This window comes from Vulcanithermus mediatlanticus (assembly GCF_055385885.1).
The window spans coordinates 56,023-112,058 of sequence record NZ_AP042384.1 but is presented as its reverse complement, the minus strand read 5'-3'; the positions used below and the strand labels follow the sequence as shown (position 1 = coordinate 112,058).

The window sequence follows — 56,036 nt, the reverse complement described above, 5'->3', positions numbered from 1 at the left end:
GGGATTCGAGCTGGAAGACCCCGATCGACTCGCCCCGCCACAGCGGACGGTAGACAGCTTCTTCCTGGGGCAGGGCCTCGAGGTCGAGCCACAGGCCCTCGGTGCGGAAGACCTCCTCCCGGGCCCGCTCCAGCGCCGCGAGCATCCGCAGGCCCAGAAGGTCGAGCTTCACGAGCCCCAGCGCCTCGAGGTCGTCCTTGTTCAGGGCCAGCACCCGGATGCCGCCCGAACTCCGGAAGATCGGCGCGTAGTCGGTGAGCGGTCCCGGGGCCAGCACCACCCCGCCGACGTGGGGGACAAGGTGGCGCACGTGGTCTTTCTCCATGCGATCAAGGAGCGAGAGAAGCACCGCCTTCACCGGGGCTTCGCCGAGGACCTCGTCGAAGATCGGCCGGGCCCGATCCGCCCTGCCCGGCGGGAGGTGGCGGAAGTCGCGGCCCAGGGCCCGGGTCAGCTCGCGCCGCAGGGGAGCCGGCAGCCCGAGCGCCCGCCCCAGATCCTGGACCGCGAGCGGCAGCCGGTAGGTAACGTAGTTCGCGGTCATCGCCTCGCGCTCGCCCCGCTCGCCGCCAAAGAAGCGCTCGACGAAGGCCAGGACCTCTTCCCGCCGCCGGCTCGAGAGGTCGATGTCGATGTCGGGGAGCGCCTTCATCCCGGTGTGCAGGAAGCGTTCGAAGAGGAGGCCGTGCTTCAGGGGGTCGACCTGCGTGAGTCCGAGCAGGAAGGCGGCGAGGCTCCCCGCGGCGCTGCCCCGGCCGGCCGCCAGGATCCCCCGGGAGCGGGCGAAGTCGGCAACCGCCCTGGCCGCCAGGAAGAATCCGGCGAGGCCGAGGGTCTCGATGGTGGCGAGCTCCTCTTCGAGGCGGGCCCGGGCGCGGGCGTCGCCCGGGAAACGCTGCTCGAGGGACGCCTCGAGGAGGGCGCGGAGGTGTTCCTCCGGGCTGCGCCCCGCGGGAAGCCGCACCGGCGGGGGCAGGATCCGTTCGGGAAGGAGCTCGAAGGCGGCCTCCCCGGCGAGCGCCCGGGCGTTGGCCCAGGCGTCGGGGAAGGGGAGGCGGGCGAGGGCCTCTTCCCGGCCGGGCAGGTACTGGGCGTCGTTTTTGGGGCGTTCGGGATGCGGGGTGTCCACCGTGATCCCGAGCCTGGCGGCCACGAGCGCGTCGTAGAGCGGGAAGTCTTCGGATTTCAGGTATCGCACCTCGAGCGCCGCGACCGCGGGGACCCCCGCGTCCCGGGCGAGGCGCCTCAGGATCCGTGCCCGGCGGGTATCGCCGGGGAGGCGGTCGTGATAGAGGGCGACGAAGAACCGGTCGCCGAAGGTGGCCTTGAAGAGGCGGGTGAGTCTCTCCAGCGCCCCGAGCCTGCGCCCGGCCAGAAGGCGGCTCGGAAAGCCCCTCCGCCCGCCGGTGAGGAGGAAGAGGTCCTCGTGGTCATCGAGGAGCGCCTCGAGGCGGAGCTCTCCTTTGGGAATCGCCCGGGTCAGGAGGCGGTTCAGCGTCGCGTAGCCCTTTCGCGAGGCGGCGAGCAGCTGGACCTCGAAGACGCCTTCCTGGGTCTTGAGGGGGAGCACGCTGCCGATCAGGGCGGTGAGACCGCGGTCCCGGGCGGCCCGGAAGAACGTCACCGCCCCGGAGACCGAGAGATCGTCGGTCAGGGCCACCGCGGCGTACCCGGCGTCGGCGGCGGTTCGCACCAGGTTCGCCGGCGAGGCCACGCCGCGCCCCAGGGAGAAGTAGGAGTGGAGCCTTAAGAGCGTCAGTCGATCCAGCGGGACGCGACCCACGTTTCGCCCTCCCGGTAGACCTCGAGCAGGAGACCGCCCTCCAGCTCGATGAGGAAGTAGTCCCGCGGGCGTTCACCCCGCCACCAGCGGCCGCCGTAGCGCCAGGCGTCGACGATCCGCTCCACGCGGTGGCGGCGGCCTTTAAGCGTCACGGCCCGGATGCCGGGGCCCTCGACGGTGAGGGGGGTGAGCAGGAGTCGCATCGCCAGCCTCCCAGGAGACGTAAACGAAGCCGTGTTCGGGGGCCAGGGCCCGGGGGTCGATGATGACCGCCCGCCAGAAGGCGGCGGGAAAACGGCGCACGACCTGATTCAGGGCAGCGAGGCGGTGGAAGAGTCCCTCCTGAACCCCGGGAAGGTCCAGGCCCGTAAGGGTGGCCTCGATCCGCTCGACCGGCCAGGCCAGGGCCCCGGACGCCCTGAGCGCGGCCTCCAGGTGGTGCCGGAGCCGCCGCCTGTCGCGGAGGGGTTCCTTGGGGCGGCGTTCGGCGAAAAAGCGCATTCCCCCGGCTTCGACCTCGAGGAGGAGCCGCCGGGCGGCGCGCTTCCCGAGCTCAGAGACGAGCTCCCCGACGAGAAGGTCGAGCGCCCGGGTCGCGTAAGGGGCCTCGACCGGCTCCGGGAACTCGAGGGCACGCCGCACCCGGGGGGCGGGTTCGAAGACGGCGACCCGGTCGGTCTTCGGCCCCTTGAGATAGGGAAGGATCCTTTCCGCCCCGGGAAGGAAGGCCAAAAGCTGCGTCCGGCTCCAGGCGGCCAGCTGACCGGCGGTCTCGATGCCCAGCCAGCGAAGGCGCGCAAGGCCCTCTTCCGGGAGACCAACGGCGGCGAGGTGTTCCACGGGAAACCCTTCGAGGAAGGCCTCCGGGTCGTCAACGACGCGTACCTCGCCGGGCAGGGCCGTGGCGGCGGCGAGGCGGGCGTCCTCCCTGGTCGGCCCCAGGCCCACCGGAACCCGGTATTCCCCGGCGAGAAGCCGGGCGTCGGCGGGGGAGAGGTCCAGGAAGACGAGCCCGGGGTGAGGGGCCTCGAGGCGGGGCGTGTAGCGGTTGAGCTCGTGGAGCAGGGTTTCCCAGGCGGCCTCGAGGCCGGGGGGAAGGGGTCTCAGTTCCAGGCCCCCGGCCTTCGAGCGGGCCAGGTCAGCGCTCATCCCCACCCTGACGCCCGCGGCCCGGGCGGCGGGGGAGGCGGCGACCACCCGCGTGCCGGCGACCACCGCGAGCGGGAGGCCTTCGAGGCGGGGTTCCCGACGCACCAGGGACCACACCGGCCAGGGGGCGAAGTCCGCGGCGGCGATCATCGCGCCCCTCCGAACGTCTGGATGAGGCCGAAGGCTCTCAGGGCCTCCTCGCCGCGGAGGAGGAAACGGTAAACCCCCTGGATCTCCACCTCGTCGGAGGGGAGCTCGAGGGTGGGGAAGAGGGGGTTATGGGGTCTGAGAATGACCCGGTCCCCTTCCGGGCAGACGTACTTGAGCGTGGTTTCTCCCTGGTGCATCACCGCCGCGATCTCGCCGGGCCGCGGCGCGGGGCCGCGCTCGACGACCACGATGTCGCCGTCGAGGAAGAACTCGGCCATGCTGTCGCCATGGACCTTCAGGGCAAACAGGCCCGGGCGTCCGGGAAGCGGGAGGATGGCCTCCACCTCCTCCCAGGCCTCGGCGGGCCTGCCGGCGGCGATCCGGCCGAGGAGGGGGATGGCCAGGCCGGTGGCGAGGCGGCCTACGGGAGTGAGCTCGATGTGGGTGGGGCGGCCGCGGCCCTGGGGATAGAGCACGACGTAGCCCTTCGCGGCCAGGGCCTCGAGGTGCTGGCGCAGGCTCTGATGGCGGATCGCGAGGAGGGGTAGGAGATCGTGGGCGGTGGGAGAATGTTCCTCTCGGGCGATGCGGGCGACGGCTTTCAAGACGCGTGCCTGGCCTTCCGGTAACCAAAACATCGCGGACGCCTCCTTCCGATACCTGCTCCATAGCAGGTGTGCACCACCTTTATACGCCAAGAGGTTTACACCTGACAACCCATCCGCACCGGATCCGGGCGCCGCGCGGCCGGGGCACGGGCCGGAAAGGCGATCGAGGCTGGGACAGGAGGGCCCCCGGTGTGTTACCGCCGCCAGAGCGGGCCCGGTCCGGGCTAGCCAAGCCCCGCCCGAGGCCTCCGGGTCCCGGGGCCACCTGTAGGGCACAAGTAAGGCGCCGCGAAAGCTTTCCCGCGAACGTCTGAGGCGCCTGCCCAACCGGGAAAGTGGTGGGCCTCCGGGCTTTAACCCTTGGAGCTTTCGATGAGTCTCAGGAGGTGCCGGAAAGGAAGCGCCTCGCCAGCATGCGCCCCAGGGCGTGCGCCTCGGTCACGGAGATGATGACGGCCGCGGGATGGTTCGCAAGCCAGGCGTCCGCCGCTTCGGGCGAACGGAAAAAGTGAACGTACTGGCAGAATGCGCCCCTCACGTCGTCCACGGTCTCGGGCGTCACGATGGACACTACCGCGCTGGCTGGCTCTATCTTTTCCACGGCATCCGGGCTCACCTTCACCCTGACCACGTCTCCGCTGACCGGACATGGCGACTCGATGCGAACCGAGGCCCCGATCAGGAAGGGGAAAAGCAAGGCGTCCAGGGCGCACCAGGTGTAGAGCGTGCGACCTCCCACCTCGAACCGATGGGGCGTCGGGCGGAGCGTCAGCCCCATTCCAACGAGGTTGCCCTGCCCATCGAGTTCGGCGTTGGGCAGCTCCTGCAAAAGGCGCGCCGCCTGGTCCCGCGACGTTCCGAGCGCTGCCGCGATCTGCTCGGGTGTCACGGGTTCTCCCTTCGCCAGCAACAACAGAAGCTGCCTGAAGACCCCGGGAAACCCCTCCGGACCCAGTCCCGCGACGAGCAGGTTGTCCAGTTTGACAGAAAGTTCGTGAAGGCTGGTCACGGCCATAATCGCGCCCTCCCTGATGCGACCTCGGCACAGTATATCGGCCGGCGCGCCCGGGGGCCGGGAGCCGACCGCTCGGAGTTGCCCGGCGTCTCCCCTAAGACCTTGGCAAAAGAGGGATCCAAACCGACCCTGTTTCATCCAGGGGAAAACCCCGGTCGAGGAGGTGGATGATGCAGGGATCTATGATCCGGTGGGCGCCGTTGCGCGCGGCGGGCACGATGTCTTTGTCCAGAAGCTGCAAGGAAGTCATCTTGCACCGCGCTCCCAAACCGAGAGTACGTAGTGAAGAACAAGTACGTAGTGAAGAACAGCCAACGGAGTTCGCCAAGCGGATCAACTTAGCGGATTGGTGGAGGTTCGAAACACAGTGAAGTCTGCGGGACTTGACTGGGCTTTCTAGGTGTAACCTCCCAACACGTTGTTCACTGAAGCCCCCATACTCTGTGGTGCTTGTGGTTGCTGGCATGAGGGAATGGGTTGCTCCTCGAATAATCTGGGCACATGTTTGGTCGTAGAGCAGTAGCGACGGGGGGTGTTCATGAGCAAGGGGCCGGTAAAACGTTGGTCGGCGGTGTAGAAGCAGGAAATGGTCTTGCCCCCTGTGGGTATCACAGATCTGGCGCAATGCCGCGAGACGAAAAGCAGGTGACGCCTGACCTGGGAGTGGGCTCGCCAGCGCTTCCCGAACGCGCGGCATTCCTTCCCGCCGACCTACGCCACCCAGTGATCCTCTGGTCAGCGATTCTTCATCGCCCTCGGTCGGTGGCCGGGGACCAGTGAGGGCGCCGGCCCGGAGTGGGGGAGTTCACGTTCTCTATCGACACCACAGGCACGCGAGGGATACGGGAGATTTCTTTCCCCAGCTCTCGCAGAACGAGCATCCCCACTTCCCCAGGAACCAGAGCGCTGGATCAATGGCGGCGCTGGTACCCGCCACCGCGCGAGGCCCGACCGCGCAGCGATCCCAGCGGCGCCATGCGTTTTGGATCCGGAGGCGAAGTTGCTTGCCTCCTCCGTCGGTGTGGTCGATAACCCCCAGTTTCTCGCTCGCCCTTCGCACATGAACGTCGACCGCGACGGGCACCTCACGGAGTCCGTCAATTTGCGCACCTCCCGGGGCAACCAGCAACCGTACCCACATCGCCGAAAGCTTGGGGCCACGGAGGAGCGGAAACCAGGGTCGGCCGGCGTCGTCCGTAGACCGGACGTCGCGCAGTAAAGCACTCGCGTGGCCGCGCCCCTCTCGAACGGCTTCCTGGATGGAATGGGGCGCCTCGGGGGCAATGAGGGCCTGGGCGATCCGGTACCAGGCCCTGGTGTCCACATCGTGGCGCTGGCTTACCCCGGATTCAACGAGAATATGCCAGAGCTCTTCCACTCCCCGCCGGAGCACCTCTCTCGGCTCAAACACCCAGGGCTCTTTCTCATACAGATCGCCGGCAAGGGACCAGAGCCGGTCAGCGTCACGGGCCCGGTCCATTGCCGCCACCAGGGTAAGAAATACTCGGAGGCGATCGTCACCGCTCCATAGAGCCTGAAGTCGCTTCGCAACGACAAACTCCGGCATGGCTTCCCAGCCTGCCCTGGGCGCTCCCTTGCGGGCACTCAGGTCAAACCGCCCGTCGGTAAAATCCCGCGTCAAGTTCAGGACAAGAGGCCCAGCCCCGCATCTGTCGGTCGTTCCGCTCTGACTTTCGGCAAGGCAGTCGTAAAACGCTAGCTGTTTGCCCAGAGGCAGCCCCCGGGTCGGTACGCGAACCACTGCGCCCCGCTTGCCGAGTGCCTCTTTGAGGCCGTTGCCGAAGTATTCCTGGCCTGCGTGGATCTCGATGACCTTTCCATTAAGCGAACCCGCTTTCTGCTCCAGATCGCGGAAAACCTTCTCACTCCACGCTCGCCGTTCGTGGGCGGGAAGGTCTTTCAACGATAGGTCATATGAGTCAATCACCTGATCTGGTTCGACGAGGCCGTACTTGGCTGAGAGGATATACCAGGGCGCTGCCAGGGACTCGGCATATGCCCGACGTCGTTTGAAGAGCTGTGAAGCGTAGAGTTCGCGAGCCAGGTGGCGGCCAGCGCGTTTTTCTTTGACGCAGCCGATCAGAATTAAGTCAGGGCGGTATGCCGAACTCGCCGTTGGGGGATGTACGGATCCGACGCTGTCCCTAGAGCTCATAGCCGTTTTTAAGCGCCTTCTCGGAACCCTAGCTTTGGCTGGAGGACGATCCCGCGGAACCAGTGCGCCGGGAACTCGCCTGAATGACACTATGCCGCGCTTACTTTGCAGGCTGGCCTCCCATCCGGCCTGTTTGAGCATCCATCCGACGTAGTTCCCGGTCGACCAGAAGGCAGGATATTTACGGCCACTCTTCGGGAGCTCAGCCCCTAAGATGCTCTCAATTTCGTCAAACGAGAGCTCGAGCCGATCATCAGCATGTGCCTGAAGCCACCCAGCTAGGGCATCGTACTTGCTTGCCACTATGTGCCCAGCATAGGGGCTCCAAGGCCTATGCACGACTCGCGAATGGCGTCCGATTTGAGGTGATGCTTTCAGACCTGGTTATGCAGATTCCCCATTTGTGGGTAGCCGGAAAGGGCGAAGCGGATAAGATCTGCGGTGCGTTTCTCTCACTTCTTCCTGATATCTGCCTTTAGGCCCAGCAGCTGCGACTGCCCACGTATCGCAGGCGCGTGCGCCAATTGTGGACAGCCGCTTCGGATTCGATCCTCGGTCATCCGCTGCCCGTTGGCGGCAAATCTCCGCAGCTCCTGGCGTCAAGACTATCCCGGCTAGGTGATGCACCGGCAGATCCCCATGATGCCGCTCCGTGCTGTTCGGCCCGGGTCAGCCTTAGACTCGGTGATGATGCTCACAGACGCAGAGGTGCGCTTGCTGGCAAGGCTCGGGAGCTCAACGGTCTACGAGGCTGCGGGTCGTACGGGATTGATCCCTGTGCGCTACCAGCAGCTGGTCGCGGGCGCGCGAGTCGCGGGCCCAGCCTACCCCGTGCTCTGCGCCCAGGGCGATAACCTGGGCGCGCACGCGGCAATGGAGCTCCTCCGGCCCGGGGAGATCCTGCTCCTCGCCATGCCCCGGCCCGAGCCTGTGGCGCTAATCGGCGAACTGCTTGCCCTCCAGGCGCGGGCAAGGGGCGCGGCGGGGGTGCTGGTGGACGGAGCGATTCGCGACGTCAGTGAGCTTGCGGCGCTCAAGCTTCCGATCTGGGCGCGCTATGTCAGCCCGAAGGGCGCGAAGAAGGAGGCTGTGCTCGGCTTGGGGGTGCCGGTCGAGGTCGAGGGCGTAGCTGTGCACCCCGGCGACTACCTGGTCATGGATGGGGACGGCGTGGTGGTCGTGCCGGCGGGCCGGGCGCACGAGGTGCTCCAAAAGGCCCTGTCCCGCGCCGAGGCCGAGGAGGCGTTGCGAGCGCGGATCGCCCGCGGGGAGCTTACCCTCGACGCCTTCGGCCTCAGGGAGAGGGCGGCCGATGCGCTTGCGGCGGCACGGAGGCTTTAACTCCACCCCCTGTGGATGCTTTCTTTGGAGAAGTCGCCGGAGGCGGACTCCTGCTCGACCAGGGAAAGGCTTATTCCAACAACCTCCTCTAAATAGTCACGGTTTTCGCTAAGCCAGGAGGAGAAACCACGCGCCTCGTGCCTCCAGAGGTCGCGGAAGGGGACGGGGCTGAGGCGAGATATGGCTATTCCACCGACACTCACGGGCGTGCGTTTCTCTGAGATCTTGCACCTTTCCACCTCATGCATATTCCAGGCCCAATTCCATCGCCTCGGGCCCCACTCCTAACTCCCGGAGCATGCGCCTCAACCGCTCCCGCTCGATCAAGAGCTCCACGTTAAGGAGGGGCAGAAGCAGGAGTACGGCCGCCATCTCGGCCCGCCTACCCCAGTCGGGGGCTTCACCGGTAGGGGGAAGGGGTTCCATCAGCTGGCTCAGGAGGAAGGCCAGGAAGCTAAGGAGCAGGAAGCGGTACACGCCCACAGGGCTCTTCTGCCCGAACCGCCCCAGCCCAAACCGCTGCTTCATGACCTTAAAGAAGGCTTCGATCTTCCAGCGACGCCGGCCCCAACGAACCAAGGCAGGTGGTTTCATGGGCTCGGTACTGATCACGAAGCGCTTCTCTACCTTCCCCTCCGGGCGCCGCAGGTAAAAGCTCGCCGCCCACACCGGGAAGGGAAGGCCCTGAAGCCAGAGGGCACGCCCCTGGCGCCGGGGCTCCAGGTGCTCAAGCTTCCCCCAGGGAAGCCAAGCCCGGTCCTTCCTCATGCCCACGACAGCATCAAGCCCCATGGTTTTGATCCCCTTGAGGAACGCTGCCGAGGCAAAGGCGGAATCGGCCAGCACCAAAGGACGATAGACGTAGAACCAGGCGGGAACTTGCTCAAGAAGGCGGAGTCCGAGCTTGGCCGGCGAGGGCGAGCCCTTTCCCCGCCAGCGGGTAAAGCCAAAGGGCAAGCGGAGGGAGCCGTAGACCAAGAGCAGCACCACCAGGTGCACCCCGTGGGTTCCGTGAAAGACCTGGAGCCAACGGCCAAGCTCGGGGAAGCTTCCCGCCTTCTCCAGGCTGGTGAGGTCCAGGATCAAAAGGAGCCTCGGCTTCCTTCCCCTTCGAGCGGCGGCGAAGCGGGCTAGGGCCTCGAAGCCGCCCTCCCTCAAAAGCCTCGCAAGCTTCCAGGTGGGCCAGTCGCCGTGGTTTAGGAAGCGAGACAGGGCCGAGGAGGAGCAGGTTTGGCTTCGCTGGGGCAGGGGTCTGCCTTCGCCCTTCAGGAAGAGCCGTAGCAGGGCTTCGAAGTTCCTTCGTTGATGGACGGTGGTAAAGATCGCGCGCAGGCGCCAGAATAAAGCCTGGGCGTGGGTCTTCATCCTAGCCCTTTATGAAGGGCGTTCCCACGCCCTTTTCAAGGGGCTGTATAAGTGCAAGATCTCAGGCACCCACCACAGCCCTTCTTCTGAGCAGTGCGAGAGGCGCTGCTAGGTTTACTGTGCCTGAGTCTGTAGCCACAGTGGGGGCAGCTTCTGCCGTATCACTGATCCCCTTGCCGCACTCCGGGCACTGAATTAAAGCCATGTTTGGATTTTAGCGGGCCCCTTTACGGGCGTTAACCTTGCGGTTGCTCGGATTAATCCGCGCGACAAAATCTGCTCGGTTTATGCAGAAAGCAACAGGCGCTATGCATCGAGCGAGTGAAGAGGGTGGAGGGAAGGTTGTTCTCGAGGCTGTGCCCGGAATAATGGGAGTAAAGAAACAGGGATGCCTGGTAACATGAAAGTATGGAACTCGTAAAGCTGAGCCGTAAGGGACAGATTTCCATCCCCCGGCGCATTCTTCGATCTTTGGGTATTGAGGGAGAGGGCTACTTCGTTGTGGAGCTCTCTGCCGACGGGGCGATCGTACTCCGTCCCGCGGGGATCTACCCCCTGGAGATGTATTCCGAGTCGCGCGTTCGGGAGATCTTGAGCGAGGATACGCTCACCGAAGAGGAGCGGGCCCGGCTGCGGGCACTGCAGGAGTAAACGGCGGTGCGGCTTTTCCTGGACGCGAATGTCCTCTTCGCCGCAGCTTGGCAGGAAGGCCGAGCCCGTTCGCTTTTTACGCTGGCCGCCAAGGCCGGTTGCTCCCTTATAACCTCCCCTCACGCGCTGGAAGAGGCCCGGCGCAACCTTGAGGCCAAGCGACCGGAAGTACTGGCCTACCTGGAGGAGCTCCTGGAGGGTGTCACGGTGGTACCCGAAGCCTCTCCTGGCCTCGTACAGCGGGCTCTGGGCCAGGGTCTGCCCCTAAAGGATGCGCCGATCCTGGCGGCGGCATGGGAGCGTGGGGCCGAGCTTTTGGCGACAGGTGACCGCCGCCATTTCGGCCGCCTGATGGGCCGGGAGGTGGAAGGGGTTCGCGTCGTATCCTTAAAGGAAGCCTTGGCCGTTTTGCTGGACCGGGCCGAAGGGGGTTAGCCTCGGCGGGTGGCGGAAATTCTAGCGCCTGAACCGCGGCGTAAGGAGATTGCGCGCTTAGTGCTTTAAAAAACGCGTGGTCATCCCTCTGCTGAGAGGGAGCGCGACCTTGCGCCTTCGATGACTGAACAAACGTGACCTTCGTCCAGCGAGCACCGGGGCCGCAGCTACCCTGAGCAAGGATGATTGCAAGCGAGAAGCCGGCAGTTTACCGGGCGCCGGGGATGATCTCAATGCCGTCTTCGCATGTTCAGAATTCCGGGACGGCATGACGTCCATCGGGAAGGGGCAGGTTAAGGCGGCGCCGGGTGATCGTCGAGCGGCTAAGCCATCTGGCGTGCCTGGTGGTGGCCGGGGTTGACGGCCGCCCGGGAATGCATGTATACTCGCTGCAATCGATTGCAGCAAACGTTTGCAGGGCGAGGAACCCATCGAGCGTCCAGCGTATACGTGCAGAAAGGGCAATGGTGGCGAAGAAGGATAGGCCCATTACCATCAACCAGAAGGACGTTGCCAGACTGGCCGGAGTGTCGACCTCCACCGTGTCCCGTGCCCTTGCGCGGCCTGAGATGGTGAGCCCGGAGACCCGGAAGCGCGTTCTGGAAGCCGCCAGGGCCCTTGGTTATTCACCCAACCAGCTGGCCCGCAGCCTGCGGAAGCGGGGGTCGAGGACGCTGGGTCTCATCGTGTCCGATATCCTGGTTCCCTTCCACGCCCAGGTGGCCAAGGGCGTTGAGGATGTGGCGAGCCAGTTCGGCTTCGCCACCATTCTCTGTAACACCGGTGAGGATCCGGAGGAAGAGGCCCGTTACCTCGAGGTCCTGCGCGGGTTCCAGGTGCAGGGCGTCATCATCGAGCCCACGCGGGACGCCGCGGCGAGGATCGAGGCGTTTATTAAAAGCAGCGGCATTCAGGTGGTTGAACTCGACCGTATCAGCGGGGCCAGGGGGGTGACTTCGGTTCTTTCAGACAACATGGCCGGAGCGGCGTCCGCCGCTGAACACCTTCTCGATCTGGGCCACAGGTCGTTCGCCGTTATTGCCGGGGATACCAGCATCACCAGCGGACACGAGCGGTTGGCCGGTTTCCAAAAGGCATTGCAGAGGCGGGGGGTAGAGCTCGACCCCCGCTGGATCCTCACCTGCCCCAACACCCCGGATGGCGGTTACGCCGCGGCCCGGAAGCTGTTCTCCCGTGCGCCCTTCCCTTCCGCTCTTTTCGTGCAGAACGCGCAGATGATGAGCGGCGTTCTGCGGGCCGCTCGCGAGGTCGGGGTCAGGATCCCCGACGAGCTTTCCGTCGTCTGCTTCGACGACACGGAGTGGACGGCGCTCGTCCACCCGCCACTGACGGTGGTTGCCCAGCAGGCCTACGAGCTCGGGCGGACCGCGGCGAGGATCATCGTCGAATCCATGGAGAGGGGGGCTTCGCGACGCAAGGCCCGAACCGTACGCCTCGAGACCCGGCTCATCGTGCGCGAATCGTCCCGCCCCCTTGCCGGAGGAGGGAGGGTTCCGGATGGTTCGGCTGTACCTGGACACGGCCCTCCGGCGTGAGGCCGAGGAGCTCTTTGCGACCGGCGCCTTCTACGGGCTCACCACCAATCCCCTGCTCCTCAAGCAAGCTGGACTGAAGACCCACGACCTTCCCGAGCTGTACGACTGGGCCACCCGGCTGGGTGCCAGGGAGGTCTTCTTCCAGGCCTCAGGTGGGTCTGTGAGCCAGCTCATCGGCAGGGCCCGCAGGCTCAGCAAGATTGGCGAGCACGTTGTGGTCAAGATCCCCTTCAGCGCTGAAGGGTGCGCCGTAGCCGCCCGGCTCGTCAGCGAGGGCCGCCGGGTGCTCCTGACCGCCATCGCCGCCCCCCACCAGGCGGTCGTCGCGGCGGCGCTAGGCGTCGACTACGTTGCCCCTTACCTCGGACGGCTCAACGACGCCGGGCGGCCGGGACACGACGAGATCGTCGCGATGGCGCGGGCATTGAGAGGGACGGGGAGCAAGACGCGGCTGCTGGTGGCGAGCGTGCGGTCGCCCGGCGATATCGTTGCCCTTGCCCGGCACGGGATCACCGCTTTCACCCTGGCGCCCGGGGTGGCCCGCCAGCTCTTCGAAGACCCGCTCACCGAGTCCTGGGTGCGGTCGTTCGAGGAGATCTCTGCGGAGGTTGAAGGATGATCGTCGTTGCCGGGGAGGCGCTGGTGGATTTCACCCCGGCAGACTGCCGGGGGCATCCCGGGTATCTCCCGCATCCCGGGGGATCGCCGTACAACGTTGCCATTGGCTTGGGGCGGCTCGAGGTGCCCGTTGCGTTTTTGGGGCGAATCTCGCGAGACCCCTTCGGTGAACTCCTGCTGGGCCACCTGGAGGCCAGCGGCGTCGATTGCACATACCTGACCAGAGGGGATGAGCCCACGACCCTTGCGTTTGCGCACCCGCGCGAGGAAGAGGTCGAGTACGCCTTCTACAACGAGGGCACCGCCGATCGCCTGTTCGGCGTCGGAGACCTTCCCGAATCCCTCCCGGAGGGCGCGGCGCTCCATGTGGGGTCGATCGCCCTGGTTGCCGAGCCCGTGGCCTCGACGCTCGAGGCGCTCGTCCGCCGGGAATCGGGTCGGCGCCTGCTGTCCCTGGACCCCAATGTGCGGCCGGCGCTCATTCCCGACCGCGACCGTTATCAGGACCGGCTTCGCTCGCTCGTTGCGATGGCCGACCTGGTCAAGGTGAGCCGGGCGGATCTCTTGTGGCTCTACCCGGAGAGCGATCCGGTGGATGCTGCCGTTGAATGGCTCTCGCTCGGTCCTGCCACCGTGATCGTCACCATGGGTGCCCGGGGAGCCCTGGCGATAACGCGTAAGGGCGTCCGATCCGCGGCCGCGCCCAGCGTTTCCGTTGTTGACACCGTGGGAGCGGGCGACGCCTTTACTTCGGGCGTTCTGGCCTGGCTCTGGCGTCGCGGGTCCCTCAGCCGGGGGGGCCTTGAGTCCCTCGACGGGGAGCTCGAGGCCATGCTCGCGTTCGCCAACCACGTGGCCGCCATCTCGTGTACACGAGCCGGTGCGAACCCACCTTGGCGGAGGGAGGTGAAAGAACTCGAAACGTGAGTTTGGCGTACAGGGCAAAAAGGTGGCTTGAGTCGGATAGGAAAGCAGGAGCAGATCGAGACACAGGGAGGGACGAGCCATGAGGTTGAAACCCATGCGCAAGTTCGCCTCAGTACTGGCAATCGGCGCCGTGGTGGCGCTCGGCGGGCTGGTGTCCGCCCAAACCCAGAGCCAGCGTTTTGACGGGGTCCAGATCAACGTCCTCACGTTTACCGGGCCGCAGATCGCAGAGCCCTTGCGTCGGCGGGGCAAGGAATTCGAACAGATGACCGGGGCTAAGGTCAACGTCGTCGTCGTGCCGTTTAGCGATCTCTACCAACAAATCCTCACCGACGCGGTGACGGGGACCAATAGCTACGACGCCTGGGTGTTCGCCCCGCAGTGGATGGCTGACTTCGTGCCGGCCGGGATCATGGAAGACCTCACCCCGCGGGTGAAGGCTGACAAGCAGATCCAGTGGGACGATATCGCACCCTTCTTCCGTAACTTCAGCGCCACCTACGGCGGGAAAATCTACACCATCCCGCTCGATGGCGACTTCCAGATGGTCTATTACCGCACCGACGTTCTCAAGAGCCTGGGAATGGCTCCGCCCAAGACCTGGGACGATTACCTGGCGATCGCCAAGGCTGCGTATGGAAGGGACTGGTACGGTGACGGGAAGCCGGATTACGGCAGCTGCATCGCCAAGAAACGCAACGCGCAGTCGTTCTGGATGTTCTGGTCCATCTTCGGCGGATTCGTGCAGTCCAAGGGCACGCAGCAGGGTTCGTTCTTCGACCTCGATACCATGAAGCCGCTGGTCAAGAACGAGGCCTTCGCCGAGGCCCTGCGCATTTACAAGGAGACCACGCGCTACGGACCGCCAGATGAGCTCAACCTTGACGTTGGCGACACGCGAGGCCTCTTCGTAAGCGGTCGCTGCGCGCTTTCGGTCGACTGGGGGGACATCGGCACGCTGGCCGTCGACCCGGAGACCTCCAAGGTCAAGGGCAAGGTCGGCGCCGTGATCCTGCCCGGGAGCCCCCGGGTGCTTGATCGCAGCACCGGCAAGCTCGTGCCCTGCACGGCCGATCGCTGCCCCTACGCCGAGGACGGCATCAACCACGCGCCGTACGCTGCCTTCGGTGGTTGGTCTGGTGGGATCAACGTGAACGCCAAGCCGCGGGTCAAGGAGGCCGCCTACGCGCTGTTCTCGTACATGTCGAGCCCGCCCATTTCCGGAAAGGACGTCACCATCGGGATTACGGGCTTTAACCCATACCGCATCTCCCACTTCAAGAACCTCGACATCTGGCTTAAAGCCGGCTTCAGCGAAGCGGCGGCCAGGAACTATCTGGGGGCCATCGAGGAGAGCCTGAACAGCCCCAACATGATCCTCGACCTGCGGATTCCAAAAGCGCAGCAGTACCAGCAGGTGGTGCTCGACAAGGCGCTCTCGGAGTTCCTGGCCGGGCAGATTACCGCGCAGCAAGCCATGGATCAGATCTACAGAGGCTGGGAGGAAATCACCAACACCGAGGGCCGGGAAGCGCAGAAGCAGGCTTACCACGCGAGCTTGAGCATCCGCTAGTGACCGGGCGGGGGCAGAGCCCCCGCCCCAAACGGGAAATCGCATGAACGCCAAGGACGTCAAGCGAAGCACGCCGGAGACAAAACCCGGTTTCCCCCAGCGCCTGTCGCTGTGGCTTGAGAAACAGGCCGCGTCGGTCTTCCTGCTTCCCGCGGTCCTGGTCATCCTCAGCTTTTCGATCTTCCCCCTGATTGGCTCCCTCTACATCTCCCTGAGCCGCTTGCAGTTCCGCGCTGGGAAGACGACCCTGCCGTTTGTCGGCCTCGCCAATTACAAGAAGCTGCTCTTCGGCAGCGAGCAGACCCACTTTCTGGGGATAGGCGGCAGCGCCCCCTGGGTATGGGCCGGCACGATCGCGCTGGCCCTGCTGATCGGGTGGGCCCTGTGGAGAACGCGAGCAGGGAAACGGATCCCGTCGCTCGTGATCATTGGCGCGCTACTCCTTGCCCTCGGCTGGCTGGCCTTTTCGCGCCTCGTGCCCGGCGGGCGGCTGGGCACGCTCCAGACCACGTTCTTCTACGTCTTCGTGGGAACGGCCTTGCAATACGTGCTGGGCCTTTGGCTTGCCCTTCTCTGCGCAGAACGGCTTCCCGGCATTCGCTTTTTCCGGGTGGTCTTCCTGCTCCCGCTCGCGATCACGCCGGTCGGCATCGGGTACATGTTCCGGATGCTCACCGACACCAGCAAGGGACCGCTGGAACCCATCTGGGCAGCTCTGGGCCTCACCAACTTCTCGTGGGTCAACTACGAGTGGGGGGCGCGGGTGGCGGTGCTGATCGGAGACACCTGGCAGTGGACCCCGTTCGCCTTCATCATCCTCCTCGCCGCCCTCCAGGGCATTCCGCAGGAACAGATCGAGGCTGCCGCCGTCGACGGCGCCACCCGCTGGCAGATCTTTCGCTACGTCGTCTTTCCCTACCTGCTCCCGGCGAGCGCGACCCTCGTCCTTATCCGGTTGATCGAAGGCTTCAAAATCGTTGACCTCCCCAACATCCTTACCAACGGCGGTCCCGGTACGGCAACCGAGTCGATCACCCTGCAGGCGTATTTTTCCTGGCGGACGCTCGACATCGGCACCGCGGCGGCCGTGGGGTTCTTGCTGCTGGTGCTGGTCTCGGTCATCAGTCTCCTTTACGCGATCTTCGTTCTTTCCCGAACCGGGGAGGGGGCATAACTTATGGGCGGGCGCTTTTCACTCAAGCTGTCGCCGTTGCAGATCCTCGTGATTTACGTTTCGCTGATTATCGCCGCGGTTTTTGTTCTCTTTCCCCTGTACTGGCTGGTCGTGACCTCGCTCAAGACGCCCATCGAGGTCTTCAACGGGCCCTTTTACCTTCCCTTCATCGATTACAAACCGAGCCTCCACGCCTGGAACTACGTCTTCACCGTTCTGTGGCCCGACCTCAAGCGGGCTTACGCGAACACGGCGACGGTGGCGCTGGCGAGCGCAGCGATCACGTTGTTGCTTGGCGCGTTTGCCGCGTACGGGCTGACCCGGTTCGAGTACCGTCCGCGCCTAGGGGCCATCGGCCTCTTCCTGGCGTGTCTCGTCCTGGGCGTTTTCGTTGCGATCTTCGGAGCCCCGCTGATCGTTTCGGTTGCGGTGCCGCTCGTTCTGTTTTTCCTGGGCCTGCAAACCATAGGCCGCCGCTTCCGTGCGGCCCTTAAAAACGAAGACGTCGCCTTTTGGATGATTTCGACCCGGATCCTGCCGCCGATCGTGGTGGTCATTCCCATCTACCTTTTCTTTCAGCAGCTCGGCTTGCTCGATACGCGCACGGCGCTGATCATCAGCTACACCGCGGTGAATCTTCCCATTGCGGTCTGGTTAATGCGGGACTACTTTATGGGCATCCCGCTCGAGCTTGAAGAGTCTGCCCAGGTTGACGGAGCGTCGCGTTACAGGATCTTCTTTTCGATCGTGCTCCCCCTGGCGATTCCGGGCTTCGTGGCCACGTTTTTGTTGATGCTGGTCTTTGCCTGGAACGAATACCTGCTGGCCCTTTTCCTTTCCAAGGCCAACGCACAAACCATGCCGCTCCTGGTCGCCGCCATGAACGGCACCCGGGGCACCGAGTGGTGGTACATGTCGGTGATCATCCTGGTCATGATCCTGCCGGTCATGCTGGCGGCGGTCATCCTGGAGCGCTACATCGAACACGGCCTTCTCGTCGGGGCCGTGAAGGGGTGAAGGAGGCCATGAGAAGAATCGGTATGGTCATCCGCGTCAAGCCTGAAAAATTTGAGGAATACAAACGCCTCCATGCCAACCCGTGGCCCGGTGTGCTGGAAACGCTGCGCCGGGCGAATATCCGGAACTACTCGATCTTTCACCACGCGGGCCTGCTCTTCGCCTACCTGGAGTACCACGGTGACGACTGGGAGGAGGATCAAAAGCGGATCGCTGCCGATCCCATTACGCAGGCCTGGTGGGAGCTGACCGACCCCTGCCAGGAACCGCTTCCCACCCGAAAGCCCGGCGAATGGTGGGCTGAAATGGAACAGATCTTCTTCATGGAGTAGAGCATGCGCATCGTCGAATCGGAAGTCCTCGACGTCCGCTTCCCCACCTCGCTCGAGCTCGACGGATCGGACGCCATGAACCCCGACCCCGACTACTCCGCCGCCTACGTCATCCTCAAAACCGACGGGGACCTCGAGGGCCACGGCCTCACCTTCACCATCGGGCGCGGCAACGAGCTGGTGGCCGACGCCGCCAGGCTGCTCGCGTCCCGGGTGGTGGGCCACGACCTTTCGACCTTCACCGCCGACATGGCCGCCTTCTGGCGCGGCCTCACCGGCGACAGCCAGCTCCGCTGGCTCGGCCCGGAAAAGGGGGTCATCCACCTGGCCACCGCCGCCGTCGTGAACGCGGTGTGGGACCTGTGGGCCAAGCGCGAGCAAAAGCCGCTGTGGAAGCTCCTCGCCGACATGAGCCCCGAGGAAGTGATCGGCTGCATCGACTTCCGCTACCTCACCGACGCCCTCACCCCGGCCGAGGCCGTCGAGATGCTCCGGCGCCTGGAGCCGACCAAAAAAGAGCGGGAGGCCCGCCTCCGGCGCGAGGGGTACCCCGCCTACACCACCAGCGCCGGCTGGCTCGGCTACCCCGACGAGAAGATCCGGACCCGCCTGCGAAAAGCCCTCGAGGCCGGCTTCCGCGCCTTCAAGCTCAAGGTGGGCCGCGACCTGGCGGACGACCTCCGGCGGCTGGCGCTGGCGCGAGAGATCATCGGGCCCGAGGGGGTGCTGATGGTGGACGCCAACCAGGTCTGGGAGGTCCCCGAGGCCATCCGCTGGAGCCGGGCCCTGCTCCCCTACCGCCCCTTGTGGATCGAGGAGCCCACCAGCCCCGACGACATCCTGGGGCACCGGGCCATCGCCCTTGCCCTCAGGGGGAGCGGCACCGGGGTGGCCACCGGCGAGCACGTCGCCAACCGCGTCATGTTCAAGCAGTACCTCCAGGCCGGGGCCATGGGGTTTTGCCAGCTCGACGCCTGCCGGCTGGGCGGGGTCAACGAGGTGCTGGCCGTCCTGCTGCTGGCGACGAAGTTCGGCGTCCCGGTGTGCCCGCACGCCGGCGGCGTGGGCCTTTCCGAATACGTCCAGCACCTCTCGATCTTCGACTACATCGCCGTTTCCGGATCGATGGAAGGGCGCTTCATCGAGTACGTCGACCACCTGCACGAGCACTTCCTCAACCCGGCACGGATCAAGGGTGGCAGGTACACCGTGCCCACCGCCCCCGGCTACAGCATCACCATGAAGGCATCGTCGCTCCGGACCTACGCCTACCCGGATGGAGAGTACTGGCGGGAGGTGCGGCATGCCTGAACCCACCGCCCGCGTACGCCTGGCCCGAACCGGGCTCGAGCTCACGCGGATGGGCTTCGGTGCCGCGGCCATCGCGGGCCTTTACGCCCCGGTATCGGAGGAGGTGGCGGCGGGCACCCTCAAGGCCGCCTGGTCCCTGGGTTTACGCTATTTCGATACCGCACCGCTCTACGGGCTCGGGCTTTCCGAGCAAAGGCTCGGGCGATTTCTCAAGACCAGGCAACCCGGAGAGTACGTCGTCTCCACCAAGGTTGGCAGGTTGCTGCGAAAGGGCGTCCCCCACCACCCCACCGAGTTCGACCCGGAGGGCAGGCCGTTCTTTCCGGTGGGGTCCGAGTTTGGCGTGGTTTTCGACTACAGCTATGACGGGTTCATGCGCTCTTTCGAGGAAAGTCTGGCGCGCCTGGGGATTCCGGGGGTGGACATCCTGTTCATTCACGATCCGGATGCTGGGGGGCGCAGCGTGCGGGAGGTTATGCGGGAAGGATACCGGGCCCTGGTCGACCTCAAAGAGCAGGGGCTCATCAAGGCCATCGGCGTCGGTATGAACGACGCGAGCTGGCTCGCAGAGTTCGCGCTCGAGGGCGATTTCGATGTGTTCCTGGTGGCCGGGCGCTATACCCTGCTCGACCAGTCGGCGCTTGAGGTGCTGCTTCCGCGCTGTGCTGAGCGGGGAATCGGCGTTGTCATCGGGGGTGTCTATAACTCCGGCATCCTGGCGGATCCGCGGCCGGGTGCTACCTACGACTACCTGCCGGCCCCGCGCGACATCCTGGATCGGGCGCAAAAGATCAGGGCCGTCGCTGACCGCTACGGGGTGCCGCTCAAAGCGGCGGCCATCCAGTTCCCCCTCGGGCATCCCGCGGTCGTCTCTGTTCTGAGCGGCGCCAGGACGCCGGATGAGCTTCGCGAGAACGCGGCGATGTTCCGCCGGCCCATACCGCAAGAGTTCTGGGCGGCGCTCGTTGCGCGCGGTCTTCTTCCGGAGAACGTTCCTGTTCCGAAGGCAGAGGGGTGAGAGCGATGGCCGGACGGCTTGAGGGAAAGGCGGTGCTTGTGACCGCGGCGGGTCAGGGGATCGGGCGCGCGATCGCCGAGCTCTTTTCCCGGGAGGGGGCCGATGTCCTGGCAACGGACCTGCGGCCCGAGCTTCTCGAGGGCTTGGGGTGCAAGACCGCAAAGCTTGACGTCACGGACAGGACTGCAGTCTTTGAGACGATCAATACGCTTGACCGGCTCGACGTCCTGGTCAACTGCGCAGGTTTTGTCCACCACGGCACCATCCTGGAATGCACCGACGATGACTGGGATTTCTCTTTTGACCTCAACGCTCGCTCGATGTTCTGGACCATGCAAGCGGCCATCCCCAAGATGCTGGCGCAGGGCGGTGGGTCGATCGTCAACATCTCCAGCGTGGCCTCCTCAATCAAGGGCGTGCCCAACCGCTTTGTATACGGAGCAACCAAAGCCGCGGTCATCGGCATGACCAAGGCGGTGGCGGCTGACTTCGTCGATCGCGGTATCCGCTGCAACGCCATCTGCCCGGGAACGATTGCAAGCCCCTCCTGGGAAGAGCGAGTGGAACGGCAGGCACGGGCCACGGGCAGGGATGTCGAAGAGGTGCGCCGTGAATTCATCGCCCGCCAGCCGATGGGCCGGGTCGGCACGCCGGAGGAGGTCGCGTACCTGGCCCTCTACCTCGCATCCGACGAGTCGGCCTTTTCCACCGGAGCCATCCACCTGATCGATGGGGGCTGGACCACCTAAATGCCCTGCCGACGTTCGCTTCGCGCCCTCGCGCCCTGGCAAGCTCGAAAGGTACAAGCCCGAACGAGGTGATCAGAATGAAGCTTGTTCGTTACGGAGAACCTGGCAAGGAAAGACCCGCGATCCTTGATGGGGAAGGAAGCTTACGCGATCTTTCCACCGTCATCGAGGACATCGGTCCCGATGCCCTGCTCCCGGAGACCCTCGCGCGGCTACGGAGTCTCGATCCTCGAACGCTGCCCCTGGTCGAGGGGCGTCCCCGCCTGGGTGCTTGTGTGACCGGGGTCGGGAAATTCATCGGCATCGGCCTCAACTACCGGGACCACGCACGGGAAACCGGGGCTCCAATGCCGGAAGAACCCGTCGTCTTCCTCAAGGCGACCAGCTCCATTTGCGGTCCCGACGACGACCTGATCATCCCCCGCGGCTCGCAAAAGACCGACTGGGAGGTCGAACTCGGAGTGGTCATAGGCCGGCCCGCGAAATATGTTCCGGCCGAGACCGCCCTCGATTACGTCGCCGGATATTGCGTCGTGAATGACGTGTCGGAGCGGGAACTCCAGCTTGAGCGCGGCGGGCTCTGGGACAAGGGCAAGGGTTTCGACACCTTCGGTCCCCTGGGCCCCTACCTGGTCACCGCCGACGAGGTGCCGGACCCGCAGGACCTCCATCTCTGGCTCGAGGTCGACGGGCGACGCTACCAGGACGGCACGACCGCGGACATGATCTTCGGGGTGGCCCAGCTGGTTAGTTACCTGTCGCACTGCTTCACCCTCTACCCGGGCGACATCATCACCACCGGCACACCGGCCGGTGTCGGCCTCGGTCAGAAACCATCCCCGGTCTTCCTGCGCCCGGGTCAGGTCGTCCGCCTCGGAATCGACGGTCTCGGGGTACAGACCCACCACACCGTCGCCGACGCGTAACGGGATCGGCCATGGTCATCGATGCCCACCAGCACTTCCTGTTCCCCAGCCGGATCCGGTATCCGTGGCTGGACGACCCATCGCTCGCCCCGATCCGCCGTGACTTCACCCCCGCCGACTTGCGGCCGCTCCTCCAGGAAGCTGGCGTCGACAAAGCCGTCCTTGTACAAACCCGATCGAGCCTCGAGGAAACCTACGAGTTCCTCGCGATCGCTGATCAGACGGACTTCGTCGCCGGGGTGGTCGGCTGGGTGGACCTGGCCGACCCGCACGTCGGCACCACCCTCGACGAGTTGCTGAGTTCGCCCAACGGCCGTTACCTGGTGGGAATCCGGCATCAGGTCCATGATGAACCGGACCCCGGCTGGCTGCTCCGGGACCCGGTACAGGCGGGCATTTCCGAGTTGGGCAAGCGGGGTTTGGTTTATGACTTCCTGACCCGGGTCCGCGAACTGCCAGCCTGCCTTGAAACCGCCCGCAATCACCCCGAGACCCGCTTCGTCGTTGACCACATCGCAAAACCCAACATCGCTGAAGGCCAGTGGGAGGCGTGGGAGGAACGGCTCGCCCCGCTCAGCGAGCTGCCCAATGTCTGGTGCAAGCTTTCCGGAATCGTGACCGAGGCTGACTGGCACGGTTGGACCGTTGCGCAGATCGCGCCTTACGTACGAAGGGTCCTCGAGCTCTTCGGTCCCGAACGCTGTCTTTTCGGGAGCGACTGGCCGGTCTGCAACCTGGCTGCTTCCTACGGCAGGGTTAAAGATGCGCTTGAGTCGATTCTTCTCAGCATCGATCCCGAGCTTTTCACGCCCGGCAGTAAGCAATGGGCCGGGATCTTTGGCCGTAACGCGGCGACGGTTTACCGTCTGGGGGAGACCTGATCGTCGGGTCTTGCGAATCCAGGCGAGCTGGCGGGGAATGCATCGGGTGACCGTCGAGGGCGGCCCGGGCTCAGGCGGACCTCAACCCGTGTTTGACGGCATGAGAAGGCGCGAAAAGGGCGTCTGGGAGGAGGTTCAAAGTGTTTGGTGAGCTACTGACGGCTTTGGCCGTCAGTAGCTCACTGGTCCTTGGCGTGTAGGGTCGGGTCGTCTTGTGCTTTAGGCCCAGCCACCGCAGCACCCTTTGGAAACGCTCGGACTGAAAGATCCGGGCGTTGTCTGTCATCACCCCGCTCACCTGAATGCCCAGCCGCCGGTAGTGACGCAGGGCGGAGAGCAAAAAGGCGACGGCGCTCTCCTTTCGCTCATTCCCCTTCACCTCCGCGTAGGCCACCCGGCTGTAATCGCGTGCCGCAGCAAAGACGTACGATCAGCCGGGCGAGCGGTTGCGATCCTTTCGGTTCTGGGTCACCCGGTGGCCGGGCCTCTTAAAGCGCGCGAGCTTCTTGGTGCCCAGGTGCAGGAGGACCCCGCGAGCCTCAACCTCAAAGCGCCTGGGCGGGGGTTTGGGGTCCAAAACGGAGAGCCGGTTGAGTCCCTCGGCTTTCAGGATGCGCCCCACCGTGCTCTTGGAAAGGCCAAGCCTCCTGCCGATGGCGTGGTCGGGCCAGCGACGCCTACGGAGTTCAATCACACGTCTCTGGACTTCCCCGGAGGTCCGTCGCGGTGTAATGCGCCCCTATCTTTGCGCTACTTTCCGCCCGATTGCGGTCAGTCTCTTGATCGACAATGATCACAAGTGCTGGTCTAGCCGCCTAATAGCTTCAGCAAGTGTCGAGGGTTTCTTCGCAAACGCAAACCGAACCATGGGCGCATCTGGTGTTTCGCTATAGAAGCTCGAACCCGGTACAACGGCAACACCGGCGTCCTTTAACAATGTTTCTGAAAATGCCACATCATTATGTGACCATGGCGAAACATCAGCGAGAATATAGTACGCCCCTTCTGGAGCATATGCACGAAACCCTGCCTGGCGCACTCCGGAGAGAAGAAGGTCTCGCTTCCGCGCATAATCGAAACTCAGATTTTTAATATACGCCTGCTCTTTAAGAAACCCTTTGGCGACCGCCTCTTGAAAGGGAGTAGGGGCACACACGGTGAGGAAGTCGTGGATCTTTCGGATGGCTTCCGTGGCCGGTTTGGAAGCCAAAATCCACCCGATCCGCCATCCCGTAGCAGCAAAGGTTTTTGAAGCCCCTGAGACGGTGACCGTATGATCGTAAAGACCTGGGAGTGTCGCCACACGCACGTGAGGTCTTGTGTACACGATATGTTCGTAGATTTCATCGGTAATAAGCCAGATCCCGGATTCTGTGGCGAGTTCGGCAATCGACTTTAGCTCTTCAAGCGAGAAGACTTTCCCAGTTGGATTGTGTGGAGTGTTGAGAATCATGGCCTTCGTACGTGACGTCACCGCGGCGCGAAGGTCAGCTTCGTCGAAATGCCAAACGCCGTCGGGATCCTCTGGCGGGCGCAAACGGACAAACCGGGGGAAAGCACCTGCAAAGGCAATGGCCGGAACGTAGTTCTCGTAAAAGGGCTCAAATAGTATAACTTCATCCCCCGGATTGACCAAAGCAAGTAGAGTGGCAACCAAAGCCTCCGTCGCGCCGCAAGTAATCGTTACTTCCGCTTCTGGGTCTACGGACAGTCCCAGGTGGCTATAATGGCCCGCGATCGCCGTTCGAAGCTCTATTGACCCATACGTCGTCGAATACTGGTTGTAGCTCCCCCGAACCGCCTCGATGGCAGCCTGCAGCAAGAGTTCTGGCGGATCGTAATCGGGGAATCCTTGAGCAAGGTTGATGGCGCCATACTGTTCGGCCAGTCGCGTCATCTTCCGAATGACGGAGTCGCCAAACCGCTCTGCATGGAACGAGACCCTCACCTGGTATCCCTCCGTCTTAGCGCCAACAAGGAGACAAGTTCGTAAAGGAGGTTAGCCGCCAGGTAAGCGGTGATTTCTCCCGGATCGAACATGGGAAGCACCTCAACAACATCCGCGCCAATAATTCTGAGGCCCTGCAAACCTCGGATGAGCCGAAGCATCTCCCTTGAAGTGAACCCTCCCACCTCAGGGGTTCCTGTCCCTGGGGCGTAGGCGGGGTCAAGGGCGTCCACGTCAATGCTCACGAAACAGGGATGATCCTGGACTCGGGCATGGACTCGCTGGATGACTTCTTCGAGACCAATTACATCAACTTCGTACATGGTGATGAGCTCGTATCCCAGATCGCGGGTCCCTTCATAGTCCTCAGGTCCGTAGTTTGAACCACGAATTCCTATTTGAATCGAACGATCGGGATTAACCAGCCCCTCTTCCACGGCGCGTCGGAACGGAGTTCCGTGGTTGTACTTTCTCCCAAAGTACTCGTCCAGCGTGTCCAGGTGGGCATCGATGTGCACAAGGGCAAGGGGTCCGTGCACCTTGGCTAGTCCACGAAGCTCCCCTAGGGTTACCGAGTGGTCCCCGCCCATAGCAAACGGAATCACCCCTGCACGTGCAATTTTTTCGAAATCCGCCTCAATTCGAGCGTAGGTGTCCTCAATATAGCCGGGGACAACAGCAACATCTCCATAATCCACACCAGATAGGTACTCGAAAATTCGTACGTCTAGAGCAGGGTTCCATGGGCGAAGCATGATTGACATACGCCGAATCGCATCCGGCCCGAATCTAGCGCCGGTACGGTAGGTGACGGCATCGTCCCAAGGAATGCCCACCACGACGAAGTCAACCTCGTCCAACGTCCGCAGGTGGGGCAACCGCATGAAGGTGCGTACCCCCGTAAACCTAGGTGACTCCAAAGAGCTAACGGGACCGTATCGTGGCATACTTATTCCTCCTTTCGAGTGGGTTTGCAAATGGGGGTGTAAAGTTCAGGGCGCCTGTCCAGGAGGTAGTCGAACGGCCGAGCGGCCGAATCTAAATCGCGCACCGTGGCCACGAGTACCGCCTCTTCGCTGTGGGGAGCCAAAACGTTGGGCACCCCGTCCGGTTTCCATACACCGCTTAGGCCCGAAAATACCAGCCCCTCCTCGCTCCCAACCCGGTTTGCCACAACCACGGTACGGTGGTTCTCAAGCGCCCTGCATTTCGCCATGCACCGAAGGTGCTCCTCCCAAGGGGACATGTGAGCGCTAGGAAACACCAAGAGCCCCGCCCCTGAAAGCGCAAGCAAACGAGACCACTCGGGGAATTCAACGTCGTAGCAAATGCCAAGCCCCAAACGGGCGAATCCAAGGTCCACGACAACGAGATCGCTCCCAGGTTCGAAAAGGTCGCGTTCGTGAGCATACAGGTGAACCTTCCGGTAGATACCACGCAGCATTCCATTGGCGTCGACAGCTACGACGCTGTTGAATAGCTCTCCTTGGGGTCCACGCTCTGGCAAACCGATGATCAAGGCTATCTCGTAACGTCGAGCCAAGCGGAGAAGCGCTTCAGTCCATGCCCCTTCCACCTCTTGGGCCAATCGGCGAGCATAGGTCGCACCATAACCTGAGACGAAGAGCTCAGGGAATACGGCGATTCTTGCCTCACTGGTTAGATAGGGCACCGAGTCACGTAATACCGTTTCGACGCGCTCCAAGTTGGCTGCAGGATTTCCTGGCTCAGGTGCCAGTTGGGCAAGTACGATCTGGATGCCTCCCCTTCCCTTCACCGCCAGAGCCCCCCTCGAGTAAAACGGTCTACCGCATACATAAGGGCGAACGTACCTACGATAAACACTGTCGAAGCAGCGGCAATAATGGGAGAGTAGGAGTATCGCAAGGACGACATAATTTGGATTGGCAGCGTCGTAACAGTAAATCCTGACACCAAGAAGGCCACTATGAACTCGTTCAGTGACAGTACAAAGCTGAAGAGAAGTCCTGCGAAGATTTCGTTGGCAATAAGCGGAAACGTCACCGTTCTTAGAACGGTTAGAGGAGTCGCTCCAAGGCTCATTCCCGCTTCTTCGACCTCCGGTGTAGTCCGCTCCAGGCCGTTGTAAACGAGAACCAAGGGGAACGGTCCGTTGATTACGGCGTGGGCAATAGCAATCTTGGTGATTCCTGGAGGAATACCCAGCTGGTAAAAGAAGGTTGTGAAGGCAACTCCGGCTACTACTGGGGGAATCAGCAATGGAAGCATACTGAATCCCAGGAGAGCGCCGCCCCAAGCTGGTCGGAAGCGGTGAATGCCTAAGGCCAGCGCTGTACCAAACGCAGTAGCGGCTATGGCGGAAGTCGAAGCGATAATCATACTGTTGCGGATGGCTTCCACCCAGTCCCGGCTAGCGATCAGCTCTCCATACCACTTAAACGAAAAGCCGCCAGGAGGGAACACCATGAACTGACCTGGCGCAAGAGAGGCTCCAACAATCACGACCAACGGCGCAACAAGGAAAATAAGCCCGACCCAGAAGGCCACGGTGATGAGGAGGAAGACACCCTCTCCGCGCACCTTACCCACGACGCAGTACACCCCCTCCCCTTAACAGGCGCCCAAACCCTATGAGAAGAACCCCTACTATCAGGACGAGGACAATAGAAAGGGCGGCGCCAAACGGGATGTTGCTCTCGTAGAGCACCTGGTCGGTAATTAACACCGGGAGGGTCCATTGCTGTGGTTTTCCGAGGATCACAGGAACTACGTAGGTCCCAATCGCCAACAAAAAAACAAGAAGGGAACCTGCCATCATACCCGGCAGGGCTAGTGGAACTACAATCTTACGTAGAGTTTGCCACCAATTCGCACCAAGGCTAATGGAAGCCTCCTCCAGCTCTCGGGAAAGGCCGCGTAAAGAACCATAGAGCGAAAGGATCATAAAAGGAAGGTAGACATACACGAAACCAATGAACGTGGCGGCGAATCCCGGCGTGTAGCTGGGGGGGATTTCTACGAGGCCAAGCCAAGCAAGCAGTTTTCCAACACCCCCGCTGCGAGAAAGCAGCACTGACCAACCAAAGGCGCGCACAACGTAAGTGAGCCAGAGCGTGCTTACCACGGTCCCGATTGCAAGACTTTGCAAGCGTGGAGACGCAAGACGCACAATAAAATACGTGAAAGGGAAGCCGATAGCAAGGCTCGCAAAAGCAGTTAACGCAGAAATCCAAATTGTAAAACCCAGACGGCCTAAGTAAAGGGGCTTCAACAACCTCACATAGTTCTCAATGGTAAAATCGCGTACGTAGCCCCCACCGGGAACGTTCTGAAAAAAACTAAACACGATAAGAAGAGCCAGGGGGGCTACAAAGAAAATAATGAGGAACAGGGCTGGAATCCCAAGGATTGTCCCTTGGAGCCAAAGAGGAGTCCACCGCTTCACGGTCTTCCCTCCAGCACCCATACGTGCTCAGGAGAGAGGTGTAATTGCACCTCGTCACCCACCCGGAGCTCCCGCGCAATGTCTAGCGGTGGGGTCGCCACAACTTCGTGCCCCCCCCGAGTGAGAAGCCTGACCTCCAGGAGTTCCCCAATAAACCGGATGAGATCCACTCGAGCAGGCACGCCACGATTTCCCTCATCCGAACGTGAGATCTTGACAAGCTCGGGGCGTACCATGACGGCGGCTTCCGAAGGTGGGGTTCCCTCTGCCCGGAGAGCAATCTGCACGCCTTCCTCGATGAGTTCGTAACACGCCAGATCGCCGCTCCGCTCTACGAGTCGGGCTGGGAAGAGGTTCGCCTCACCAACAAAATCCGCAACAAACAGGGTGCGGGGACGGTAGTACAACTCCTGAGGGGTACCCGCCTGTTCGATGACGCCTTGATTTACCACGGCAATGCGGTCCGAAAGCGTAAAGGCCTCCCGCTGGTTATGGGTAACGAAAATGGTGGTGACTTCCAGCTGGCGGTGTAAGCGTTTTAGTTCGATCTGAAGCTGTTCGCGAAGTTTTCGGTCCAGTGCTGCAAAGGGTTCATCCAACAGAAGAATCCTCGGATTAATCGCCAGAGCCCGTGCGAAAGCAACCCGTTGCCGCTGTCCGCCTGAAAGCGCCCCCGGTTTGCGTTCCCCCATCCCTTCTAAGCGAACCAGTCGCAGCATCGACTCCACGCGGCGCTTTATCTCGGGTTCCGGCACTTTTCGCATCCGAAGCCCATAGGCGATGTTTTCCGCCACGGTCATGTGGGGGAAAAGTGCGAGAGACTGAAAGACCATCCCGATGTTGCGTCGATATGGGGGAAGGTTCGTAACGTCCGCATCATCGAAGTAAATACGGCCTGCGCTGGGCGTTTCGAAGCCTGCGATCATCCGCAAAGTCGTCGTCTTACCGCAGCCAGAGGGTCCGAGAAGCGTGAGGAACTCTCCCTCCCCCACGGACAGGGAGAGTTTTCTGACTGCGGTTACCTTTCCGAACCGTTTTTCAAGGTCTACAACTCGAATCGTACTCATGTGATCGGTCGCTCACGTTATCCAATAATGGTTTCCTTCCACCTCTCGTTCAGCCAGTCCTCCAGGTCAAGATAGATCCGGTACTCAGGGACGATAGCCTTTTCCGGCCCAGGACCGAGAACGCGCTCAGCAAGGTCGGGCTTTAAGGTAATCAAGTTTTGTCGCACGGTAGGAATCGTGTAAAGGTTTTCTGTTATACGCTGCTGGACACTCGGACGGGAAGCATAGTTGATGAACGCGAACGCTTCCTCTTTGCGGGATGACGTTCTGAGTACAATCCACTCTCCGCGATCTACAATAGGCCCCTCCTTAGGAAAAACTGAAACCACGGGCGCACCTTTATCGACTAGAACCTGCGTAACGTCATTATAGAGCTGGCCCATGGGAACTTCACCTGTAATCAGTGCTTGCTCGAACGTAGCCTCGTCGCGGTACCAAAGCTTTACGTTTGGCTTTAGTTCAGCGATCTTCTTAAGTACGCGCTCGATTCCTTCCTTAGTCTGCAGAACCTGCTTCCCCCCAAAAAACGTATGCGCCGCAATGTCCAGCAAATAGCTGTTCCCTGGCAGACTGAGCAACCCAAGCTGGCCACGGTAGCGCGGATCCCAGAAATCGGCCCAACTATTGGGGTTCGTCTTGATGAACTGCTTGTTATAGACAAGGTTAATGTACCAAGCCAGGGCAGCAACCGTGTAAAGTTTCCCACCCTCACGCCTAAAGAAGGGCTTTTCGACGTACTTAAGATTGGGCATACTGGCTTCGTCGTAAGGTGACCACAGGTTGCTGCGTATTCCCTTGATGACCTCGGTTGACTTGATGATCGCCACGTCTACTGGAGCACGGTTCGCAGCAACGGCCTGGCTGAGCTGCACGTACATGGCCTCACCGGTAGGCTCGGGCCGGGATTCAACGGCGATTCCCGTGTCTTTCCGGAATGGTTCAAAGAGAGCCTTATCCAGAACCTCCTTGAATATGCCCCCATATACTGCGACGGTCAGCGGCCGAGATTGGGCTTTAACCCAAAACCATGGACCTTTAGTGGCCATCAGTGCACCAGTCGCAAGCGCACCCTTCAGTAACTTCCGTCTGCTGACTTTACGCTTCATTTGCATCGCCCCCCTCCTCCTTTTAGAACTTTGCTAAGGTTCCCAAGCAAAAGCCTTTTTCAAGTCTCTACTGCCGGTGAAGAAAGAACTTTCTCTAAGACATCAAAGGCGTAGTTCAGCTCTTCATCTGTGACAGTGAGCGGCACCAGCACTCGGATCACGTTGCCATAGAGCCCGGCTTTGACCAGCAAAAGCCCCTTCTCCCTAGCGGCAGCGATGACCTGATCAGTGAGCTCCGGTGCCGGAGTCCTGGTCTCCCGGTCCTCCACCAACTCCATCGCCACCATGGCCCCGAGGCCCCGCACGTCTCCGACCTGGGGAAATCGCCCCTGCAGCGCCCGGAAGCCTTCCATTAGCTCCTCACCTAAAGACCTAGCTCGCTCAAGCAGCCCCCCTTCCTCAAATATTTCGAGCACCGCCAGCGATGCTGCACAAGCAAGAGGATTGCCGGCATAGGTTCCTCCCAGACCACCAGGCTCAGGCGCATCCATGACCTCGGCCCGGCCAATGACACCGGAAAGCGGAAGCCCCCCGGCAAGGCTCTTGGCTACCGTGATGAGGTCGGGAATTATGCCACTGTGCTCGATCGCAAACATCCTGCCGGTGCGGCCAAAACCCGTCTGTACCTCGTCCGCAATCAGCAGGATGCCGTGCTCCTCCGTAATCCGCCGCAGCTCGCGCAGAAACTCAAAGGGGGCAGGCACAAACCCTCCCTCCCCCAAAACGGGCTCGATGATGACCGCAGCGACCCGCTCGGGGCTGACCTGGGTCTCGAAAAGCTCCCGGAGCGCTCTCAAAGCCCGCTCCGTGTCCCATCCCCGGTATTCGTAGGGGTACGGCGCGTGGTAGATCTCCGGGACAAAGGGACCGAAGTTCTGCCGGTAGGGCTTGGTCTTCCCCGTAAGCGTCATCCCCAAAAGCGTGCGCCCGTGGAATCCTCCTGTGAACGCTATCACGGCAGGTCGCTTTGTGTAAGCCCGGGCTATTTTGATGGCGTTTTCTACTGCTTCGGCGCCAGTGGTCAGGAAAATCGCTTTCTTAGGAAACTCTCCCGGCGCCAACGCCCCAAGTCGCTCTGCTAATCGGACGTATGGCTCGTACATAGCCACTTGGAAACAAGTGTGAATCAACCTTTCGGTTTGGGCCTGGACCGCCTGGACTACACGGGGGTGGTTATGCCCCACGTTCACCACACCGATTCCCCCCGCGAAATCGATGTACTCGTTCCCATCCACATCCCAGACCTTTACCCCCTCGGCACGGGCCGCAAAGATAGGGTGAGCGCTAGCAACGCCGCGGGGTACATGTCGCTGGCGAAGTTCGTATAGGGTTTGGTTTCGCGTGCCTGCCAAAAACTACGACCCCCCTTTTGAGTTCTTGAAAGAAAGATACATACGCAGGGGGGGAATATCTATGTTGCTTAATACCAATCTCTAAGTGTATTTTTTATGTGTAGTTAACAATATTTCAGTAGCCAGGCGGATTTCAAAACGAGTCTGGGGATCGCTAAGATCGCGCCCAAGGAGGGACTCCACACGCTCGAGTCTGTAGCGGAGGGTATTGAGATGAACGTTGAGCTCGCAGGCGGCCTCTTTCTGACGAAACCCACAGCGAGCCCAAGTCACAAGAGTCTGCACCAAGGCCTCGCCGCCCCTTCGGGGCCAGAGAGCGCCGAATAAAGATTGGACCAACGCTTCTCTAGCATCGGGATCACCAAGTAGCACCCGTGGAATCAGCCAACTCTCATAAAGATACAGTTGTCCAGGTGTCGCTAAAGGCAACAACGAAAGTGCCTCCCGGTAGCTCCGGGCAACTCCCTCAGGACCAGAGTGCGAACGCCCCACCAGCATTACCAAGTTCGGCGATGATATGACTTTCCAAAGTTGGCTTGGGTCTACGGTCTCTGTCAGGAGCCCAATGACACGGTTCAGGGTAACGGTCACGAGCGGCTTAAGGCCCAGGTCTCCCAATCGCCTACGGACCCGTACACTGAGGTCCTCCCGGCGCATGAATCCTTCTCGTGAAAGGGGTACCCCCTCTTCAAGCACCAGAACCCACACTCGATATGATGCCTCTAGGTCAAAACCCATCAGTCGGGCTCGTTCCAAGTTGTGTGGAGTCGGCTCAAAGCGACCCTCGAGTAGCGCATCAAGAAAGGAGTACCCAAGCCGTGTTTCTTGCTGGGCCAACGCTCGCTGGTGCGTGATGTGTAGCGCAGCGATCGTAGCCGCATGCTCTGCGGCACGAAGGTCAAGTTCGTCAAGAGGAGTGTCACCCTCAATAATCCACACAAGCCCAACCAGCTCCCCTTTGACACGGATGGGACATACCACTCTGGGTTTTAGTCCGAGTTGTGGCAGGGAAGGAATGTGAACAGGGGTGTTGCTTCGCTTAATCCGGGACAGATAACCTTCAGCCTCAAGCACATGCCAAACTTCAGGTGGCGTTGCCCCCGTTTCCAACGTAGCTTGTCGAACTGGATCTGTATCCAAACCAGACAAACGGTCAGCCGTATAGTGGGCGAGCAAAACTCCCTCTGGATCCTCAAAGGTCACGTCGCGCTGGAGCAACCGTCCTAAGGTTTCCGCAATCTGTTGTAAGCTTTCCGCACCTATAGCCGCCCTGGTGAGCACACGGTGGATGTCTTCAGACCTCTCGATGATCGCATATTGCTCGGCCAAGATGACTCTGTGAACTTCCTCGGTGATCAGCGCAAACGGGACTTCCCAAGGGATTTCAAGGAGCGGTAGACCCAGGTGCTTCGCCTCTTCACATGCCGATTCAGGAAAGTGCTCGAAAAACTGGGGAACAGCTAGCCCAACGCCTGAAAGACCACATTCGTTCAATCTGCGAATCAGCCTTCGAAGAGCATCATCCTCCCGAGGCCATGCGTACCCCGTCGTTAAGAGCAACTGACCTGGGCGAACCCAGGGAAAAGGATCAGGTATATCTACTACATGGGCCCACTTAAGTTCTCGCCCTAGCCCTTTATCGCCAGCGACTAGCCGAGCGCCCGAGAAAACCTCAAGCTGAAGCGCTTCTGCAAGCGTCACGGTAACAATCATTGTATCCGCCGCACTGAACGAGACGGTGCCGTTGTAAAAGCGATAACGTCGCGTATTTTGATACCGTCTTGTACGCTAACTCTTTAAGCTAGCTGTGCAGTCTCACCACGTTGTTCACACCAAGCCCCAAGAGTGAGATGGGTGCTCGGTTGCCCGGGTTGATGCGCGGCCAGCGCCGGTTGGGTGGGGAGCGCGAAAGCAGGGACCTGCCGGTCAAAGTGGGGGAGGGGCTGGCCTTTCACAGTGCCTTGGGCCAGGCTTCGAGACCCCTTCTTCTTGCGGTCTTCCACAGGTCGTGGTTGAAAGTGGCCATGACCACCGGCACCTCCAGCATCTCCTGCCAAAGGAGGGCTGCCGCAAGGTGGGTGGCGTCGTATCCCCTGATGCCTTCTTTCCACGCCAGGTCCGAAGCTCGCTCTAAAAGGGGGTCCGTGACCTTCAGGCGGTAAAGCCGTGGCCAGTCCGTGAGGAAGGTTTCCAGAGCCGTCCCCGCTTCTTCCCGGGTAAGTGCCCCCACCCGCACCGCCTTAGCCAGGGCCGCGGCCATCTCCACCCGGGCCAGGGCTGAAGTGCCGAGCACGTCCGCCGCCTGAATGAGCGTTTGGACCTCGGGGGTGCCGGTTTCTTCCACGTACCGCTTGACCAGAGCGCTGGTGTCAAGGTAGACCACCGGGGACATTACCGGTCCTCAACCAGGAGTTCGGCCACGCTCGTTCGGGCCCGGGCCACGGGGGCTCGAGGCGGGAGCTGTCCCTCCCCTGCCTCGAGCAGGCCCAGAGCGGCCATGGCCAGGAGCCGTTCTTCCAACCCGGTTTCCCGGGGGACCAGCCGGGCCACGGGCCGGCCCCGGTCCGTGATCTCCAGGCTCTTGCCCTGCCGCACCAGTTTAAGGTAGCGGCCTAGGCGGTTCTTGAGCTCCCTCGCGCTCACGCGCTCCATGTGGCTATTATACCCCGAGAGTAGCCACCTGTCTGGCGTCGGAGTTTTTTCGCTGGCCCGAGATCGAAGTTGGGCTCGGCCGGACGGATAACCGAAAAGAGAGGGCGGGGCGACCGTTTTCGAGTTAAAAGGGCACGGAACGGGCCGCCGTGTTTCGCCGCGCTCAGACCGGGGCAAGGTAAGCGCGGCATCGATGATCCGGGGGGCCTTCCACCCCGTGCGCGCACCGGGCGACCTTGACCACGGGTCCGAAGGTCGGCCCGTCCCCCGGGGTGGGTTTCCACCCGCTCAGGCACAGGAACACGTCCATGGCCGCGAGGGCGGTGCGTTTATTACCGTCGACGAAGGGGTGCCCCTTGGCGATACCCACCAGGTACGCCGCGGCTTTCGCGGCCGGGGTGGGATACGGCTCGGCGCCCCTGAAGGTGGCCTGCGGGGCGGCCAGCGTAGCCTCTAACCTTGCCTCATCACGCAGGTCGAGCCTGCCCCCGAACGCTTCGATGAGGCCCCGGAGGACGGCCAGCAGGAAGCGCTTGGTCAGGAACTCAGGCATCGGAGAGCTTCTTGTAGAGCCGGGTGCGTTCCCGCTTTGAAGCGAAATAGGTTGGGGCGGCCCGCAGTTCGACTTCGTCGGCTCCCGCAGGCGTCGCCACCAGCGTGTTCCCGATCACCTGGACCTCGGCCTCGCCGCCCGGCTCGAGACCCAGCAGCTCGAGCATCTCCTTTGGGAGTACGAGGCCCCGCGAGTTTCCGATCCGGACCAGCTTGCGCCTCATCCCCGTGCGTCGGTTCAACAGCCGGAGCTTCTGACCTGCGCCGGTCACTGGCACCGGGCAGGGTCCCGCCCCGGACCGGTGAGGAACGCCGGACGCCGGGCGGGAAGCCCGGGTACCCACCGGGGGAAGGCTACAACCGGTGCACGATCGCTGCCGTCTTTTCGTAGAGGTCGAGATAGAGCGCGTAGAGGTGGTCGTAGGTGGCCCGGTTTTCCTCCGACGGACGTACGGTCCGGCTCGGGCCCAGCCAGCGCTCGAGGGAAGCTCGCTGAACGCTACCGGAGGCCAGGCCGGCGAGGAAGGCGTCGCCGTAGCTGGCCCCGATCGTGATGCGGGGCAGCTCCTGGGAGATGCCCGCGATGTCGGATACGATCTGTACCCAGGTCGGCGACTTCGTGCCGCCCCCGACGGCGACGACGCGCTTTATTTCAGCCCCTAAGCTGCGGAAGGTCTCCAGGTTGTGGCGGATGCCGTAGCCCACGCCCTCCAGCACCGCGCGGTAGAGATGCTGGCGTTCGTGGGCCAGGGTGAGTCCGGCGATCACGCCTTTGGCATTGGGATCGTTGATCGGCGTCCGTTCTCCGCTGAAGTAGGGGAGAACCAGCAGACCCCCGGATCCTGGCGGGACCTTCGCGGCCTGGGCGAAAAGCGTGTCGTAGGCCGCTTCCTCCGGCAGGTCGCGGGCGAGCTGGTCCCGGAACCAGCGGGTCAGGCTGCCGGTGGTGGCCATGCCCGCGGCCAGGTTGCGCTGGCCCTCGAAGGCCCCGGCGACGGTCCATACCCTCGGGTCGGGCGTCGGCTTTGACTGGACCAGGATGAAGAAGGTGGTGCTCCCGTACATGATCATCAGGTCGCCGGGTTCGAGCACGCCGACGCTGATGGCTTCGCTTAAAGCATCTACGGCGCCGACGGCCACGGGCGTCCCTGCCCGGAGTCCGGTGAGCCGGGCCGCATCTTCGGTGACGCTGCCCGCCAGATCGTCGCTCCACCCCAGGTCGGGGAGCATGCCGGCGACCCCGAGGTCGCGCACGAACGCGTCGTTCCACCCGTCCGTCTGCGGGTCGTAGAGGGGCATGTAGTGGCTGGCCGTGTGCCGGTCCATCACGTGGCGCCCGGTGAGGCGGTAGACGATGTAGCTGCTGGCGGTGGTCAGGGTCCGGGTCCGGGACCAGACCTCCGGTTCGTGGCGCTGGATCCAGAGAATCTTGGGGCCAACCGCCTGGCTCGTCAGGCTCATCAGCGAGTGGGCGAAGATCCGTTCGGCTCCGTAGCGGGCTTCCAGCGCTTCGATCTCGGCCTGGGCGCGGGTGTCGACGCCGTAGAGGATGCCGGGGCGGAGCGGGCGGCCGTCTTCATCCAGCGGCAGGAGACAGGGGCCGATCGCGCTCACCGCCAGGGCCAGAACGTCGCTCCCGGTATAGGGACGGCCGTCGAGGAGGTTCCGGGTGATCTCGACGAAATCGTGCCACCAGACGGCGTCGGCGTCGTGTTCGACGTGGCCGGGCTGGGGTATATCCACCGTGTGGGGGACGACGTGGGATTTGACGATCTGGCCGTCGGGCGTGACCAGGACGCCCTTGCTGCTGTAGGTGCCGATATCGACGCCCAGCAGGAGCTCGCTCATGCCCGTTCCTCCGTGCCGCAGAGGTTGACCTTGATACCCAGCGTTGCCAACATCGCTGCCTTCACGCGGAGCGCCTGGCGGGCCCGGCGTTCGTCCGGCGCGTAGGCGACGTTGACGTGATTGGCCTTGTGCTTGGCCATCATCTGGTCGCGCGTCACGCCGTGGAAAACGGCATTGACGATGGGCCACTGCGGCGTGGTGAGCTGCCAGCGCCGCTGGACCTCCTCTTCGGGAAGGTCAACCACGGTGCCGGTGCCGAGGTCGCAGTGAAGGGCACCGTCCTCGATGTAGAGCCGCGACCAGACGATGGTTCCCGGCTTGCCGACCCCTTTGAGGGTGCCGCCACCGGCGGGAAAGTACATGGGGGGCTGCCGTTCGCTCACCGCCCCCGCGTACCCCCCCTTGAAATGGGAGGCGGGCGCGGCGCCGGAGATCATGAGCACCCACACGAACTGCCCGTCGTAGGTGTCCCCCCAGCGCAGGTCGTGCAGGGTGGTGGAAGGGTCGAGGCCCAGGGCCTTCCAGACCCGGTGGGTGACGAGGGCGTCGATGCCGGCGCCCTCATCGGCCTCGTTGAAGTGCGGCAGCGCCTCGCCGGCGTAGAGCTCTTGGCCGGTTCGCGGATCGTAGACCGGGGGTCGGTCGGGGTTGTTGAGGAGCCCTTCGGCGAGGTCGCTCGCCGGAGCCATGTCCATGAGGCCGAGCTGATACTGGATGCCGATGGCGTCACAGCCAAACCGGTGGGCCATGCGTACGGCGGCCACGTACATCCTGAGCTGCTCGAGGGTCTGGTTTCGCGTCAGCTCGCTGGCGCCGTCGGAGCCCCACTGGAAGCGGACCCCGCGGTCGAGGAGCCACTCGAGGCAGGCCTCGGCTTCGGAATCGGCAACGCGCCGCATTTCGGCCAGCAGGGCGGACTGGCTGAGTCGCTCCTTGTAGATGCCGCAGGCATTCATCAGCTCGTCCTCGACGATGGCGTTGTACATCCCCATGCAGCCCTCGTCGAACACACCGAGGATGGCTTTGCGTTGCAGCAGTTCCCGGGCCAGGTTTTCACCGAGCTCGCGATCATCCTCCGGGAGGAGATCCGGGTCGAGCGCATGGACGTGGCTCAGGTCGTGATGGATCCGGCCGGTGAGCAGCCATTCCCGGAGGCCGTTCATGAAGAAGCCGTCGGTGAAGTCCTCGCTCCACAGGCTGCTGTAGGTGACGCCCATTTTGGTCAGGGATCCGTTGAGGTTTAAAAGGCCGACCAGCCCCGGCCACTGGCCGCTCCAGTTGGCGACGGTCAGGATCGGCCCCCTGTGGTCACGCAGACCGGCCAGGATATGGTGGCTGAACTGCCAGACGGAGAGGGCGACCACCACCGGCGCGTCGCGGGGGATGCGCTCGAAGACGCGCATCCCCATCCGCTGGCTGTCGATAAAGCCGTGCTGCTTGTGGGGGTCGTAGGGGTGAGCGCGAACCACCTGGAGACCGAGCTTCTCGAACGCCGCGGTCAGCTGCGATTCCATCGCCTCTTGCGCCGGCCAGCACACCTGGTTGGCTGAAAGCCGCTGATCTCCGTTGGCAACGAGATAGACCTTGCCCTGATCGCTTGCTATCGCTTTGGGATCGATCATCTGACACCTCCTCGGGGCAGACTGTCGCCTCTATCAACCAAGATAGTCCCGCACCAGCGCTTAAAGGGGCAGAAGGCGGACGCCCGCGCTTTCAATGCTCGGCAGCAGGACCTCGAGGCGTTCCGCAATTTGCCGCTCCTCGGTTGTGCTCAGGCGCGGCAGCGGGCTGCGCGAGTTGCCGGGCGGCAGACCCCGCCAGGCCATCCCGGCCCGCATCCAGTGGATGCGGGCGCCGCCGCCGAGGACGTCGCTCACAGCCCAGGCCAGGCGGTGGAGCGCCTCGGCCCTTTCGCGGTCGCCCGCGGCCTCGGCGTCCAGCATGGCCCGGAAGAGCTCCGGCATCACCATCCCCGGTCCGGTGACGATGCCGCTGACCCCGGACCTGGCCACCGCCAGGGCCAGCGAGTCCGCGCCCACGAAGATTTCGAGGGCCGGCGCGGCACGGAGGTAGTTCACGATCTTGTTCATGTCGGCGCTCGAATCCTTGATGCCGGCAAGCCCCTTTCCCGCCAGGGTCGCGAGGCTGGTGGGGTCGAGGTCGTTGCCCGCGCGTTGCGGGATCGTGTAGGCGTAGAGAGGGAGGCCCTCGAGGACCTCGAGCAGGGCAGCGTAGTGCTGGATCAGGTGGGGCTGCTGGTAGCCGAAGTAGTAGGGGGTTACCGCGGCCACGGCGTGCACGCCCATCCACTTGGCCTCGAGTGCCAGGCGTCGGGTTGCCACGGTGGAAGCGGCCCCGACATGGGCGATGATCCGCGTTCTCGACCCCGCGGCTTCAAGCGCGGCCCGGAAGAGCTCGATGCGTTCCTTTTCGCGGAGCAGCGGAAACTCGCCCGTTGTGCCGGTGACAAAGAGGGCGTCGACCCCCCTCCGGGCCAGAAAGTCGCAGTGCTTCTGGAAGGCGTCCAGATCGAGCGTTTCATCGGGGCGGAAAAGGGTCAGGGGAGGGATGATCAATTGCATGGGCACTCCTTTCCACGGGCTCATCGCCCGAGTACTTCACGGGGAAGCCAGAGAACCAGACCCGGGAAGAAAATGATCAGCAAGAGGCAGGCGAGAAGCACGACCAGAAAAGGCAGGCTTTCCCGGATGATTTCAGTCATGGGGGCCGTAACCAGCCCCTTGACGATGAAGAGCAGAACCCCGAACGGCGGGGTGACCAGCCCGATCATGATGTTCAGCACGATCACGACCCCGAAGTACACGAGATCGATGCCCATCGACTTGATCAGGGGTAGAACCAGGGGAATCGCAACCAGCAACAGCACCGACGCGTCGAGGAACATGCCCAGGAGCAGGAACACCGCGTTGATGAGCAGCAGGAGGGCCAGCGGGGAGAGCTGGAGGTTGGTGAGGAATGCCAGGAGGAGCTGGGGGATCCTCTCGATGGTGATGATGTAATTGAGCAGGAAGCTCCCGACCACGATGATCAGGACCGCGGTCGAGTCCCGGAGCGAATCGAGGAAGATGGTGTAAACCTCTTTCAGGCTCAGCTCGCGATAGAGGAGCCCGGTCAGCGCGAGGGCGTAGGCGGAGGCCACGCCGGCGGCCTCGGTGGGGGTAAAGGCCCCCGAGTAAATTCCCCCCAGCAGGATGACCGGGGTTAAGAGGGGCAGGAACGCCCTGGCGAAGGAAGTTATAAAACCCTGGAACGTGAGGCGCTGATCAACGGGGAAGCCCTTTCGCGTCGCCGTGTACCACACCGCCACCATCAGCGCGCTGGCCATCAGGAGCCCGGGGAAGACCCCCCCGAGAAAGAGGGCGCCGAGCGAGGCCTCGGAAACGAGAGCGTAGAGCACCATTGGAATCGAGGGAGGAATGATGGGCCCGATAACCGCCGAGGTGGCGGTGATGGCGGCCGAGTAGGCCTCGGTGTAGTGGCGTCTCCGGGTCATCATCTCGATCTGCAGCCGGCCGATTCCGGCGGCGTCCGCTACCGCGCTACCGCTCATGCCGGAGAGAATGAGACTGGCCAGGACGTTAACGTGGGCGAGCCCGCCGCGCCACCAGCCCACGACGCTGGCGGCGAAGTCCACGAGCCGGTCCATCAGGCTCCCGGCGCTGGCCACGCGCGAGGCGAAGATGAACATGGGAACGGCCAGGATCACGAAGTTGGTGTAGAGGCCGTTCGAGATTTGCTCGGCGGCAAGACCCAGATCGCTGCCGGTGAAGATGAGGTACCAGATACTCCCGGCGATGAGGCTGATGCCAATAGGCAGCCCGGCCAGAAAGAAGAAGACGATGAGGGCCAGCATGATCAGGAAGGCAAGGCTCATATGGCTCACTCCGCTTTCGAGGGGTGCCTTGACTCCAGCCAGCCGAGGATGAGCTGGACGGGGACCCCCAGGTTAAAAACGATGAAACCCATGAAGATATATCCGATGGGAATGTCGAGCGCGCCGGTGGTCTGGCCAAACATAAAGCGAACGTAGTCGATGGTTCCCGGCAGGATCCACAGGAAGGCCAGGACGGAGAGAACGACGGCGATACCGGTGATCGCCGGGCCGAACCTTCCTCTGAAGACATTCTCAAAGGCGATGTGTTCCCTTTTTCGAACCACGAAGGCCGAGGCCCAGGTAAACCACCAGATGTAGGAGATCAGGATGACGTCGGTGGACCAGATGACCGGACGGTTGAAAACGTAGCGCGAGATTACCTGGGCGGCGAAGCCCATGAACATGACCACAAACAGAAAAACGCCAACACCTTCGGCGATTCGTCGCAACGCTGCAGCCATCGCCTCGCTCCCTAAAGATGGCGATGCGGGCGGGGCGCGCGCCCCGCCCGCCAACGCTCGCTACTGAAAGTAGGCCCTGCACTCGTCGGGAATCTGCTTGGCGTAGCTCTGGATTTTCTCCAGGATGCCCGGAGGCCAGTTTTTGGAGAACTCCGAGTTCTCGTAGGCCGCCAGGACGCGCTTCCTGAAGGCCTCGCGATCGGGAACGGTGACCTTGAGGCCCTTGGACTTGAAGAACTCGATCAGCTGCTGTTCCTCGGAGATCCGGTTCCGGTTGTTGAAGAACGAGGCCGCCCTGGCCGCTTCGCGCAGTATCTCGCGCTGCCTGGGGGAAAGCTTTTTGAGCGTGCGGTTCGAAACGGCGAGAAGAACGCCGTCAACGAGGTGATCGGTGAGCACGATCTGCTTCGTGACCTCGTAGAACTTCGCCCGGTAGTCGGTGGGCAGGGGGTTGTCCTGGCCGTCGACGGTGCCGGTCTGGAGCGCGAGATAGAGTTCGCTGAAGGCCAGCGGTACCGGGTTGGCCCCCAGCGCCTTGCCCAGGAATAACCACGCCTTGCTGTTCGGCATCCGCAGCTTGATGCCTGCGAGATCGTCCGGGGTCCGGATGGGTTTGTCGGTGCGCAGGTTGAGCTCGCGGGTGCCGAGGTAGAGCGCGTCGAGGATGGTGATGCCGACTTTTTGCGAGATCTTTTGCTTGAGCTCGTCGCCGAAGGGACCGTTCCACACGCTACAGAGGTGAAGCGGGCTCTGGATGACGTAGCCGGCGGTGAGGGGCGTTACGTCGGGGAACACGGTGGAGAGTTGCTGCGCCGAGACGTAGGCGAGATCGAGCGTGCCCCGCTGCATGGCGGGGAGCTGCGCGTCCTGCTTGAAGAGCTGGCTCGCGGGGTAGACCTCGACCTTGATGTTCGGATCGGCATTCTCGACGTAGCTCTTGAAAACCTGAAGCGCCCGGGCGTGCCAGTCGTCCGGGACCGCTGCGGTGGACACCCTGAGGGTGATCTTTCCCTGCGCGAAAGCCAGGGTGCCGGTGACGAGGAGCAAGGCCAGCGCTATGATTCGCCCTAATTTCTGACCCATGGAAGTCCTCCTTCGTTTGCTTCTTTTCAGGTGGGCGCCGTCCGGGAGCCGGGGCGCCTCAACCGTGCCGCAAGAAAGGCCTGGACCGAATCCACACAGGCCGTCGGCCGCTGCCGCGCCTGTCCGTACGCCGATGGACCTGTCTCCGGGTTCTCACCCCCCGTCTGCGCCAACTCGTATGATGACTTAGTCTCCCACACCGCCATTTCGGTGTCAAGGTGGAACGGGTATATGGGCTCCAGGACGCGATAGAGGGCGGTTGGCGCCGCGGTTTGTGCCCTGGGATCTTGTCTGCTCTTCATATGAGTTTAAAATTCTGTTATGCGCCGCGTACAAACTGCGACGAGGGTGCCCCTGCACCGACGCGTCGTTTTCGAGCTGACCAGGAAGATCGTTCAGGGGGAGATTCCCCCCGGCCGCGTTCTGCCTTCCGAAACGCAGCTGGCCCAGACCTTCGGGGTAAGCCGCATCGTTATCCGGGAGGCGATCCGGGTGCTCAGCGAAAAGGGTTTGGTGGAAGTGCAGCAGGGCAGGGGCACGTTCGTGACGTCGCCGAAACGCTGGAACCCGCTCGATCCGCTGGTCCTGGCCCTGCAGGAGGGGAGCGACGGGTTTTACCTGGCCCAGGCGGAATTGCTCGAGGCACGAAAGGTTTTTGAGGTCGAGATTGCCGGGCTGGCGGCCAGCCGGATTACCCCCCAGACGCTGGGTGCGATGAGCACGCTGCTTCGCAAGATGGATTCGCTGGTCGGCGACCCCGAAGCCTTCCACAAGGCGGATGTCGAGTTCCACTTCCTGATCATCCGGTCGGCGAACAATCGTGTGCTGGCCAAGTTGATCGAGCCCATCCACAGCATCCTCGCCAGCGGGTTTCGCCTCACGGCCAGCCTGCCGGGCGTGCCGCAAAAAGCCCAGACCACGCACTGGGCGGTCTTCCGGGCGCTCGAAGCCCACGACCCCGAGGCCGCGAGGCGCGCCATGCGCCTGCACCTCGACGAAGCCGCCAAGGATCTGGAAGCGGTAGGGTCGTGGGAAATCGATCCCGCCGAACATCTGCTCGACTAGCCCCCTGTCGGTTGCCCCGCTACTTCGTCGCCCCGGCGGTCAGCCCGGAGATATAGAGCCTTGAAAGCAGCGCGTAGACGAAAGCGACGGGGACGGCGGCGAGAAGGCCTCCGGCCATGAGCGACCCCCAGAAGAAGACATCGCCCCGGACCAGGGCGGTCACGGTCCCCAGGCTGAGCGTGATCCGGGAGGGGTCGGAGATAAAGGTCAGTGCGTAGAGGAGCTCGCCCCAGGCGAGGGTGAAGGAGAAGATAACCACGGAGATGATGCCGGGAAGGGCGGTGGGGACGATGATCCTGACCAGGGCTCCGAGCCGGGTGGCCCCGTCCACGAAGGCCGCCTCTTCGATTTCCAGCGGGATGGCTTTGAAGTAGCCCATGAGCAGCCAGGTGGAAAAGGGAACCTGGAAGGTGGGGTAGGTGATGACCAGGGACCACAGCGAGTTGGTGAGCCCGAGGGCGTTGACCAGCTTGGTGAGGGGCAGGAAGAGCAGGGAGGTGGGGATCAGGTAGGCGGCGAAGACCGCCATTCCGGTGGCCTCCGATCCGGGGAACCTGACGCGCACCAGGCCGTAGGCCGCCAGGATGCTCACCGCGGTGGAGATCGCGGTGCTGGTGAGGCTGACGAAGAGGCTGTTGCCGTACCACCGCAGATACTGCGTCTCGGTGAAGAGATAGCGAAAGTGCTCGAAGGTCGGTTTGAACGCCCAGAACGGCGAGAGCCTGGCGTTGTAGAGCTCGGGCAGGGATTTGAGGGACGTCACGAGCATGACGTAAAAGGGCGAGAGGGCGAACACCAGGAAAGCCAGGATCAGGAGGAGGCTCACGAGCACCCCGATTCGAAGGCCGCGCTGCCTCCGCCCCCGTGTGGTTGCCCGCTCTTTCATGCCACCTCCTTTCTTTGCACCAGGCGGAGCAGGAAGAACATGCTGAGCAGAAGGACGGGAAAGACGAAAAGCGAGATCGCGGCGCCGACCCCGAGTTCTCCGTTGGCGAACGCGCTCTGGTACGCCAGGGTGGCGAATACGTGGGTGGCGTTCTGGGGGCCACCCTTGGTGAGGACGTAGACGACGTTGAAGTCCGAGATCGTCATCACCACGGAAAAGAGAATGACGATGTAGAGCGTGGGCGCGATGAGCGGCAGCGTGATCCAGCGAAACTTCGCGTAGCCGCTGGCCCCGTCGATTTCGGCCGCGTCATGGAGGTCCTTGGGGATGGAAACCAGCGCGGCGAGGATGGAGATGGCGAAGAAGGGGAGCCCGCGCCACACGTTGACCAGGATCACGGAGATTCTGGCGTAAAGGGGATCGGAAAGCCATGGAAGGGGAGAGTGAGCCAGGCCCAGCTGCTGGAGAACCCAGTTCAGCGCGCCCAGACGGTAGTCGAACAGCCACAGCCAGGCGAGGACGCTAAAGGTGGATGGAATGACCCAGGGCAGCAGCAGGGCGCCGCGGATCCAGGTCATGCCCCGCATGCTCCGGTTCAGCTGCAGCGCGGCAAGAAGCCCCAGCACGGTTTTGAGGAAGACCGCGGTTACGGTGAAGAGCACCGAGTTGAAGAGCGCGGTAAGGAAGAGGCTGTTCCGGAGCAGCGATCGGTAGTTGGCAAGGCCGACAAAATCGCCTGCCGTGCCAACGCGGGCGTCCGTGAGGCTCAGGCGTATCGCTTCCAGGATCGGCCAGGCGATGAGACCCAGCAGAATCGCCAGAGCCGGAAGAACGAACACCAGCCCACCCCAATGCTTGAGGCGCACCTGGTCAACCCCCCCAACCGAATCGGGGATGCGCAGGAACCGTGAGGGTTACCGTGGCTCAACCTGCGCACCCCCGAAAGGACAGTCGATCACTTACCCAACCAGGCCTTTTGCAGCTGCTCCTTGGCCCAGGCGATGACGCGGTCGTTCGACTCGCCGCGGGCGGCGCGGGCGAACATGTCGGGGATGATGTAGAGGTCATAGATCTTCTGGGCCCCTGCTGCCGGTGGCGCGGGCCACAACGGGAGGCGCAGGTACGACGCAACTTCGGCCGCCGCCTTCATGTTTGGATCGTCGCGCCAGACCCCCAGGTCGGGGAGCTTCTGGAAGAGGGGCACGTTGTAGCCACCGCTGGCCTCGATCCAGCCGTTGAGGTTTTCGGGTTCGAAGAGGAACTCCAGGAAGGCCTTGGCCAGGTCGGGGCACTTGGTCCAGCTGGTCACACCCAGGGTGTACGTCGTGGTGGTGGTGTACCGCCCGCGCGGGCCCGCGGGGGGAGGAACGTGGACCAGGTTCTTGGCGATGTCCGGGAAACTCTTCCTGGCCTGAATGTAGATGCTGGCGGGGTTGATCGTGTAGGCGCCGGTGCCGGACAGGATGAACCGGTTGTTCCCGCCACCGTCCCAGCCAAAGACATCCGGGGGCATCTGTTTGGCCAGCTGCCGGATGTAGTCGAGGGCTTTGCGGGTCTCGGGGGAGTCGATGGCGACGTTGCCGCTGGCGTCGATGACCTGCGCCCCGAAGGAGTTGAGGAGTGCGAGGAGCCAGTCGTTGGCGTCACCAGCGTGGCTGATGGGCAGGCCGACCGGGTGGCCTGCGGCTTTCAACTTGGTCGCCGCGGCGAGCAGTTTGCTCCACGTATCCGTATCGGCTACCGGATCCAGCCCCGCCTGGGCGAAGTAGTCTTTGCGGACGTTGCCGGGGGCGGGCGTGACGAACCAGGGCACGGACCGCCATACCCCGTCGATCCGGGAGGCCTCGCGGCCGACCTCGACGAAGAGCCCGTGCTGCTTCTGGATATTGAGCACCACGTCGTTCAGGGGGAGCAGGACATCCTTGTAGAGCGCGGTGCTGTAGTTCATGAGGAGCACGATGTCCGGGCCCGACTTCGAGTAGGCTGCAGCCGCCAGCTTGGTGGGCACGTCGTTGAGCGCGACGAAACTGATCTGCACCTTGATGCCGTGCTGCTTGCCGAACTCGCTGGCAAGCCGCGACAGGTACTGGTCGGAAGGGCGAATGAAATGCGCCCACGTGAGCATGTTGAGCGAGGTACAAGCGGATTGCGCCGAGGCCGGCTGTCCGGTGAGGAGCACGAGTCCGCCCAGCAAGAGGGCGGCTGCCTGCACCTTCCAAAACCTTCGTACTGCCTGGAACATCCTCATCACCTACCTCCTCTCACCTGCTTCCTGTCGATTCCTGCGGTTGGTTCCGGGAGCGGTGTGCTGGGGAGGGGCATTCACCCGGCGACCCATTCCGAGAGGTCCTGGAGCACACGACGGACGACCTCCCGCTCTTCCTCCGTGGCCGGTTTCAAGGGCAGTCGCGGGGGACCGATTTTGATGCCCGAACTCATTTCGATGGCCGCCCGCAAAATCGGGAACGGGCTGACCCTGCCGTTTTGGACCAGAGCCTTGAAGAAGGGGAACATCTTGAGGTACAGGCGTTCGGCCTGGGCGTTGTCGCCGCTGTAATAGAGCTCGATCAGGCGCTTCATCATCCTCCCGACCACTTGGCTCCCTCCGCTCACGACGCCCACGCCGCCCTGGCTGAGCACCTGGAGCACCATGGTGTCGTCCCCGCAATAAACGGTGAAGTCGCTTCTGCCCGCGGCTTCAGCCGCCAAGACGAAGTCCGTCGATTGCGTGGGGTTGATGCCCGCTTCTTCCTTGATGGCGACGATGTTGCTGAATTCGAGAAGCCGCTCGAGCGTCGGGGCTTCCAGGTTGACACCCGTGAAGAGGGGAATGTTGTACAGCATGATCGGGAGCCCGGTGTTTTCGGCGATGGTCTTGTAGTGCAGGTAGATCTCCTCTTGGGTGGGCCTCGAGTAGTAGGGAGTCACGACCATTGCCAGTTCGAAGCCGCGTCGTTCGGCCTCCTGCGTCAAACGAACAGCCTGCCGCGTGTACGCCGCCCCCGTCCCCACGATGAGCGGCATCCGTCCGCCGCCGGCTTCCTTGACCGCTTCCCAGACCTGAAGTCGCTCCTGGTCGGTCATGGTGTAGAACTCACCGGTCGATCCGGTCACGATTAGCGAGTCCGCGTAGCCCCGCCGGATGATGTAATCGACCAGAGCCTGGAGCTCGTCGTACAGAATGTTTCCCTCGTCATCGAAGGGTGTCACGAGTGGAACGAGTACCCGGCCATACCTTTGAATGAGCGCCGCCGATGCCATTTGCACCTCCTTCACAAACCCCGTTGCGGGGATACCGCCGATACCGGAAACCGACCGCGAAAGCCCAGCACCTGGGAGATTTCGCTCGCGGTTTTGGCAAGCTGAGCCAGGTGTTCGTCGTCCTTTTCCGGACGGACGCGCACCGCAGGCCCGGAAATGCTCAGCGAGGCCACGACCTTGCCGCTGTGGTTAAAAACGGGGACGGCGATGCAGCGGATGCCGACGTTGTGCTCTTCGTTATCGATGGCATAGCCGTTCTCCCGTACCTTTCGCAGTTCACGCTCGAGCGCAGCGTGCTCGGTAATGGTGTTGGGGGTGTGCTTCTCGAAAGGCCTGTCAAGGTACCCGGCGATCCAGGTATCGTCCTGGTACGCGGCGAGAATCTTCCCAACAGCGGTGCAGTAGAGGGGGGCGCGTTTGCCGATATAGATCTCGGCCCTCAGGGTGTGGGGGCTCAGCGCCTGCTCGATGGACACCACCTCGTACTCGTCGAGAATGCCGAGGTGGACGGTTTCACCCGTACTTTCGGTGAGGGCCCGGATATATGGCTGGGCCACCGAGCGGACGCCCAGGTTGGCGTAGGCCAGGCTTCCGAGCTCGAAGAGGCGGATGCCGATAGCGTAGCGACCGTCCTCGAGCTGGACGATGAGGCGGTTTCGTTTCAAGGTCTTGAGGGTTCGGTGGACGGTGCTCTTGGGCAGCGAGGTCCTTCTTGCCAGCTCCGACAGGCCGAGCGCCGGCTCCTCGTAGCTGAATGCCTGGAGGATCTGGATTGCCCGCTCGATGCTGTTGACCTTGGCGCCGGATGCAGAACGTTCCGCTATATGGACCGCCGGTCCATTTTTGCTCATACCCTGGATATTAACCCCTGTCAGAGCCGGTGTCAAACCGGAGCTCGAATCCTGGGTTGGCGCCTTTATCAAGCGATGTTCGGCCGGTACCGGGCCTGGCCCTGGCCAGCCCCAGGTGCGGGACAAGAAGTTTAGAGGTGCTTCGGGCGCTTCGGATCGGCTGTCGTGCCGGTGACGCGTTGAACAGAGCGCCAGCGTCCCCAGCGGGTGGTGTCTCCTGTCGAGGATGATCGGCACGAGAACGCCAGCCGGGATTTCACTGTGTGCGATTTCCGAAGCGGCCCTGCCGCCGAATGCCGCGGGCTGACCCCGGCAGTGAGGTAAACGTGTTCGCCCACAACGGGGAGGTCATCGTGTCCGACCCCTCACTCTCGCCGGGGCCCTCGAGGCAACCCTGAGCCGTCGCTTCGAGGCGCTGGCGATGCAGTCCGCGCGGTAGGGGAGACGTGGGTAGTTGAAAGAAAGAGAGCCCAGGGCCCCTTAAGAACCTGGTGAGACTGCGGAGCCAGGTCGCGGTGGGGGTCCTTCCCGTCCTTTACCAAGGGGCTTCAGCGACCGGGAGTGGGCCTGGGAGTGGCTCACCGGGTACGTCCCTGCCCTTGCTTGGGGGCCGCCCGGAGGGGCTCCTTGCTGGCCTCGCGGGCTACCTGTGGACTCGGTCGGAGTTCGGGAGCGCCCTTTATGGCCCGGTTAGGATGAGTGCACACTTGAAGTGCTACCCCAAATTTGGACCACCCGGCAAGACAGGGTCTTCGGGTAATCTGCGGGGGAGCGAACATGGGCAAATGGACGGCAAAGGAGAAAGCCAGGATCGTCCTTGAGGTGCTCACCGGCCAGCGGACGGTGACGGACGCCTGCCGGACATACGGGGTCTCGGAGTCCGTCTACTACCGATGGCAGAGGAAGTTCCTGGACGATGCCCACCTGGTCTTCGGCTCGACCTGTAAAGAACAAGAGGCCCGTATCCACGAGCTTGAGCGGCTGGTCGGGCAGATGGCCCTGGAGCTGGAGGTCTTAAAAAAAGCCTCCAGCATCTACCGGCAAAGGAAAGGCGGGGTCTGGTGAACGCCCTCAGGGGTCGCTACCCCCTGCGCCTTTTGGCCCGGGTCCTGGACGTTCCCCGGAGCAGCCTGTATTACCGCCCCAAGGCCAGGGAGGATGAGCCCTTACGGGAGCGCCTTAAAGCCTTGGCCCGGGCCTGGCCCCGGTACGGGTACCGCCGGCTCGGGGTCCTGCTCCGGGGAGAGGGGTTTTCGGTGGGCGACAAGAAGGTGCGCTCTCTGATGCGCCAGGAGGGTCTGCTGGTTCCCAGGCAGGTTGCAAAGCCAAGGACTACCCTGAGCCTGGGGGAAGCCGGGATTCCCAACCGGCTGAAGGGGTTTCGCCTCACCCGAGTGAACCAGGTGTGGGTGGCCGACCTGAGCTACGTGCGCACGGGCGAGGGCTTTGCTTACCTGGCGCTGGTCATGGACCTTTTGACCCGGAGGGTGGTGGGGTTCGCCCTCGGGCCCAGGATCACCGAACACCTGACCCTTTCCGCTTTGGACATGGCCCTGGAAGGAGGCAGGCCGGAGATTCACCATTCGGACCAGGGGGTGCCCTGCACGTCCCGGCGGTACGTGGCGCGGCTGCTCGAACTCGGGGTGGCCCTGAGCTACGCGGGGGTCGGCCGGGCGTGGGAGAACGGACACGTGGAAAGGCTGATCCGCACCGTAAAGGAGGAATGGGTGGACCTCAGGGAGTACGGATCGCTCGCCGAGGCCCGGGCCTCCATTGAGTCGTTCGTTCTGGATGTTTACAACCGCAAGCGGCCCCATTCGGCCCTGGGGTATCTGACGCCGGAGGCGTTCGCGGAGAAGTTCTTAAAGGGGGGCGGGGGACTGACCGATAGCGGGCGGAAAGTGGTCCAAAAATAGAGGGGCAGTACATCGGTCCATACTAAACTCCTGCATGGGGTACCTCTTGTCTCTCTCACAGGTACCCCCTTTCGCTTAGGTGGGCTTACACAAGACTTAGGTGGGCTTACACAAGATTTGCAACGCTACCCGGTCAGTGTGGCGGTGTGAATAGCACCCGAGTGAAGAACCGAAACGGGGGTTCATCGTGATTTGCTTGTGTCGGAAGCAGTTTCGGGCTGGAATACCTTGCGATACAGGTCAGCCCCATAACTTATCTCAAGGGGCCTGGCCTTCTTAAGCTTGAACGTGCGGGTTCCGCCGGGCAGTCGCTCTGCGCGCAGGAAAACGGTGTTATCCGCTGCTCTTTCGTAAAAATGAAAGGCGAATTCGTGCAAGAAGGTAACATAGAAGACCTTGATCTTCTTGTCGAGCAAGGCGCTAACGATCTGTCTGGCAATCTCCGAGCCTTCGCGTTCGTTGGTGGCTGCAAAGGACTCGTTCAATAAGATCAAAGCGTTAGGCTTGAGATGGTCAACAATCGTGCTCATTCGCTTGAGTTCCTCCTCGAGTTTGCCGCTCTGCAGGCTCTTGTCTTCGTTTCTCCTGAAGTGTGTGAATAGACCGGTACACAGATTGGCTGAGAACGATTCGGCGGCGACGAACATGCCGCTCTGCATCATCAATTGGGCCAGGCCCACGCTGCGTAAGAAGGTGGTTTTGCCTCCCCGGTTCGGTCCCGTGATGACCACCAGCGACTTCCCGTTGGCAGAGATGTTGTTGTCCACCACCGGCTTGCCCATAGCCAATGCCAGGGTAGGGTCGTAGAGACCCGCGCACGAAAAGCGCCGCGCGTCCGCAGGCTCGGGCTGGGGAAATGCAACAGGCTTCCCCAAAGCTGTTAATTGCTCGTAAAGGTTCAAGCAGCCCATGTAAAACGCCAGTTCCCATCGCAGCATGTTGAAAAAGCTCTCTACATGTTCGGCTGCCCGGGCAACCGCATTGGCTGCCCGGGCAACACCCCTATCGCGTAGCTCGCCCAGAACCCGTGCCCCGGCATCATCGCGGGGGGGAAGGGAATAAGAATAAGCCGGTGACCGTGAGAAGATGCGTTGAAACCAACTCTGGCCCGCGTCGTTGGGTTTGCAGAGCACGTAGCCGGTTCCTTCATTGCCTCGTCCCAGTTGCGCGCGGAGCAGGACACCCTGAGGAAAGCGGAGTAGCCGGAGGTGTCGCCTCACGATGGCAAGGTATTCATCGTTAAGTTCCTGCTGAATCATTGCGAAGAACCGCCGAAACCCGCGCGAGCCAAAGATGGAGACGTTTTCGTCGGCAATCTGTCGCAGTCGGTGTAACAGGTCGAGGGAGGCTTCAAGCAATTGCCGGGCGCTGCTCAGGATAGAGCTGGGGCTGGAATGGCGCGGCGAAACCCAAAGCCACTGTTTGCGCTTTCGCGCCAGGAATTCCAGGGGAACTTGGTAGATTTGCCTGACGACATCCGGGTGCTGTAGACAGTCTCGCAGAATTTCCTGGCGGTAGGTGATAGTGGTGATGTCATCCAGGCTCGATAGCACGACTTGTTGCCCGACCTGAAATAGGAATTCATCCCCCTGGGCCATGGCTTCGAATAACGTGTTCAATGCCAAATCTTGTGTTAAGTCTGCTGCGTTGGGTGGTAATGGCTTCGATGCACTGAAATCTCGTTCCGGGTACAGTAGATAGACTTTCATCATGGCAGCCTCTCCTTGATCTGTTCGTAGGTCAGGCCATGCTTGCGAGCTAGCGAAAGGGCATAGGCCAATCCGTCGGCAGGTCGGCGCACGATTTTGAAGGTACGTATTGTGGGATCGCTCGGGTTAACCAGCGCCACCATGCTGACGGTCCTTTCATTCAGGGACGATAGTTCATCTAGGAAGGTCACCCAGACGCTTAGGGCATCTAGATCTATCAGCCGGGCCATGATTTCCTTGCTCAGAAAGAGCGCGTCTTGAATGGTTGTAGAGGTGAAGATCTCGTTGAGGATGAAGATGCTATCAGGGGTAGCTCGGGCAAGCATGTCACGAATGCGGATCAAGTCGTCTTCCAGTTTCCCGCGCAAATTACGGATGTCTTCTTCCCTTTCGAAATGCGTGAAGATGTGGTCAAACAAAAAGAGGCGGGCCTCCCGAGCTGGAACAGGACATCCCAGGCTCGCGAGATAATGCAGTTGCCCAAACATGCGGGCGAAGGTTGTTTTGCCCCCCTGATTGGGCCCCGTGACGACGAGAATGCGCTCCGGGCCCTTGAGGAAAAGGTCGTTGAGTACGAGGGGCTGGTTGCTGTAGCGCTTGGCATTGGCCAGGGCTAGGTCGAACCCATCGCGCACGTAGACTGCCTTGCTTGTGGCGCTGACTTCTGGATAACAAAACGGCAGCCCCCGCTGTTTGAGGTCGGCGATAAAGTCCAGGTAAGCCAAGTAGAACTGGATCTCGCGGTCGAAGGCCCTGATGGTGTCATCGAAAAATGGCATATGGCGTGCACAGAAGCGGTCTAGAGCGGCGAAGGGTTCAGGATATAGCCTGGCGACGAACTCCAAGATTTTGGCTTCAATGTGATTCATGCCCGTTCTTTCCGGGAACTTCACCAGGTAATCTGCCGCATCGCTTTGCCTAAACTTCTCAAAGGTCTTTTCAACCTCCAGGCTGTACTCCGCTTCTCCCTCGTTCCGCTTGACCTTGAACTTGCCGCCCTCGACGATCACGCAGTACTTGACCTCGGATAAGGCATGCTTGACCTGTTGACTATCGGCTGCTAGGGACTGGAACAGTGGTGAATCGACATAGCCCTTCAGATATTCCCGGAATGCTCGGAGACCAAGTGAACGGATAGGGGCATTGGCCAGATGACGGGCCAGAGCCGCGATAGCATCGCAGTAGGCCCGAGCCGATTCCAAGATCCACCCTTTTTTGTGATAGTCAAAGTCCAGTTTTTCCGCCATTGCCAGATAACGGCGCACCAAAATCATTCTTTCCGCAAACGCTTTGATGCCCCTTACAAGGGTTTCGTTTTCCAAATCCCGGAAGACCTCTTGTCTATAACGGATGGTTTGAGCATCGCGTAGGGGAGTCCAGAAAAACGGATCCAGGCTGTACTCTTGATGAAGCTCGGTGATGGCACCAACGACTTGATCCAGGTTCAGGTCAGGAAAGAAGGCAGGCTGTCTGGTCGTTTCGAAGTGAGGGCCATTTTTGTCGCGGAGAATGCTGCTGAAAGCCATGGTAGCACTCCTCTTGCGGATCCAAAGAAAAGGCCCTCTACAGAGAAGTTGCTTCTCCGTAGAGGCTATTAGCCAGGACGGCGGTTTAGGGTGAGCCTCATCACCCGAATCGATCGTTCAGCCCGATTCTAGTCTGGCTGCCTACGAACGTCAAATTCTGTAATTGGCAACGCATTTGAGGCCCACCGGGACCGGCTCCTCATGCATCTTAGCCAGGAACTCCAGGGGGGCAGGCCATTTGGGGCCCGGTGGGGCCTCCTCTTGTAGTAGTCCAGGCTGCGCAGCCCCAACACAGCGTTCACGCAAAGCCCCAGTTGGGGGACAGGGAGCAGGTTGCGCAGAGTGTTGCTCGGGCGACCCGGTTGCCGTCGTGAAGTCAGTCGCGGAGGCGGGCTCCCCCTTCTTTTGAGCTTGAGTAGACGTGAGCGTAGGCTCTTCATTTCGCTGCCTGCGCATGAGACACCCCACCTTCCGGCTCACTCAGAGTGGATAGGGCGAAATGCCCCTGCGCCGAACGCAAGCCACACGATATTTGCTGTAACTCCCTCGATTGGGCAGGGCTAGAAGCGGCGCGCCGCGGACGCTGAACACACCTGACTCCCGGCCGCTCCTGGGGGCGCTAGGGGGTAAGCAGAAGGGTCACCGCAGTAGGAGCCCATTCGTTGACTCGGGCTTCCGCGTAGGATAAGCGAGAATAGCATTAAGAACGAAAGTGTGGCTGAGCCGCTTGGGCCGCCCGGTACCCCGGCCGCTTGAGCCGGGCCAGCTTCTTGGAGTCCGGGTGGAGGTAAGGTCTCTTGGTGTCGGAGGTTTTGTCGGTTAGCGCTTTCGATACTTTCGATATTGAGCGTAGTACGCCTCCATGGTGGTGTTTCGCCCGGAGCTATGGAGGAGATCATAGGGCTTGATGTTGACAGCCCGAATCACAAGGTCTTCTCCAACGTCAAGGATATTGATGCAGGCTGCTGCTTGTTCGATTCCGCCGAAGAAAAGGCGCTTGCCGGTGAGCGCGTAGGAGAGGATTGCCCGGTTTACTCCGCCATGAAGAACCAGGAGCGCAGTATCCCATGAGGTGTCGTTGAGGAGCCGGTTGAAGGCGGGAAGCACCCGGTCCACCAACGAGGCAAAAGTCTCGCCGCCTAGAAATCGGCGTTCGAGCGGCACCGCCCCTCGAAAGGCTCCTAGAAAAGCCTCCTCGAGTTCTTCGTCAGGGATGTCCCTTAGTCTCCCGCCCCGAATCTCCTGCAGTTCGATCCAGGCTTCAAGCTCTGGAGCATCCCGCCCCTCGAGTACGATGTGCGCTGTTTCAAGAGTGCGGCGCAGCCCGCTCGTAATGGCGCGGTCGAAACTCACGGCGCTTAGTAGGTCCCTCGCGGCTGCTGCTTGACGAGCGCCTTCAGGCGTGAGCCCCACCGAATCCGGGGGAAGAGGCTTTCCGCTCGCGTCAAAGTACGCCACATCGGCGTGTCGCATTAGGTAAATACGGCGCCTCATTGTACGCGTTCAAGGTAAGCAGGGCTGGCCACCTTCAGCTTGTCACTAATCGTTCTCTTAATGTGCGCCATTGCCCCCCCGGGAACGTTTCGGGCACGGATGCGTTTGGCGAGCTCCTGGTTCAGTGCGGTTAGTTGTTTTCGAAGGCCTTCGAGCGTATCGCTTGGCGCGGCTTCCTCATCCAATAGCACCGTGAGCCTGGCATACTCGGCGCGCATTGCTTGCTCTTCGAGGGCTTGCTCTCTCATGAGGATTGTCAGGGCATTCATGGAAACGCGCGTGCGAAACCGGAGTCTGGGGTCGTTTATGAGTGGAAGGATTTCTCCTTCGAGAAACTCCCTTACCGCTTCCAAAAGTTCGGCGGCGGTGGGTCGATCTTGCATTTAATAACGCCCCCTTTCGATCAGGCTGAGGATCTCGTACTCTACTTCAGCTGCAAGGCGGCCCAGGATAGCCAGCTCAACGCTACGCTCTTCTCCTCGGAGATGCCGGCGGGCCTGGGTGAGCGCGCCAATGGCCCACTTGACGTTGCCCACGACTTCCCAGTAGAAGAGTTCCTCAAGCCCCACATTCCGACCGGTTTCCGCGTTATAGCGGTCCAGGTAGGGTTCGATCTCGCCGACACCACCGAGCCGGAGCTGGTCTTTGCCAAACCGCCAGGCACGCACTAAAGGCCAGGCCAGGTCCTCTACAGGATCACTGAAATGAGCGAACTCCCAGTCCAGGACCCCCACCAGGCCTTTTTCGTTGACCATGAGATTGCCAACGCGAAAGTCTCCATGGCTTACGACGATTCCGTGGGCCCGTACCTCGCGCTCCCGAAGCCACAGAAGGCCGAGTTCAATAGCAGGGTGCGGCTCCTCAAGTGCGTCAAGTTCCTGGTAAAGCTTTGAAATTACCCGATCTGCTGCCGGCGCCTTTGCAGCACCAGGAAGGAAAGATACGAGCTCATGGGGTATCGCGTGGATCTTGGCCAGCTCCTCAGCCATTTGTTCAGGAAGGCGCTGTCTGGCGCTGGCGAGTTCAGGTCGTGTCACCACGCGCCGCCCAATGCTCTCGCCTTCGAGGCGTTCCATGACAAAGGCTTCACGGCCCTCGAGGTCAGGCAGGTGGCCGTACGGTCGCGGCACCCTTACGCCTGCTTGCCAGGCGGCCTGCAGAACCTGGTACTCCTCGTAGAGC

54 protein-coding genes, 1 pseudogene and 1 riboswitch (2 of these 56 only partly in view) are annotated in these 56,036 nt (G+C 62.3%); of the genes and pseudogenes, 17 read left to right on the top strand and 38 right to left on the bottom strand.

Annotated elements, in window-relative coordinates; all coding sequences use genetic code 11:
* The 6 genes from dnaE to ACZ5BT_RS00515 form a co-directional block, all read right to left on the bottom strand.
* A protein-coding gene (dnaE, locus tag ACZ5BT_RS00540; protein ID WP_464883612.1) for a DNA polymerase III subunit alpha crosses the window boundary here: on the bottom strand, positions 1–1,783 show its 5' portion. 1,340 nt of this gene lie to the left of the window's left edge; only the first 1,783 of its 3,123 coding nucleotides appear in the window; it begins with the start codon at positions 1,781–1,783; its stop codon lies off the left edge, out of view.
* Positions 1,756–1,986 carry a hypothetical protein gene (locus ACZ5BT_RS00535; RefSeq protein WP_464883611.1) on the bottom strand — a complete coding sequence of 77 codons (231 nt, stop codon included), beginning with the start codon at positions 1,984–1,986 and terminating at the stop codon, positions 1,756–1,758. The genes dnaE and ACZ5BT_RS00535 overlap by 28 nt, the downstream gene beginning before the upstream one ends.
* A complete protein-coding gene (locus tag ACZ5BT_RS00530; RefSeq protein WP_464883610.1) occupies positions 1,925–3,082 on the bottom strand; it encodes a Y-family DNA polymerase in 1,158 nt (385 codons plus the stop codon). Before ACZ5BT_RS00530 ends, ACZ5BT_RS00535 begins: the two co-directional genes overlap by 62 nt.
* The gene (locus ACZ5BT_RS00525) at positions 3,079–3,720 is read right to left on the bottom strand and encodes a LexA family protein (protein ID WP_464883609.1); all 642 of its coding nucleotides are present in this window, start codon (positions 3,718–3,720) and stop codon (positions 3,079–3,081) included. The genes ACZ5BT_RS00530 and ACZ5BT_RS00525 overlap by 4 nt, the downstream gene beginning before the upstream one ends.
* 349 nt (positions 3,721–4,069) lie before the next feature.
* A complete protein-coding gene (merB, locus tag ACZ5BT_RS00520; RefSeq protein WP_464883608.1) occupies positions 4,070–4,705 on the bottom strand; it encodes an organomercurial lyase MerB in 636 nt (211 codons plus the stop codon).
* Between the two features lie 814 nt (positions 4,706–5,519).
* A complete protein-coding gene (locus tag ACZ5BT_RS00515; protein WP_464883607.1) occupies positions 5,520–7,184 on the bottom strand; it encodes a DUF6884 domain-containing protein in 1,665 nt (554 codons plus the stop codon).
* A gap of 384 nt (positions 7,185–7,568) precedes the next feature.
* On the opposite strand from ACZ5BT_RS00515, the gene ACZ5BT_RS00510 reads away from it, so the two are divergent.
* Entirely contained in the window at positions 7,569–8,222 is a 654-nt protein-coding gene (locus ACZ5BT_RS00510; protein ID WP_464883606.1) for a 4-carboxy-4-hydroxy-2-oxoadipate aldolase/oxaloacetate decarboxylase, read from the top strand.
* Between the two features lie 240 nt (positions 8,223–8,462).
* Here the strand turns inward: ACZ5BT_RS00510 and ACZ5BT_RS00505 are convergent, their stop codons facing one another.
* A complete protein-coding gene (locus ACZ5BT_RS00505) occupies positions 8,463–9,587 on the bottom strand; it encodes a transposase (protein ID WP_464883605.1) in 1,125 nt (374 codons plus the stop codon).
* Between the two features lie 408 nt (positions 9,588–9,995).
* Here ACZ5BT_RS00505 and ACZ5BT_RS00500 point away from each other — a divergent pair, with 408 nt between their 5' ends.
* The 14 genes from ACZ5BT_RS00500 (at position 9,996) to ACZ5BT_RS00435 (ending at position 22,755) form a co-directional block, all read left to right on the top strand.
* The gene (locus ACZ5BT_RS00500; protein ID WP_464883604.1) at positions 9,996–10,238 is read left to right on the top strand and encodes an AbrB/MazE/SpoVT family DNA-binding domain-containing protein; all 243 of its coding nucleotides are present in this window, start codon (positions 9,996–9,998) and stop codon (positions 10,236–10,238) included.
* Positions 10,239–10,244: 6 nt separating this feature from the next.
* A complete protein-coding gene (locus ACZ5BT_RS00495; protein WP_464883603.1) occupies positions 10,245–10,673 on the top strand; it encodes a PIN domain-containing protein in 429 nt (142 codons plus the stop codon).
* A gap of 464 nt (positions 10,674–11,137) precedes the next feature.
* Positions 11,138–12,229, top strand: a complete 1,092-nt coding sequence (locus tag ACZ5BT_RS00490) for a LacI family DNA-binding transcriptional regulator (RefSeq protein WP_464883602.1) — start codon at positions 11,138–11,140, stop codon at positions 12,227–12,229.
* The gene (locus ACZ5BT_RS00485; protein ID WP_464883601.1) at positions 12,192–12,848 is read left to right on the top strand and encodes a transaldolase family protein; all 657 of its coding nucleotides are present in this window, start codon (positions 12,192–12,194) and stop codon (positions 12,846–12,848) included. The genes ACZ5BT_RS00490 and ACZ5BT_RS00485 overlap by 38 nt, the downstream gene beginning before the upstream one ends.
* Positions 12,845–13,774 carry a carbohydrate kinase family protein gene (locus tag ACZ5BT_RS00480; protein ID WP_464883600.1) on the top strand — a complete coding sequence of 310 codons (930 nt, stop codon included), beginning with the start codon at positions 12,845–12,847 and terminating at the stop codon, positions 13,772–13,774. The genes ACZ5BT_RS00485 and ACZ5BT_RS00480 overlap by 4 nt, the downstream gene beginning before the upstream one ends.
* Positions 13,775–13,853: 79 nt before the next feature.
* Positions 13,854–15,347 carry an ABC transporter substrate-binding protein gene (locus ACZ5BT_RS00475; protein WP_464883599.1) on the top strand — a complete coding sequence of 498 codons (1,494 nt, stop codon included), beginning with the start codon at positions 13,854–13,856 and terminating at the stop codon, positions 15,345–15,347.
* Between the two features lie 43 nt (positions 15,348–15,390).
* Complete coding sequence (locus ACZ5BT_RS00470; RefSeq protein WP_464883598.1) at positions 15,391–16,521, top strand: carbohydrate ABC transporter permease; 1,131 nt, start codon at positions 15,391–15,393, stop codon at positions 16,519–16,521.
* 36 nt (positions 16,522–16,557) lie between these two features.
* Positions 16,558–17,538 carry a carbohydrate ABC transporter permease gene (locus ACZ5BT_RS00465; RefSeq protein ID WP_464883597.1) on the top strand — a complete coding sequence of 327 codons (981 nt, stop codon included), beginning with the start codon at positions 16,558–16,560 and terminating at the stop codon, positions 17,536–17,538.
* 8 nt (positions 17,539–17,546) lie between these two features.
* Positions 17,547–17,870 carry an L-rhamnose mutarotase gene (locus ACZ5BT_RS00460; protein WP_464883596.1) on the top strand — a complete coding sequence of 108 codons (324 nt, stop codon included), beginning with the start codon at positions 17,547–17,549 and terminating at the stop codon, positions 17,868–17,870.
* A 3-nt stretch (positions 17,871–17,873) separates the two neighbouring features.
* Positions 17,874–19,181, top strand: a complete 1,308-nt coding sequence (locus ACZ5BT_RS00455) for an L-fuconate dehydratase (protein WP_464883595.1) — start codon at positions 17,874–17,876, stop codon at positions 19,179–19,181.
* The gene (locus ACZ5BT_RS00450) at positions 19,174–20,199 is read left to right on the top strand and encodes an aldo/keto reductase (RefSeq protein WP_464883594.1); all 1,026 of its coding nucleotides are present in this window, start codon (positions 19,174–19,176) and stop codon (positions 20,197–20,199) included. Before ACZ5BT_RS00455 ends, ACZ5BT_RS00450 begins: the two co-directional genes overlap by 8 nt.
* Positions 20,200–20,204: 5 nt before the next feature.
* Positions 20,205–20,948, top strand: coding sequence for an SDR family oxidoreductase (locus ACZ5BT_RS00445; RefSeq protein WP_464883593.1), 744 nt, complete (start codon positions 20,205–20,207; stop codon positions 20,946–20,948).
* Positions 20,949–21,025: 77 nt separating this feature from the next.
* Complete coding sequence (locus tag ACZ5BT_RS00440; RefSeq protein WP_464883592.1) at positions 21,026–21,874, top strand: fumarylacetoacetate hydrolase family protein; 849 nt, start codon at positions 21,026–21,028, stop codon at positions 21,872–21,874.
* An 11-nt stretch (positions 21,875–21,885) separates the two neighbouring features.
* A complete protein-coding gene (locus ACZ5BT_RS00435) occupies positions 21,886–22,755 on the top strand; it encodes an amidohydrolase family protein (RefSeq protein WP_464883755.1) in 870 nt (289 codons plus the stop codon).
* Between the two features lie 70 nt (positions 22,756–22,825).
* Here the strand turns inward: ACZ5BT_RS00435 and ACZ5BT_RS00430 are convergent.
* The 21 genes and pseudogenes from ACZ5BT_RS00430 to ACZ5BT_RS00330 form a co-directional block, all read right to left on the bottom strand.
* Positions 22,826–23,173: pseudogene (locus ACZ5BT_RS00430) on the bottom strand (DDE-type integrase/transposase/recombinase); the annotation flags it as partial.
* Between the two features lie 12 nt (positions 23,174–23,185).
* On the bottom strand, positions 23,186–23,449 hold the full coding sequence (locus ACZ5BT_RS00425; RefSeq protein ID WP_464883754.1) for a hypothetical protein: 264 nt from the start codon (positions 23,447–23,449) through the stop codon (positions 23,186–23,188).
* 99 nt (positions 23,450–23,548) lie between these two features.
* Positions 23,549–24,703, bottom strand: coding sequence for a pyridoxal phosphate-dependent aminotransferase (locus ACZ5BT_RS00420; RefSeq protein ID WP_464883753.1), 1,155 nt, complete (start codon positions 24,701–24,703; stop codon positions 23,549–23,551).
* On the bottom strand, positions 24,700–25,650 hold the full coding sequence (gene speB / locus ACZ5BT_RS00415; RefSeq protein WP_464883752.1) for an agmatinase: 951 nt from the start codon (positions 25,648–25,650) through the stop codon (positions 24,700–24,702). The genes ACZ5BT_RS00420 and speB overlap by 4 nt, the downstream gene beginning before the upstream one ends.
* 2 nt (positions 25,651–25,652) lie before the next feature.
* Positions 25,653–26,480 carry a carbon-nitrogen hydrolase family protein gene (locus tag ACZ5BT_RS00410; RefSeq protein WP_464883751.1) on the bottom strand — a complete coding sequence of 276 codons (828 nt, stop codon included), beginning with the start codon at positions 26,478–26,480 and terminating at the stop codon, positions 25,653–25,655.
* On the bottom strand, positions 26,477–27,274 hold the full coding sequence (locus ACZ5BT_RS00405; protein WP_464883750.1) for an ABC transporter permease: 798 nt from the start codon (positions 27,272–27,274) through the stop codon (positions 26,477–26,479). The genes ACZ5BT_RS00410 and ACZ5BT_RS00405 overlap by 4 nt, the downstream gene beginning before the upstream one ends.
* The gene (locus tag ACZ5BT_RS00400; RefSeq protein ID WP_464883749.1) at positions 27,267–28,130 is read right to left on the bottom strand and encodes an ABC transporter permease; all 864 of its coding nucleotides are present in this window, start codon (positions 28,128–28,130) and stop codon (positions 27,267–27,269) included. Before ACZ5BT_RS00400 ends, ACZ5BT_RS00405 begins: the two co-directional genes overlap by 8 nt.
* The gene (locus ACZ5BT_RS00395; protein WP_464883748.1) at positions 28,127–29,197 is read right to left on the bottom strand and encodes an ABC transporter ATP-binding protein; all 1,071 of its coding nucleotides are present in this window, start codon (positions 29,195–29,197) and stop codon (positions 28,127–28,129) included. The genes ACZ5BT_RS00400 and ACZ5BT_RS00395 overlap by 4 nt, the downstream gene beginning before the upstream one ends.
* Before the next feature lie 17 nt (positions 29,198–29,214).
* Positions 29,215–30,309, bottom strand: a complete 1,095-nt coding sequence (locus tag ACZ5BT_RS00390) for an ABC transporter substrate-binding protein (protein WP_464883747.1) — start codon at positions 30,307–30,309, stop codon at positions 29,215–29,217.
* Between the two features lie 53 nt (positions 30,310–30,362).
* Entirely contained in the window at positions 30,363–31,655 is a 1,293-nt protein-coding gene (gene gabT / locus ACZ5BT_RS00385) for a 4-aminobutyrate--2-oxoglutarate transaminase (protein ID WP_464883746.1), read from the bottom strand.
* Positions 31,656–31,736: 81 nt separating this feature from the next.
* Positions 31,737–33,368: a PucR family transcriptional regulator gene (locus tag ACZ5BT_RS00380; RefSeq protein ID WP_464883745.1), complete on the bottom strand. Its 1,632-nt coding sequence runs from the start codon at positions 33,366–33,368 to the stop codon at positions 31,737–31,739.
* Positions 33,369–33,606: 238 nt separating this feature from the next.
* The gene (locus ACZ5BT_RS00375) at positions 33,607–34,047 is read right to left on the bottom strand and encodes a type II toxin-antitoxin system VapC family toxin (protein ID WP_464883744.1); all 441 of its coding nucleotides are present in this window, start codon (positions 34,045–34,047) and stop codon (positions 33,607–33,609) included.
* Entirely contained in the window at positions 34,047–34,307 is a 261-nt protein-coding gene (locus tag ACZ5BT_RS00370; RefSeq protein WP_464883743.1) for a type II toxin-antitoxin system Phd/YefM family antitoxin, read from the bottom strand. Before ACZ5BT_RS00370 ends, ACZ5BT_RS00375 begins: the two co-directional genes overlap by 1 nt.
* A gap of 163 nt (positions 34,308–34,470) precedes the next feature.
* Positions 34,471–34,860 (bottom strand): type II toxin-antitoxin system death-on-curing family toxin, encoded by a 390-nt coding sequence (locus ACZ5BT_RS00365; protein ID WP_464883742.1) that lies wholly within the window; start codon positions 34,858–34,860, stop codon positions 34,471–34,473.
* Positions 34,853–35,101 (bottom strand): AbrB/MazE/SpoVT family DNA-binding domain-containing protein, encoded by a 249-nt coding sequence (locus ACZ5BT_RS00360; protein WP_464883741.1) that lies wholly within the window; start codon positions 35,099–35,101, stop codon positions 34,853–34,855. Before ACZ5BT_RS00360 ends, ACZ5BT_RS00365 begins: the two co-directional genes overlap by 8 nt.
* 112 nt (positions 35,102–35,213) lie before the next feature.
* Positions 35,214–36,707 (bottom strand): FGGY-family carbohydrate kinase, encoded by a 1,494-nt coding sequence (locus tag ACZ5BT_RS00355; RefSeq protein ID WP_464883740.1) that lies wholly within the window; start codon positions 36,705–36,707, stop codon positions 35,214–35,216.
* A complete protein-coding gene (locus ACZ5BT_RS00350; RefSeq protein ID WP_464883739.1) occupies positions 36,704–38,329 on the bottom strand; it encodes a hypothetical protein in 1,626 nt (541 codons plus the stop codon). The genes ACZ5BT_RS00355 and ACZ5BT_RS00350 overlap by 4 nt, the downstream gene beginning before the upstream one ends.
* 60 nt (positions 38,330–38,389) lie before the next feature.
* The gene (locus ACZ5BT_RS00345) at positions 38,390–39,289 is read right to left on the bottom strand and encodes a dihydrodipicolinate synthase family protein (protein ID WP_464883738.1); all 900 of its coding nucleotides are present in this window, start codon (positions 39,287–39,289) and stop codon (positions 38,390–38,392) included.
* A 20-nt stretch (positions 39,290–39,309) separates the two neighbouring features.
* Complete coding sequence (locus tag ACZ5BT_RS00340) at positions 39,310–40,602, bottom strand: TRAP transporter large permease (protein ID WP_464883737.1); 1,293 nt, start codon at positions 40,600–40,602, stop codon at positions 39,310–39,312.
* Between the two features lie 5 nt (positions 40,603–40,607).
* Entirely contained in the window at positions 40,608–41,063 is a 456-nt protein-coding gene (locus tag ACZ5BT_RS00335) for a TRAP transporter small permease (RefSeq protein ID WP_464883736.1), read from the bottom strand.
* Between the two features lie 60 nt (positions 41,064–41,123).
* The gene (locus ACZ5BT_RS00330; RefSeq protein ID WP_464883735.1) at positions 41,124–42,146 is read right to left on the bottom strand and encodes a sialic acid TRAP transporter substrate-binding protein SiaP; all 1,023 of its coding nucleotides are present in this window, start codon (positions 42,144–42,146) and stop codon (positions 41,124–41,126) included.
* 321 nt (positions 42,147–42,467) lie between these two features.
* Here ACZ5BT_RS00330 and ACZ5BT_RS00325 point away from each other — a divergent pair, with 321 nt between their 5' ends.
* On the top strand, positions 42,468–43,211 hold the full coding sequence (locus ACZ5BT_RS00325; RefSeq protein WP_464883734.1) for a FadR/GntR family transcriptional regulator: 744 nt from the start codon (positions 42,468–42,470) through the stop codon (positions 43,209–43,211).
* Between the two features lie 19 nt (positions 43,212–43,230).
* Here the strand turns inward: ACZ5BT_RS00325 and ACZ5BT_RS00320 are convergent, their stop codons facing one another.
* The 5 genes from ACZ5BT_RS00320 to ACZ5BT_RS00300 form a co-directional block, all read right to left on the bottom strand.
* Positions 43,231–44,097, bottom strand: a complete 867-nt coding sequence (locus tag ACZ5BT_RS00320; protein ID WP_464883733.1) for a carbohydrate ABC transporter permease — start codon at positions 44,095–44,097, stop codon at positions 43,231–43,233.
* Positions 44,094–44,963: a carbohydrate ABC transporter permease gene (locus ACZ5BT_RS00315; protein WP_464883732.1), complete on the bottom strand. Its 870-nt coding sequence runs from the start codon at positions 44,961–44,963 to the stop codon at positions 44,094–44,096. The genes ACZ5BT_RS00320 and ACZ5BT_RS00315 overlap by 4 nt, the downstream gene beginning before the upstream one ends.
* Positions 44,964–45,052: 89 nt before the next feature.
* Positions 45,053–46,345: an ABC transporter substrate-binding protein gene (locus ACZ5BT_RS00310; RefSeq protein WP_464883731.1), complete on the bottom strand. Its 1,293-nt coding sequence runs from the start codon at positions 46,343–46,345 to the stop codon at positions 45,053–45,055.
* A gap of 74 nt (positions 46,346–46,419) precedes the next feature.
* On the bottom strand, positions 46,420–47,358 hold the full coding sequence (dapA, locus tag ACZ5BT_RS00305) for a 4-hydroxy-tetrahydrodipicolinate synthase (RefSeq protein ID WP_464883730.1): 939 nt from the start codon (positions 47,356–47,358) through the stop codon (positions 46,420–46,422).
* An 11-nt stretch (positions 47,359–47,369) separates the two neighbouring features.
* Positions 47,370–48,209: an IclR family transcriptional regulator gene (locus ACZ5BT_RS00300; protein WP_464883729.1), complete on the bottom strand. Its 840-nt coding sequence runs from the start codon at positions 48,207–48,209 to the stop codon at positions 47,370–47,372.
* A 777-nt stretch (positions 48,210–48,986) separates the two neighbouring features.
* Here ACZ5BT_RS00300 and ACZ5BT_RS00295 point away from each other — a divergent pair.
* Positions 48,987–50,125 (top strand): IS3 family transposase gene (locus tag ACZ5BT_RS00295; protein ID WP_464883728.1). Its coding sequence is split into 2 segments (ribosomal slippage): positions 48,987–49,221 and positions 49,221–50,125, totalling 1,140 coding nucleotides; the frame shifts between segments, so codons are not numbered across the junction.
* A 182-nt stretch (positions 50,126–50,307) separates the two neighbouring features.
* Here ACZ5BT_RS00295 and ACZ5BT_RS00290 read toward each other — a convergent pair.
* From ACZ5BT_RS00290 to ACZ5BT_RS00270, 5 genes are all read right to left on the bottom strand, one after another.
* Positions 50,308–51,834 carry a MutS-related protein gene (locus ACZ5BT_RS00290; protein ID WP_464883760.1) on the bottom strand — a complete coding sequence of 509 codons (1,527 nt, stop codon included), beginning with the start codon at positions 51,832–51,834 and terminating at the stop codon, positions 50,308–50,310.
* Positions 51,834–53,360, bottom strand: coding sequence for a MutS-related protein (locus ACZ5BT_RS00285; RefSeq protein WP_464883727.1), 1,527 nt, complete (start codon positions 53,358–53,360; stop codon positions 51,834–51,836). The genes ACZ5BT_RS00290 and ACZ5BT_RS00285 overlap by 1 nt, the downstream gene beginning before the upstream one ends.
* Before the next feature lie 52 nt (positions 53,361–53,412).
* Positions 53,413–53,474: riboswitch (Fluoride riboswitch) on the bottom strand.
* A gap of 705 nt (positions 53,475–54,179) precedes the next feature.
* The gene (locus ACZ5BT_RS00280; protein ID WP_464883726.1) at positions 54,180–54,854 is read right to left on the bottom strand and encodes a histidine phosphatase family protein; all 675 of its coding nucleotides are present in this window, start codon (positions 54,852–54,854) and stop codon (positions 54,180–54,182) included.
* A complete protein-coding gene (locus ACZ5BT_RS00275) occupies positions 54,851–55,237 on the bottom strand; it encodes a DUF6285 domain-containing protein (protein ID WP_464883725.1) in 387 nt (128 codons plus the stop codon). The genes ACZ5BT_RS00280 and ACZ5BT_RS00275 overlap by 4 nt, the downstream gene beginning before the upstream one ends.
* Positions 55,238–56,036 carry the 3' portion of a phosphotransferase family protein gene (locus tag ACZ5BT_RS00270; protein ID WP_464883724.1) on the bottom strand. The gene runs 203 nt beyond the window's last position, so only the last 799 of its 1,002 coding nucleotides appear in the window; its start codon lies beyond the right edge, outside the window; the stop codon is at positions 55,238–55,240.

Coding starts and splice junctions, on each gene's coding strand:
- ACZ5BT_RS00535 (WP_464883611.1), bottom strand. CDS start 1,986: ATGCGACTCCTGCTCACCCCCCTCACCGTCGAGGGCCCCGGCATCCGG.
- ACZ5BT_RS00530 (WP_464883610.1), bottom strand. CDS start 3,082: ATGATCGCCGCCGCGGACTTCGCCCCCTGGCCGGTGTGGTCCCTGGTG.
- ACZ5BT_RS00525 (WP_464883609.1), bottom strand. CDS start 3,720: ATGTTTTGGTTACCGGAAGGCCAGGCACGCGTCTTGAAAGCCGTCGCC.
- merB (WP_464883608.1), bottom strand. CDS start 4,705: ATGGCCGTGACCAGCCTTCACGAACTTTCTGTCAAACTGGACAACCTG.
- ACZ5BT_RS00510 (WP_464883606.1), top strand. CDS start 7,569: ATGATGCTCACAGACGCAGAGGTGCGCTTGCTGGCAAGGCTCGGGAGC.
- ACZ5BT_RS00505 (WP_464883605.1), bottom strand. CDS start 9,587: ATGAAGACCCACGCCCAGGCTTTATTCTGGCGCCTGCGCGCGATCTTT.
- ACZ5BT_RS00500 (WP_464883604.1), top strand. CDS start 9,996: ATGGAACTCGTAAAGCTGAGCCGTAAGGGACAGATTTCCATCCCCCGG.
- ACZ5BT_RS00490 (WP_464883602.1), top strand. CDS start 11,138: ATGGTGGCGAAGAAGGATAGGCCCATTACCATCAACCAGAAGGACGTT.
- ACZ5BT_RS00485 (WP_464883601.1), top strand. CDS start 12,192: ATGGTTCGGCTGTACCTGGACACGGCCCTCCGGCGTGAGGCCGAGGAG.
- ACZ5BT_RS00480 (WP_464883600.1), top strand. CDS start 12,845: ATGATCGTCGTTGCCGGGGAGGCGCTGGTGGATTTCACCCCGGCAGAC.
- ACZ5BT_RS00475 (WP_464883599.1), top strand. CDS start 13,854: ATGAGGTTGAAACCCATGCGCAAGTTCGCCTCAGTACTGGCAATCGGC.
- ACZ5BT_RS00470 (WP_464883598.1), top strand. CDS start 15,391: ATGAACGCCAAGGACGTCAAGCGAAGCACGCCGGAGACAAAACCCGGT.
- ACZ5BT_RS00460 (WP_464883596.1), top strand. CDS start 17,547: ATGAGAAGAATCGGTATGGTCATCCGCGTCAAGCCTGAAAAATTTGAG.
- ACZ5BT_RS00455 (WP_464883595.1), top strand. CDS start 17,874: ATGCGCATCGTCGAATCGGAAGTCCTCGACGTCCGCTTCCCCACCTCG.
- ACZ5BT_RS00450 (WP_464883594.1), top strand. CDS start 19,174: ATGCCTGAACCCACCGCCCGCGTACGCCTGGCCCGAACCGGGCTCGAG.
- ACZ5BT_RS00445 (WP_464883593.1), top strand. CDS start 20,205: ATGGCCGGACGGCTTGAGGGAAAGGCGGTGCTTGTGACCGCGGCGGGT.
- ACZ5BT_RS00440 (WP_464883592.1), top strand. CDS start 21,026: ATGAAGCTTGTTCGTTACGGAGAACCTGGCAAGGAAAGACCCGCGATC.
- ACZ5BT_RS00435 (WP_464883755.1), top strand. CDS start 21,886: ATGGTCATCGATGCCCACCAGCACTTCCTGTTCCCCAGCCGGATCCGG.
- speB (WP_464883752.1), bottom strand. CDS start 25,650: ATGCCACGATACGGTCCCGTTAGCTCTTTGGAGTCACCTAGGTTTACG.
- ACZ5BT_RS00395 (WP_464883748.1), bottom strand. CDS start 29,197: ATGAGTACGATTCGAGTTGTAGACCTTGAAAAACGGTTCGGAAAGGTA.
- ACZ5BT_RS00390 (WP_464883747.1), bottom strand. CDS start 30,309: ATGCAAATGAAGCGTAAAGTCAGCAGACGGAAGTTACTGAAGGGTGCG.
- ACZ5BT_RS00380 (WP_464883745.1), bottom strand. CDS start 33,368: ATGATTGTTACCGTGACGCTTGCAGAAGCGCTTCAGCTTGAGGTTTTC.
- ACZ5BT_RS00375 (WP_464883744.1), bottom strand. CDS start 34,047: ATGTCCCCGGTGGTCTACCTTGACACCAGCGCTCTGGTCAAGCGGTAC.
- ACZ5BT_RS00370 (WP_464883743.1), bottom strand. CDS start 34,307: ATGGAGCGCGTGAGCGCGAGGGAGCTCAAGAACCGCCTAGGCCGCTAC.
- ACZ5BT_RS00365 (WP_464883742.1), bottom strand. CDS start 34,860: ATGCCTGAGTTCCTGACCAAGCGCTTCCTGCTGGCCGTCCTCCGGGGC.
- ACZ5BT_RS00355 (WP_464883740.1), bottom strand. CDS start 36,707: ATGAGCGAGCTCCTGCTGGGCGTCGATATCGGCACCTACAGCAGCAAG.
- ACZ5BT_RS00350 (WP_464883739.1), bottom strand. CDS start 38,329: ATGATCGATCCCAAAGCGATAGCAAGCGATCAGGGCAAGGTCTATCTC.
- ACZ5BT_RS00345 (WP_464883738.1), bottom strand. CDS start 39,289: ATGCAATTGATCATCCCTCCCCTGACCCTTTTCCGCCCCGATGAAACG.
- ACZ5BT_RS00340 (WP_464883737.1), bottom strand. CDS start 40,602: ATGAGCCTTGCCTTCCTGATCATGCTGGCCCTCATCGTCTTCTTCTTT.
- ACZ5BT_RS00335 (WP_464883736.1), bottom strand. CDS start 41,063: ATGGCTGCAGCGTTGCGACGAATCGCCGAAGGTGTTGGCGTTTTTCTG.
- ACZ5BT_RS00330 (WP_464883735.1), bottom strand. CDS start 42,146: ATGGGTCAGAAATTAGGGCGAATCATAGCGCTGGCCTTGCTCCTCGTC.
- ACZ5BT_RS00325 (WP_464883734.1), top strand. CDS start 42,468: ATGCGCCGCGTACAAACTGCGACGAGGGTGCCCCTGCACCGACGCGTC.
- ACZ5BT_RS00320 (WP_464883733.1), bottom strand. CDS start 44,097: ATGAAAGAGCGGGCAACCACACGGGGGCGGAGGCAGCGCGGCCTTCGA.
- ACZ5BT_RS00310 (WP_464883731.1), bottom strand. CDS start 46,345: ATGAGGATGTTCCAGGCAGTACGAAGGTTTTGGAAGGTGCAGGCAGCC.
- dapA (WP_464883730.1), bottom strand. CDS start 47,358: ATGGCATCGGCGGCGCTCATTCAAAGGTATGGCCGGGTACTCGTTCCA.
- ACZ5BT_RS00300 (WP_464883729.1), bottom strand. CDS start 48,209: ATGAGCAAAAATGGACCGGCGGTCCATATAGCGGAACGTTCTGCATCC.
- ACZ5BT_RS00290 (WP_464883760.1), bottom strand. CDS start 51,834: ATGAAAGTCTATCTACTGTACCCGGAACGAGATTTCAGTGCATCGAAG.
- ACZ5BT_RS00285 (WP_464883727.1), bottom strand. CDS start 53,360: ATGGCTTTCAGCAGCATTCTCCGCGACAAAAATGGCCCTCACTTCGAA.
- ACZ5BT_RS00280 (WP_464883726.1), bottom strand. CDS start 54,854: ATGAGGCGCCGTATTTACCTAATGCGACACGCCGATGTGGCGTACTTT.
- ACZ5BT_RS00275 (WP_464883725.1), bottom strand. CDS start 55,237: ATGCAAGATCGACCCACCGCCGCCGAACTTTTGGAAGCGGTAAGGGAG.